Consider the following 55975-nt stretch of genomic DNA (forward strand, 5'->3'; position numbering starts at 1 on the left):
GCCCGCCCTGCGCTCCTTGACCAGCGAGAAGCTCCAGACGGCGACCGGGGCGAGCGCGATGACCAGCGCGAGGACGGACCAGGTACGCATCGCGGCGTGGGTGTGACCGAGCACGAACGAGGCCGCGAGGGAACTGGCGAGAACCACCGCCCAGCAGAGGTGGATCCGGAAGGTGAGCACCCGGTCGGGGCTCGCGTCACCGCCCTTGGGCGTCACCACGAAGCGGCTCGGGCGGCGCACGACGGCGGCGCCGAGCGACTTGGCGTAGATGGGCGCGGAGAGCGCGGACATCGCCATCCCGGCGAGGCCTCCGGAGCCCGCTGGCTCGTGCGGCGAGACGTTGTGCCGGCGGTTCCAGAGGTAGAGCCCCACCTGGAGCGCCGCCGCGTCGCTGTAGAGCATCAGCCAGACGGAGGCGGCGACCTGCGTACCGGACGCCCCGAACCAGAGGAACAGCACACAACTCAGCACGCCGAGCACCCAGTTGACGGCCGTCATGGGGTAGTAGACGAGCATCATCGTGTACGAGAAGAGACGGCCGGGCGGCATCGTGAACGGCGCCTTCCAGTACTGCTTGAACAGCGTCTCGTACGTCCCGCGTGACCAGCGCATCTGCTGGGTGAAGAAGTCCGTCCAGGAGGCGGGACCCTCACCGACGGCGAGCACGTCCGGGGTGTAGACCGACTGCCAGTGGCGCCTGGTGACGGGGTTCTTGTGGCGGTGCAGCTCGAAGCCGGTCGCCATGTCCTCGGTGATCGAGTCGTACAGGCCGCCGACCTGGCGCAGCGCCTGGATGCGTACGACGTTGTTGGTGCCGACGAACATGGGGGCGCGGTAGCGGTTGCCGGCGCGCTGGATCAGGGCGTGGAAGAGGAACTGCTGGGACTCGGCGGCCTTGGTGACGGGCGAGTCGTAGTTGCCGTACACCTGGGGCCCGACGACGAACGCGACGTCGTCGTCCCGGAAGTAGCCCATCATCCGCTCCAGGAAGTTGGGGAGCGGGACGTGGTCGGTGTCCACGGAGGCGAAGAAGTCGTACTCTCCGCCGTGCATCGCGAGCCAGGCGTTGTAGTTGCCGTGCTTGGTGCGGGCCTTGTGGACACCCTTCTCGCGGTTCCACTCGGGCACTCCGTTGCGGGTGAAGTGGCGGACGCCGAGTTCGGCGCAGAGTGCCTTCGCGTCGTCGTCGTCACCTTCGTCGAGGAGCCAGACGTCGAGGGGTCCGGTGTGGTGTATGCGCTTCGCGCCCTCAAGGGTGGCGCGGACCATGCTGAGGGGTTCCTTGCCCGGGACGTACGTCGTGAGGAACGCGACGCGGGTGCCGGGTTCGGGGGTGACGGGGATCGGGTCCCTCGCCATCATCGTCGCGTGGGCGATGGATATGACGTTGACGAGCATGAAGAGCTCGATCAGGCCGATGGCCACGAGCATCGTGGCGTCGAGCCAGATGAGCCAGCGGTCGGCGCCCTCGCGTTCCGTCCAGTGGGTCGGCCACACGAGGTACACGAGGAGGAGACCGGTGAGGACGGGGGCGAGCGTCATCAGGATGACGGCCCGTATTCGGTGGGGCTCACTGGAGAGAAGCTTGTTGTACCGCACCCGGTAGCGGCCTCCGTCGCCGTCCGGCTCCATGAGCGGTCCGGCGAGTGTGCTGTGGGTGTCGTAGTCGTAGCCCTCCGGCCGCACAGCGCCCTCCAGGTCGTGGGGTGATCTGGGTCTGGCAGGTTCAGGTGCGAACGAGCCGATACCCTCACAAAAGTGGAGTTTCCTCGGCGTGTCGAACGGGGTGCGTCCGTGCGAGGGGTTTTAAGCTGCGCGGTTCGACTGGGGTTGCGGGACGAGCGCCGGGGTGCGGGGCTACGGGAAAGCTTGTTCGCCCAGGGTCGGACGCGGGGAAACGGGTGGGTGGGCGGGAAAAGTCTGTAGCTCAGCGCGCCGCCGGGGCCCGGCGAACAAGGCCGCTCCGCGCAAGGCAGACCTCAGGACCGCGCAACCGGCCGTAGGCGATGCCGCATGGCCCGCTGCGCGATCGGCCCCAGCTCCTCAACCGCGGCCACCAGGAGGGACAGTTGCTCCAGGGCGTCCAACGCCCTGGACGCCCCGGCCTCGTCGACCCCCTCGTACAGCTCTATCCCCACGAAGGACGCCGCCACCGCCCGCGCAAGGCCCACGGGGTCCGCGAACTCCCCCAGCGGCGTCGACGCGAGGACCCGGACCAGGACCTTCTCGATCTCCTCGATCCACAGGGCAAGCCCCGCGGCCGTCGCGGGAGCGAGACGAGGCTGCGTCTGAGCTCCCGCGAGGAGCTGCCCGAGGACCGCGACATGCCCCGCGGCCCGCTCCTCCTCATGCATCTCGCGGCCGAATTCGAGAAGTTCCCCCAGCGAGGACACCGCGTCCAGCCGCTCCCGATACCGCGATACGCGCTGCTCGGAGCCATGGCGGCAGGCCGCGGCCAGAAGCTCGTCGACCGACCCGAAGTGGTAGAAGACCAGCGCCTGATTGACCCCGGCGGCGGCCGCGATCGTCCGCGCGGACGTCTTCGCGATGCCCTGCTCCGTCAGCGTACGCAGGGCCCCTTCGAGGAGTTTCCGCTTGGTGTCGGCGCTCACGCCCTCGCCTCCTCGCGCACGGGCCGCAGCCCCGGCCGCACACCCCGGCCGCGGACATCCGTGTACTCCGCCGTGAAGGAACCCTCGTACCCGAAGAGTGGCCCGAAGTGCCGGTTCACCACCCGGACCTGGATGCGGAAGCGGCCCGCGGTGTCGTCGTAGGACTCCCGCACCTCCGCGTCGCCGCCGATCAGGCCGGGGACGCGAACATCGACCGGCCCCTCCCGGAAGCGGTGCGTCCCGGAGCGGATCAGCAAGGAGCCGTCCGGTTCCGCCCGGAGGTGGAGGTCGCTCGCGAGGTGCTGGTGGGTGCCGAGGTAGTCGAGGATCCGGTCGCCCTTGGGGCCCAGGACCATCTGGGCGTCGAAGCGGCGGGAGCGTCCTGGCAGATCGAAGGTGCGCACGAAGCTCACCGTCTCACGGCCGAAGGTGTCGAGGTACGGCACGTTCTCGATGGTGAAGGGCACATGGCGTCCCGCGCGCGGGACGAGGATGTTGCGGGTGCCTCCCGCCGCCAGGAACGGTTTCACGAAGCCCCTGCCGTGCCAGATGCGGTCCATGACGCCCCGCCCCGTGCACGCCTCGCCACTCGCCAGGCCCACGGAGAAGCGGCGTTGCAACTGGGGATGCAGGCGGTCGAAGTCGGCGCCCATCACCGTACGGAAGATCGATGAACGCATCACCGCTCCTGGAGGGTCGTCAGGACGCGCGGCGCACGCGTGCGTGCAGGTGGATTACGGAGGCAGCGGCGGGCCGCAGGTGTCGTCGGCAGGGGCGGCAGGACGAAGGCGAGCGCCAGGGCGGCCGGGGCCATCATCGGCGCGGCGACGACGGCCACGAGCACGCACCCGAAGCGTGCCCCCACCTCGGCCAGCGCGTGCAGCAGTTGACGCTCGGGCGTGATCCCCCGCTCCAGCCAGAGCCGGAGCCGGTCGAAGGACCAGGCCGTGGCCCAGCCCATCAGGGGCCGGAAGGCGACCCGGTCGGCGAGCGCGCCGAAGCGGCCCCAGCGCGGCCGGTAGTCGTAGCCGGTGAGGAAGCGGATGCCGCCGCCGGGGACGGGGACGTAACGCCAGTAGCCCGAGCCCTCCTGGAGGAGCGACAGCGGGTGCGGTGACGCGAAGCGCAGTGCCGAGGTCCTGGTGCCGTCCGCGCGGCGCTTCTCGCCCGCGGAGATCCCGGTACCCGCGACGGTCAGGAAGGGCAGTACGCGCGTGCCGTACCGGAAGTGCTGCGGCTCGCCCGGTTCCTGCGGCAGGTAGTCGATCTCGGTGAAGCGGAGGTCCCAGCGCTGGTGCTGGGACGGCTCCTGGGTGCGTGCCCAGAGCTCGTCGAGGTCGGCGTTTATGCGTGCTTCGACGTACAGGCTCACGACATACCCCCATGTCACTGCGGTTTTGAGCGACCGCTCAAGAGGATCGTAAGGATTTTTGAGCATCCGCTCAAGTCCAGGAAGACGAAGAAGCCCCCGCCGGCTACCGGCGGGGGCTCTTTCCGTGCGGGGGCGGCTGCTAGACGGAGAGGTGTCGCTCCACCGTCTCGACCTTGGACGTCATCCCGTCCGTCACCCCGGGGCGGATGTCCGCCTTCATGACGACGGAGACACGCGGCGCCCGCGCCTCGACGGCGGCGACGGCACGCTTGACGACGTCCATCACCTCGTCCCACTCCCCCTCGACGGAGGTGAACATCGCGTCCGTCCGGTTGGGCAGGCCGGATTCACGGACCACACGGACCGCCTCGGCGACGTACTCACCCACGTCCTCGCCGACGCCGAGCGGAGTCACGGAGAAGGCGACGATCATGCGCTCACGACACCTTCGCGGCGGGCGCGCGACGCGATGACGGCGGCCTCGGCCTCGCGCTTCAGCTTCCGCTCGGCGAAGAAGCCGCCGGCCGGCAGGACGGAGAGGACGAAGTAGAGGGCGGCCGTCTTCAGGTCCCACTTCGTGCGGTTCCAGGCGTCGAGCCAGAACAGCACGTACAGGATGAAGAGCACGCCGTGGACCATGCCCATCACCGGCACGGCGTTGAACTCCGTGGTCCGCTTGAGCACCGAGCAGATGATCAGGAGCAGGAAGGAGACGGCCTCGGGGGCCGAGACCAGACGGAGGCGGCGGAGTGCGGAAGCGGTCTTGATGTCCACGGATCACCTTCGGTGTGAGGCGGGAGCGAGGGGGCGGGGCCGCTCGACGGCATCGATCTCCTGAATGCGATCTTGTGAATGCGCGCACAAGCGACCCCCATTGTGACATCGGGGTGTTCTCCGGGTTCGCTCAGGGGCCGTTGCCCTGTTCCGACCCCATATCCGACGGCTACCGTCGATACGTGGCAACGTTCCGACTGCAAGGCAGCAGGGTGCTCGCCGTGGACATGTCCGGCGACGCCGTCAAGGCGAAGAACGGCTCGATGGTCGCGTACGACGGCCAGATGGCCTTCAAAAAGATGACCGGCGGCGGTGAGGGCATACGAGGAATGGTGACCCGCCGCGTCACCGGCGAGCAGATGACGGTGATGGAGGTGAAGGGGCACGGCACGTGCTGGTTCGCCGACCGCGCCACCGAGATCAACCTCGTGCAGTTGCGCGGCGAGAAGCTCTTCGTCGAGTCCGACAATCTCCTGTGCACGGACGGGGGCCTGCGCACGGGCACTCATTTCACCGGCGTGCGCGGCGCCTCGCAGGGCAACGGCCTGTTCACCACGACCGTCGAAGGCTCGGGTCAGGCGGCGATCATGTCCCAAGGACCGGCGGTGGTGCTGCGCGTGAGCCGGCAATATCCCCTGACGGTGGACCCGGGGGCGTATGTCGCGCATCAAGGAGACCTCCACCAGCACCTCCAGTCGGGCGTCACTTTCCGTACGTTGCTGGGCGAGGGCGGCGGCGAGGCCTTCCAGATCCGCTTCGAGGGCGAGGGACTCGTCTACGTCCAGCCCAGCGAGCGGACCACGATCGCGGGGGACGTCTGACATGCCTTTCCGGGAGATCAATTCGAAGATGGTCGAGGCGACCGTCGTGCCGGGCCAGCGGCTGTTCAGCCAGCGCGGCGCCATGCTCGCCTACAAGGGAGACGTCGCCTTCACCCCGAACGTCCAGGGCGGCCAGGGTGGCATCGCCTCCATGATCGGGCGCCGGGTCGCGGGCGAGGCGACGCCCCTGATGACCGTCGAGGGCAGCGGCACGGTCCTCTTCGGGCACGGCGGCCACCACATCCAGGTGATCACGCTCTCCGGGGACACCCTCTACGTGGAGGCGGACCGGCTGCTGGCCTTCGACGGGACGCTCCAGCAGGGCACGATGTTCATGGGCTCGCAGGGCGGCGTTATGGGCATGGTCCGCGGGCAGGTCACCGGCCAGGGCCTCTTCACGACCACCCTCAAGGGCCAGGGCTCGGTCGCCGTCATGGCGCACGGCGGCGTCATCGAGGTGCCGATCATCCCGCAGCGCCCGGTCCACGTCGACCCCCAGGCATACGTGGCGCACCACGGCGACGTACGCAACAAGCTCTCCACGGCGCTCGGCTGGCGCGACATGGTGGGGCGGGGCTCGGGCGAGGCCTTCCAGCTCGAGCTGTCCGGAAGTGGTGCGGTGTACGTCCAGGCGTCGGAGGAGAAGCTGTGAACCCCTCAATGCCCGTGGGAGCGCCCGCGGCCCTCGACCCGATGACGCTGCCGAGCGACGACAGCGTGAACGCGTACACCTTCTGCGTGGAGCTCAAGGGGAGCCAGTGGTTCCTGCAGAAGGGGAAGATGATCGCCTACTACGGGTCGATCGAGTTCAACGGCATCGGGCACGGCCGCCTGGACCGTCTGGTGCGCACGAGTTTCCATTCGCCGCTGCACGCGAGCGACTGGGTGGTGGCCGACGGCCAGGGCAAGATGCTCCTCGCCGACCGGGCCTTCGACGTGAATTCGTACGACCTCGAAGACGGCAACCTGACCATTCGCTCGGGCAACCTCCTCGCTTTTCAGCCAACTCTCGCGCTGAAGCAGTCCATCGTTCCGGGCTTTCTGACCCTGATCGGAACCGGAAAGTTCGTGGCCGCGTCGAACGGCCCGGTGGTGTTCATGGAGCCGCCGATCCGGGTCGACCCCCAGGCCCTCGTGGGCTGGGCGGACTGCCCTTCGCCCTGCCATCACTACGACCACGGGTATCTGACCGGAGTCATCGGGGGCGTACGGGCACTGACCGGGATCGGTGGAACCTCAGGTGAGGAGCACCAATTCGAGTTCGTCGGGGCGGGCACGGTGCTCCTGCAGTCCTCGGAGGCGCTGATGGCCGAGCAGGCGACGGGTGCGGTGCCGCAGCAGGCGGGCGTGCCGGGCGGTCAGGGTGCGCCGGGCCGGCATGCTCCACACGGCCAGCAGCCGGGACAACCACGCCTTCCCGGACAACTGGGGGACCTCCAGCGTCGCTTCGGGCTGTGAGCGGTAGTCTGCGGAGTGTGACGGGCGAACGCCTGTGCCCCTCTGACAACTGGGGGTCAGAGGCGCGTGTCACACACCCACATTCGTTCACCTTTCAACTTCTTAGGTAGAATCGATTTCATGGAGACCGATACGGCCCCGCAGTGGCTGACCAACGAGGAACAGTGCGCCTGGCGCACCCACGTAGAGGTCAACAGGATGCTGACCTATCAGCTCGAGAAGGACCTCCAGCCGTTCAACCTGACCATGAACGACTACGACATCCTCGTGCATCTCTCCGAATCGGAAGAGAAGCGGATGCGTATGAGCGATCTCGCGGCCGCCACACTCCAGTCCAAGAGCCGCCTGTCCCATCAGATCACCCGTATGGAGAACGCGGGCCTGGTCCGCCGGGAGAACTGCGAGTCCGACCGGCGCGGGCTCTACACCGTCCTCACGGACGAGGGCATGGAGACCATGCAGCGGGTCGCCCCGCACCACGTGGACTCGGTCCGCAAGCACTTCGTCGACCTGATCTCGCCCGAGGCGCTCGGCGAACTCCACAAGGCCCTGACCCCGATCGCGGAACATCTCCGCGCCCAGCGGGGCAAGCCCTGACCCTCACGACGCGGCGGCAGGGACCCTGAGCTCGAAGAGCGCTCCCCCGCCGGGGGCCTCCTTGACCGTGAGGGTCCCGCCGTGGCGTGCGGCGACGTCGCGCGCGATGGCGAGGCCCAGGCCCGCCCCGCCGTCATCCCTGGTGCGGGCGTCGTCGAGGCGGACGAAGCGCTCGAAGATCCGGTCGCGTTCACCCTCCGGCACGCCGTCCCCGTCGTCGGAGACCTCGAGGACCGCCCACGGCCCGTCGGCGCGGGTGGCGACCGTGACGTGCGAGCGTGCGTGGCGCTGCGCGTTGTTCACGAGGTTGCCGAGCACGCGCGCCAACTGGTTCCGAGAGCCGGTGACTTCGACGTTCTTCAGATCCATACGTACGTCGGCGCGGTCCCGTGTGCGCTGCGACAGTTCCTCGCGCGCCAGGGCCGCCAGGTCCACGTGCCCCTCGCCCGGCTTCTCACCCGCGTCGAGACGGGCGAGGAGGAGCAGATCGGCGGCCAGTTCCTGCAGTCGTACGGTGTCCTCGACCGCGCCCTCCACATCCAGCAACTCCGGGTGGGCCGCGCCCACTTCGAGCTGGGTGCGCAAGGAGGCGATGGGGCTGCGCAGTTCGTGCGAGGCGTCGGCCACGAAGCGGCGCTGACGTTCCACCGAGCTCTGCAGGGCGGCGAGCGTCTCGTTCGTGGTCGTGGCCAGGCGGGCGATCTCGTCGTGCGTGTCCGGCTCGGGCACGCGCCGCGCGAGATCCTCCGATGCGGTGATCGCCGCCATCTCGGAGCGGATCGCGTCGACCGGGCGCAGGGCGCGGCGCGTCACCAGCCAGGTCACCAGGGCGATCACGGCGAGGAGCAGCGGGAAACCGATGAGCATGGACGTCAACGCCGTCGACACGGCGCTCTGCCGGGCAGCCAGCGGGCTGCCCGCGAACACGGTGAGGTCGCCCTTCTTGCCGACGCTCACCTCGACCTCGGCGAAGCGGTATTCCTCCGTCTCGCCGTCGACGGTGGCGGAACCCGAGGTGAAGTGTGGTTCGTCCTCGGAGATTTCGACCGGTTCGGCCGCGTCCCCCGTGCTCGCGCCGTCGTCATCGTCGTCCTCCTGCCCCTGGTCCTGCTCGCGGCCGGGCGAGGACGCCGGCCGGGGCTTGACGGCGGTCACACCCGTGCCGCTGATGCGCTCCAGGTCCTCGCTGGCGGCGACGAGCCGTCCGTCGCCGTCGACGATCTGGACCGGGCTCTCGTCGCCATCGGGCAGGTCCAGATCGCCGTACGCGATGTCCGGGGTGAGCTGCGCCGCGACACGGCGGGCGGAGGACTCGGCCTGGGCGTTGGCCTGGTCGGTCAGATTGTTGCTCAGCGAGAGCAGGACGGCGGCTCCGGCGGCGACCAGTGCGACGGCGACGACGAGGGTGGCGCCGATCGTCGCCCTGGCGCGTACGGAACTGAAGAAGCGCCTCATCGGGGGGCCTCCAGGCGGTATCCGGCGCCGCGCACGGTCTTGATGAGCGGCGCTCCGAGCTTGCGCCGCAGGGCGCTGATGTACACCTCGACGATGTTCGGGTCACCTTCGTAGGCGAAGTCCCAGACGTGCTCCAGGATGTCGCCCTTGGAGACGACCTCGCCCGTGCGCAGCACGAGCTGCTCAAGGACCGCGAACTCCTTGGCGGTGAGCGTCACTTCCTCGCTGTCTCCACGGAAGACGCGGCGGGCGGCGGTGTCGACCTTGAGGTCGCCGAGGATGTGGACGGGTGACGGCCCCGCGTTGCCGCGGCGGCGCAGGAGGGCCTTCACACGGGCAACGAGCACCACGTACGAGAAGGGCTTGGTGAGGTAGTCGTCGGCGCCCGTGTCGAGCCCCTCGGCCTCGTCGTACTCGCCGTCCTTGGCCGTGAGCATCAGGATCGGTACGTCGTGACCGGCGGCGCGCAGGGTGGAGCAGACGCGGTAGCCGTTCATGCCGGGCAGCATGATGTCGAGGATGACCAGGTCGTACGTCCCCTCGCTCGCCCGGTGCAGTCCGTCGACGCCGTCGTGCTCGACGTCCACGGCGTAGCCCTCGGCCGTGAGGCCCTTGGCGAGCGACAGGGCGAGCCGCTTTTCGTCCTCCACGATCAACAGGCGCATGCGTTCAGGGTCGCAGAGGGAACCTGAAGAGTTCTTCAGGTGGCTTCAGGCTGGCTTCAGGGTCGCTCAGCCAGATTGGTTCTTGTCGAAAGCGAACGGCAGCGGCCCCCGGGCCGCACAGCCACCGTCTCGGGAGGAACCCCTTATGAAGCGCAACATCGTCATCGCCACCGTCGCAGCCCTGGCCCTGGCCGGGGGCGGTACGGCGACAGCGCTCGCTGCCACCGGCGACGACGACTCGTCGGCCGCCGCCAAGAAGTCGAGCGTCCAGCTGAAGGACGGCAACCGGGACAACGACCGTGACGACGACCGTTACGACGACCGGGACAACGACCAGGACGACGCCAAGGAGAACAGCGCCGAGGCGAAGGCCGCCAAGGTGACGGCCGCCGACGCGATCAAGGCGGCGCTGGCCGACAAGTCCGGTACCGCGGTCTCCGCCGAGCTGGACGACGAGGACAACGGCGGCCTGGTCTGGGACGTCGACATCCTCGGCAAGGGCAGCACCTGGCACAGCGTGCAGGTCGACCCGGGCACCGGCAAGGTCCTCGGCTCGCACACCGAGCAGGACGAGGACGGCGACGCGAACCGCGTGGCCGCCGCCCTGAAGGGTGCGTCCACCAACGCGGAGGACGCGGCTAAGGCCGCCGCCGCGAAGGGCACGGTCACGTCCGTGGACCTGGACGACGACGGCACGGCCAAGGCCTGGGACGCGGAGACGGCCTCCGGCAAGGGTGCGGAGTCCGACTGGAAGGTGGACCTGCGGTCGGGCAAGGTCTCCGCGGACAAGTCGGACAGCCACGATGACAATGACTCCGACGACAACGACTCGGACGACGACGGCTCCGACGACTGACGGATCCCCCCTCCGCCAGTCAGCCCCACCGCCCCGCAGGGATTCCCCTGCGGGGCGGTTCGCGTCGCGGGCTCGGGGTTACTTTTCCGGCTGCGCCTCGTCTCCCGGCTTCGCTTCGCGTTCCGGCTTCGCTTCGTCTTCCGGCCTTGCCTCGTCTTGTGGCTTCGCCCTGAACCGCCGCTTCGCGGCGGATCTTTCCCGCCCACCCACCCGTTACCCCGGGGTAATGGGTGGGTGGGCGGGAGACATCGCCGCCAAGCGGCGGCATGTTCGGCCGCCGACCACCGGCAGCAGCGGTTCCGGCGCCCCGCCGGATCACCCAACCGGTCCGCCACCCCAGCCAGAAGTCAAGCCAGCCACCACCTCGACCCGAGGCCAAGGAGGCCCCGCCTCAACCCGAGGTCAAGCTCGCGACCAGCTCATCCGCCGCCGCGTAAGGCGACAGCTCCCCCGCCACGATCCGCTCCGCCAGAGCCGAAAGCCGCGCGTCACCGTGAAGGTCCGCGATCCGCTCCCGCAGGGCCGTGACCGCGATGGTCTCCACCTCGCGGGCCGCCCGCGCGGCGCGACGCTCGGCCAGGACACCCCGCTCCTCCATCCACGCCCGGTGCTTCTCCAGGGCCTCGACGACCTCGTCGATCCCCTCGCCCCGCGCGGCCACCGTCTTCACGATGGGCGGGCGCCAGTCCCCGGCACCGCGCGACTCCCCGAGCCCCAGCATGTGGTTCAGTTCGCGCGCGGTCGCGTCCGCGCCGTCCCGGTCCGCCTTGTTGACGACGTACACGTCACCGATCTCCAGGATTCCGGCCTTCGCCGCCTGGATCCCGTCCCCCATCCCGGGGGCGAGGAGCACCACCGACGTGTCCGCCTGCGAGGCGATCTCCACCTCGGACTGGCCCACGCCGACCGTCTCGACCAGGATCACGTCACAGCCCGCCGCGTCCAGTACGCGGATCGCCTGCGGAGCCGACCATGCCAGGCCGCCCAGGTGGCCGCGCGTCGCCATGGAGCGGATGTAGACCCCGGGGTCGGACGCGTGCTCCGACATCCGGACCCGGTCGCCGAGCAGCGCGCCCCCGGAGAAGGGCGACGAGGGGTCGACGGCGAGGACGCCGACCCGCTTGCCCGCACGCCGGTACGCCGAGACCAGCGCCGACGTCGAAGTCGATTTGCCGACACCGGGAGATCCGGTGAGGCCCACCACGTACGCGTGGCCCGCCAGCGGAGCCAGCGCCGCCATGACCTCGCGGAGCTGCGGGGACGCCCCCTCGACCAGTGAGATCAGCCGGGCCACGGCCCGTGGCCTGCCCTCGCGGGCCTGTGCCACCAGGGAGGGGACGTCCTGCATGTCAGACAGCTCCGTTCCTAGACGTAGAGAAGGCGTACCCGCGCGAAACGCGTCAGGACCTCAGGCCTTCGCCACCTTCACGATCAGCGCGTCACCTTGCCCGCCGCCACCGCAGAGCGCCGCGGCACCCACGCCGCCGCCCCGCCGCTTCAGCTCAAGGGCGAGGTGCAGGACGACGCGTGCGCCGGACATCCCGATCGGGTGACCCAGGGCAATGGCACCGCCGTTGACGTTCACCTTTTCCGAGGACACCCCGAGGTCCTTCATTGACTGCACCGCGACCGCGGCGAACGCCTCGTTGATCTCGATCAGGTCGAGGTCGGCGACGTCCAGGCCCTCCTTCTTCAGGGCGTGCTTGATGGCGTTCGACGGCTGCGACTGGAGCGAGTTGTCCGGGCCCGCCACGTTGCCGTGCGCCCCGATCTCCGCGATCCAGTCGAGGCCGAGCTCCTCGGCCTTGGCCTTGGACATCACGACGACTGCCGCGGCGCCGTCGGAGATCTGCGAGGAGGTGCCCGCCGTGATCGTGCCGTCCTTGGTGAAGGCGGGGCGCAGCTTGCCGAGCGACTCGGCGGTCGTCTCGGCGCGGATGCCCTCGTCCTTGGAGAACAGGACCGGGTCGCCCTTGCGCTGCGGGATCTCGACCGGGGTGATCTCGGCCTCGAAGATGCCGTTCTTCTGGGCGGCGGCCGCGCGCTGGTGGGAGCCCGCGGCGATCTCGTCCTGCTCGGGGCGCGCGATGCCGAGGCGGGTGTTGTGCTTCTCCGTGGACTCGCCCATGGCGATGTTCTCGAAGGAGTCGGTCAGGCCGTCGTACGCCATGGAGTCGAGCATTTCGATGGCGCCGTACTTGTAGCCCTCGCGCGACTTCGGGAGGAGGTGCGGCGCGTTCGTCATCGACTCCTGGCCGCCGGCGACGACGATGTCGAACTCGCCCGCGCGGATCAGCTGGTCGGCGAGCGCGATCGCGTCGAGCCCGGAGAGGCACACCTTGTTGACGGTGAGTGCCGGGACGTTCATGGGGATGCCCGCCTTGACGGCGGCCTGGCGTGCCGGGATCTGCCCTGCCCCGGCGGTGAGCACCTGGCCCATGATCACGTACTGCACCTGGTCGCCGCCGATCCCGGCCCGCTCCAGCGCGGCCTTGATCGCGAAACCGCCCAGGTCGGCGCCGGAGAAGGACTTCAGGGAGCCGAGCAGGCGGCCCATGGGCGTCCGCGCGCCCGCGACGATCACTGAGGTGGTACCGGTCGTTCCAGACATGTGCCACGGCCCCTTGGGAGGAGGAGTTAATGAGGGTTTACTTGAATGTACTGAGCGGTACGCCGCCCGTCATCGGGCGCTAGGTGTGATCGCGCGCACGTTGCGTAATCACCGCCGGAAAGGCTGCACTTACATCATGCTGACGCGAATCGATCACATCGGGATCGCCTGTTTCGACCTCGACAAGACCGTCGAGTTCTACCGGGAGACATATGGCTTCACGGTGTTCCACACCGAGGTCAACGAAGAGCAGGGCGTGCGCGAGGCCATGCTGAAGATCAATGAGACGAGTGACGGCGGCGCTTCCTACCTGCAGCTCCTCGAACCCACTCGCGACGACTCCGCCGTGGGCAAGTGGCTGGCCAAGAACGGCGAGGGCGTGCACCACATCGCTTTCGGCACCGCGGACGTGGACGGCGACGCCGCGGCCATCAAGGACAAGGGCGTACGCGTCCTCTACGAGGAGCCCCGCATCGGGTCCATGGGCTCCCGCATCACCTTCCTGCACCCCAAGGACTGTCACGGTGTGCTGACCGAACTCGTCACCTCGGCAGTCAAGGAGTCACCGGAGCACTGACCTCCGCATACTTGGGCCGGTAGGGTTGGGGGCGGCCGTCCGAATTTCCGGGCGGCCGGCCGTCCGTACGCTGGGCGGCCGCTTACCGGGGTCCGGGTTTCGGGGGACGAGCGTCAGGGCGGCAGCCCAAGCTCCGCTGTTGATCTGACACCATTCCCCGTAGGGCCCCGTTCGGCGGATGGACAGGGCTCGTACGCAGAGACTTGCGACCGGAGTGGGGTCTCCCCTGCTCGAACGAAGTTCAGGGCTTGGGGAAGGATGGGACCGCGCAGTGCGGGGCTACGAACGCCAAGAGAGCTCGCGGGCTGAGACGGACCATCTTTCGCGGTTCGAGGCCGAGATGGACCGGCTGAAGACCGAGCGAGAGAAGGCTGTTCAGCACGCCGAAGACCTCGGCTACCAGGTCGAGGTGTTGCGCGCCAAGCTGCACGAGGCGCGCCGCAACCTCGCGTCCCGCCCTGCCTATGACGGCGCGGACATCGGTTACCAGGCCGAGCAGTTGCTCCGTAACGCCCAGATCCAGGCCGACCAGCTGCGCCAGGACGCCGAGCGGGAGCTGCGCGACGCCCGTGCGCAGACCCAGCGCATCCTCCAGGAGCACGCCGAGCAGCAGGCCAGGCTCCAGTCCGAGCTGCACTCCGAGGCGGTGTCGCGCCGTCAGCAGCTCGACCACGAGCTGTCCGAGCGCCGCCAGACCGTCGAGTCGCACGTCAACGAGAACGTGGCGTGGGCCGAGCAGCTGCGGGCGCGCACCGAACAGCAGGCGCGCCGCCTGCTCGACGAGTCGCGCGCCGAAGCCGATCAGGCCCTGGCCGCCGCCCGCGCCGAGGCCGAGCGCGTGGCCGAAGAGGCCCGCCAGCGCATGTCCAGCGACGCCGAGTCGGCCCGCGCCGAGGCCGAGGCGATCCTGCGCCGGGCCCGCACGGACGCCGAGCGCCTCCTGAACGCCGCGTCCACGCAGGCGCAGGAGGCCACTGACCACGCGGAGCAGCTGCGTTCGTCCACGGCCACCGAGTCCGAGCAGGCACGCCGGCAGGCCACCGAGGCGAGCCGGGCCGCCGAGCAGCGCATGGCGGAGGCCGAGACGGCGCTGCGCGAGGCGCGCGCCGAGGCCGACAAGGTCCTCTCCGAGGCCAAGGAACTTGCTTCCAAGCAGCTCTCGGCCGCCGAAGGGGCCAACGAACAGCGCACGCGTACGGCCAAGGAGCAGGTCGCGCGGCTTGTCGGCGAGGCCACCAAGGAAGCCGAGGCCACGAAGTCCGAGGCCGAGCAGCTCGTCGCCGACGCGCGCGCCGAGGCCGAGAAGCTGATCAAGGACGCCGCCGAGAAGGCGCGCACGATCACCGCCGAGGAGACCGCGGGCCAGCTCGCCAAGGCGGCCCGTACGGCGGAGGACGTACTGGAGAAGGCGTCCAAGGACGCCAAGGACACGACGAAGGCCGCCACCGAGGAGGCCGAGCGGATCCGCAGCGAGGCCGAGGCCGAGGCGGACCGGCTGCGCGCCGAGGCGCACGACATCGCCGAGGGGCTCAAGGGCACGGCGAAGGACGACACCAAGGAGTACCGCGCCAAGACCGTCGAGCTGCAGGAGGAGGCGCGCAGGCTGCGCGGCGAGGCCGAGCAGCTGCGGGCCGACGCGGTCACCGAAGGTGAGCGGATCAGGAGCGAGGCCCGGCGCGAGGCCGTCCAGCAGATCGAGGAGGCGGCCAAGTCCGCCGAGGAGCTGCTCGCCAAGGCGAAGGCGGACGCGGACGAGCTGAAGTCGGCCGCGACCACCGAGAGCGAGCGGGTCCGCACCGAGGCCATCGAGCGCGCCACGAGCCTGCGCAAACAGGCCGAGGAGACCCTGGAGCGCACCCGCGCGGAGGCCGAGCGGCACCGCGAGGAGGCCACCGAGCAGGCCGAGGTCACGAAGTCCGAGGCCGAGGACGCCGCGCGGGCCCTGCACGAGGAGACCGAGCGGGCGATAGCGGCACGTCAGGCCGAGGCGGCCGACGAGCTGACGCGCCTGCACACGGAGGCCGAGGAGCGTCTTGCCTCCGCCGAGCAGGCGCTGACCGACGCCCGCGCGGAGGCCGAGCGCATCCGCAAGGAGGCGGCGGACGAGACGGACCGCCTCCGTTCGGAGTCCGCCGAGCGGATCCGCACCCTGCAGTCGCAGGCCGAGACCGAGGCCGAGCGGCTGCGCACCGAGGCCGCCGCCGACGCCTCGCAGGCGCGCGCCGAGGGCGAGAACATCGCCGTGCGGCTGCGTTCGGACGCCGCGGCCGAGGCCGAGCGCCTCAAAACTGAGGCCCAGGAGTCGGCCGACCGGCTGCGCTCGGAGGCCGCGGCAGCCGCCGAGCGGGTGGGCGCGGAGGCCGCCGAGGCGCTGGCCGCCGCCCAGGAGGAGGCCGCACGGCGCCGCCGGGAGGCCGAGGAGACCCTCAGCTCAGCGCGCGGCGAGGCCGACCAGGAGCGCGAGCGGGCCCGTGAGCAGAGCGAGGAACTCCTCGCGTCCGCCCGCAAGCGCGTCGACGAGGCGCAGGCCGAGGCCGTCCGCCTCGTCGAGGAAGCCGACCGCAGGGCGACCGAGATGGTCTCCGGCGCCGAGCAGACCGCCCAGTCCGTACGGGACTCCGTGGCGGGCCTTCAGGAGTCGGCGCAGGAGGAGATCGCGGGCCTGCGCAGCGCCGCCGAGCACGCGGCGGAGCGCACGAGGACCGAGGCGCAGGAGGAGGCGGACCGTGTCCGCTCCGACGCGTACGCCGAGCGGGAGCGCGCCGCCGAGGACGCCACCCGCACCCGACGCGAGGCCAACGAAGAGTCCGAGGCCGCCAAGTCGCTTGCCGAGCGCACCGTTTCGGAGGCGATCGCGGAGGCCGAGCGGCTGCGTTCGGACGCCTCCGAGTACGCCCAGCGTTCGCGTACGGAAGCCTCGGACGCGATCGCGTCGGCCGAGCAGGACGCGTCCCGCACGCGTGCCGACGCCCGCGAGGACGCCAACCGCATCCGCAGCGACGCGGCGAGCCAGGCCGACCAGTTGATCGGTGAGGCGCGCAGCGAGGCGGAGCGGCTGCAGAACGAGACGGTCGCGGAGGCCGAGCGGCTCAAGGCGGAGACCGTCGCCGAGGCGGAGCGGCTGCGCGCCGAGACGGCCACGGAGGCCGAGCGGGTGCGCTCGGAGTCGGTGGCCAAGGCCGAGAAGCTCATCTCGGACGCGACGGGCGACGCCGAGCGGCTGCGCGCGGACGCCGCCGAGACGGTCGGCTCCGCCCAGCAGCACGCCGAGCGCATCCGGTCCGATGCCGAGCGGGTCAAGGCGGAGGCCGCTGCCGAGGCCGAGCGGCTCACCTCGCAGGCGCGGGACGAGGCCGAACACACCCTGGACGAGGCGCGCCAGGCGGCCAACAAGCGCCGCTCCGAGGCGGCCGAGCAGGTCGACACGCTCATCACGGAGGCGGCGGCCGAGGCCGAGAAGCTGACGAGCGACGCCCAGGAGAAGGCGCTCAAGGCCACCACGGAAGCGGAGGCGCAGGCCGACACGATGGTCGGCGCCGCGCGCTCGGAGGCCGACCGCCTTGTCTCCGAGGCGAGGGTCGAGGGCAACTCCCTGGTGGAGAAGGCCCGTACGGACGCGGACGAACTGCTCGTCGGCGCCCGCAGGGACGCGACGGCCATAAGGGAGCGCTCCGAGGAGCAGCGTGACCGCCTCACCGCGGAGATCGAGGAGCTGCACGAGCGTGCGCGCCGCGAGTCCGCCGAGGCGATGAAGACGGCCGGTGAGCGCTGCGACGCCCTGGTGAAGGCCGCGGAGGAGCAGCGCGCCGAGGCCGAGGCGCAGGCCAAGGAGCTGGTGTCGGACGCGAGTTCAGAGGCCGGCAAGGTCCGCATCTCGGCCGTGAAGCGGGCCGAGGCGCTCCTCAAGGAGGCCGAGACGAAGGTGGCCGAGCTGGTGCGCGAGGCCGAGCGCGTCAAGGCGGAGGCGCAGGCCGAGGCGGAGCGTACGGTCGACGAGGGCAAGCGCGAGCTGGAGGTCCTCGTGCGGCGCCGGGAGGACATCAACGCCGAGATTTCCCGTGTCCAGGATGTGTTGGAGGCGTTGGAATCTTTTGAGGCCCCATCGGTCCCCGCTCCCAAGGATGGTGGCGTGAAGGCCGGCGCGGCGGCGGGTTCGACCCGATCGGGTGGCAAGCCGTCCGAGGGCTAGCCAAAGAACATCTCGCGTGCTTTGTAAGGACCTTCGGCACTGTCGCTGGCAAGTGCTCCGGCGGTTAGCCACTCAAAAGGGGTGTCATTCTCCAGATCAAACGGGCATCTGCTCGATGACACGCCGCTTGGACCCCTAGGATTCCCTCTATCACCTCACCGGTCTCATTCGACAGGAACCCCATGAGCGACACTTCCCCCTACGGCTTCGAGCTTGTGCGGCGTGGGTACGACCGCGCTCAGGTGGACGAACGTATCTCCAAGCTCGTCTCCGACCGTGACAGCGCTCTTGCTCGTATCACTGCTCTGGAAAAGCGCATTGAGGAGCTGCACCTCGAGACGCAGAACGCGCAGGCGCAGGTAGCCGACGCCGAACCGTCGTACGCGGGCCTCGGTGCCCGCGTCGAGAAGATCCTCCGCCTCGCCGAGGAGGAGGCGAAGGACCTGCGCGAGGAGGCTCGTCGCGCAGCCGAGCAGCACCGTGAGCTCGCCGAGTCGGCGGCCCAGCAGGTGCGCAACGACGCCGAGTCGTTCGCGGCCGAGCGCAAGGCCAAGGCGGAGGACGAGGGCGTCCGGATCGTCGAGAAGGCCAAGGGCGAGGCGGGCACGCTGCGCAGCGAGGCGCAGAAGGACGCGCAGCAGAAGCGCGAGGAGGCGGACGCCCTCTTCGAGGAGACCCGCGCCAAGGCCGCCCAGGCCGCGGCCGACTTCGAGACGAACCTCGCCAAGCGCCGCGAGCAGTCCGAGCGTGACCTGGCCTCGCGTCAGGCCAAGGCGGAGAAGCGTCTCGCGGAGATCGAGCACCGGGCCGAGCAGCTGCGCCTGGAGGCCGAGAAGCTCCGCACGGACGCCGAGCGTCGCGCCCGTCAGACGGTGGAGACGGCGCAGCGTCAGGCGGAGGACATCGTCGCCGACGCGAACGCCAAGGCGGACCGCATTCGCTCGGAGTCCGAGCGGGAGCTCGCGGCTCTGACGAACCGTCGGGACAGCATCAACGCGCAGCTCACCAATGTGCGCGAGATGCTGGCCACCCTTACGGGTGCGGCCGTGGCTGCCGCGGGTACGCCTGCCGAGGACGAGCCGGTCTCTCGCGGGGTGCCTGCCCAGCAGACGCGTTGAGCGGGTAGCCCTCTCGGGGCACTGTCGGAGCCCTCTGCCCAAGTGGCAGGGGGCTCTGTCCCGTTTTAGCGTGGCCGCATGATCGAGCTCGAGGGGCTGACCAAGCGGTACGGCGAGAAGCTGGCCGTCAACGACCTCACCTTCACCGTGCGTCCGGGCATGGTCACCGGCTTCCTCGGGCCGAACGGCGCGGGCAAGTCCACGACGATGCGGATGATGCTCGGGCTCGACAACCCCACGGCGGGGGCCGCCCGGATCGACGGCAAGCGGTACGCCCAGCTGAAGGAACCGCTCAAGTACATCGGCGCCCTGCTCGACGCCAAGGCCATGCACGGGGGGCGCAGCGCCTTCAACCATCTCCTGTGCCTCGCGCAGAGCAACGGCATCCCGCGCGCCCGCGTCCACGAGGTCCTGGACACCGTGGGCCTGACGCAGGTCGCCAAGAAGAAGGCCAAGGGCTTCTCGCTGGGCATGGGGCAGCGGCTCGGCATCGCGGGCGCGTTGCTCGGCGACCCCGAGATCCTGATGTTCGACGAGCCGGTCAACGGCCTCGACCCCGAGGGCATCCACTGGATCCGCAACCTGATGAAGTCCCTCGCCTCCCAGGGCCGTACGGTCTTCGTCTCCTCCCACCTGATGAGCGAGATGGCGCTGACCGCCGACCATCTCGTCGTCATCGGGCAGGGCAGGCTCCTCGCGGACACCTCCATGGCGGACTTCATCCAGCAGAACTCACGCAGTTACGTACGACTGCGCTCCCCGGAGCGTGAGCGCCTCCTCGATGTGCTGCACCAGGAGGGCGTCACCGCCGTCGAGGCGGGCAACGGCACCCTGGAGGTCGATGGCACGCCGTCGGAGGATCTCGGTGAGCTCGCCGCCCGCCATCAGCTCGTACTCCATGAACTGAGCCCCCAGCGGGCCTCGCTGGAAGAGGCGTTCATGCAGCTCACCGCGGAGTCGGTGGAGTATCACGCGCACGCGGACCACGCGGGGCCCGGCGCCGCCCCGCCGCCACCCGGGCGGGCCGCCGCGGGCTGGGGCGAGAGCTGGCAGCAGCCGAAGAAGGGGTCCTGAGCGATGGCCGCGACGCAGGTACTGAAATCGGAGTGGACCAAGATCCGCTCGGTCTCGTCGACCGTGTGGACGCTGGGCCTCGCGCTGGTCGTCACGGTCGGGCTCGGCCTGTTGATCAGCATTCTGGCGAAGAACGACTACGACAGCCTCAACGCGCAGGACCGCAGGGTCTTCGACCCGACCTACACCAGCTTCGCCGGCATGAGCCTCGGCCAGCTCGCGATGATCGTCTTCGGTGTCCTCGTCGTCTCGAACGAGTACAGCACCGGCATGATCCGCACCTCGCTCTCCGCGGTCCCGCAGCGCGCCACCTTCATGGCGAGCAAGGTCGTCGTCGCCACGCTGCTCTGTCTGGTGGTGGGACTGGTCACGAGCTTCATCGCGTTCTTCGTGGGACAGGCGATGCTCGGCGAGCACAAGGCGCTGATCGGCGATCCGGGCGTGCTGCGCGCGGTGATCGGCGGCGGGCTCTACATGACGCTCATCGCGATGTTCTCGATGGGCGTCGCGACGATGCTGCGCAGCCCGATGCTCTCCCTCGGCATCCTGATGCCGTTCTTCTTCCTCATCTCCAGCATCCTGGGCAACGTCTCGGCGACGAAGAAGATCGGCCGCTTCCTCCCCGACCAGGCCGGAAGCAAGATCATGCAGGTGAAGTCGCCTCTGGACGACGACACCCCGTACGGACCCTGGGGCGGACTGGCCATCATGGTGGTGTGGGTCGCGGTCGCGTTGATCGGCGGCTATGTGCTGCTGAAGAAGCGGGACGCCTGACCACGGGGAGTTTTTGCGCGCTCTTGGCTGGAACCGTCAGCTCCCCGTTATCCTCCTAACCCTTACGGGGGCGTGTGCCCCGACGTCCTGAACCATTCGATGGGTGCGGAGAATGATCGAGGCAGTCGGCCTGACGAAGCGCTACGGCGCCAAGACAGCCGTGTACAACCTTTCCTTCCAGGTGCGACCCGGCACGGTCACCGGCTTCCTGGGCCCCAACGGCTCCGGCAAGTCGACGACCATGCGCATGATCCTCGGGCTCGACCAACCCACCACGGGCCAGGTGACGATCGGCGGCTACCCGTACCGCAAGCTCCCCAACGCTCCCCGCCAGGTCGGCGCGCTGCTCGACGCCAAGGCGGTGCACGGCGGCAGGCACGCCCGTAACCACCTGCTGTGTCTCGCGCAGCTCTCCGGCATTCCGGCCCGCCGGGTCGACGAGGTGCTCGGCGTCGTGGGCCTCCAGGAGGTGGCGAAGAAGCGCTCCAAGGGCTTCTCGCTCGGCATGGGCCAGCGTCTTGGCATCGCCGCGGCGCTGCTCGGCGACCCGCAGGTGCTGCTCTTCGACGAACCGGTCAACGGCCTCGACCCCGAGGGCATCCTCTGGGTCAGGAACCTGATGAAGTCGCTCGCCGCCGAAGGGCGCACGGTCTTCGTCTCCTCGCACCTGATGAGCGAGATGGCGCTGACCGCCGAGCACTTGATCGTGATCGGCCGTGGGCAGCTGCTCGCGGACATGAGCGTCAAGGACTTCATCTCGCACAACTCCGCGGACTTCGCCCGCGTCCGTACGCCGGAAGGCGACGTGCAGCAGCGCGAGAAGCTGTCCGCCGCGCTGAGCGAGGCCGGCGGCCAGGTCATGCCCGAGCAGGACGGCGCGCTGCGCGTGACCGGCCTTCCGCTCCCCCGCATCAGCGACCTCGCGCACGGCGCGGACGTCCGCGTGTGGGAGCTCTCCCCGCACCAGGCCTCGCTGGAAGAGGCGTACATGCGGATGACGCAGGGCGCCGTCGACTACCGCTCGACCGTCGACCAGCGCGCGGGGCTCCAGCAGCAGCTGCCGCCGGGCGCGATGCAGCAGCCGCCGATGCCGGTGCCCGGACAGGGCCAGCCCGGGTGGTACGCACCGCCGCCGCCCCAGCAGGGCGGCCAGCCGTTCGCGATGCCGCAGGGCGCCCCTCAGGGCCCCCCGCCGGGGACCCCCAACCCGTACGCGGCCGCCCCCGCACCTGAGATGACCAAGAGCGCCGACGACAACGAGGATGCCCGATGACCACGCCTCCGACTCCGCAGCCGCAGGCGCAGCCCCAGCAGGCACCGCAGCAGGCCTACGCCGGTGCCCCCGTTCCGCAGGGCGCCCCCCTGCCTCAGGGCGCCCCGATGGCTCCCCCGCCGGCCGCTCCCGCGCCGCCCTCCGCCTGGCAGCAGGCGATGAACAACGCCTACACCTCGCCGATCCCGGTCAAGAAGACCCACCTCGGCAACGCCCTGGCGTCCGAGTGGACGAAGATCAAGTCGGTCCGCTCGACGATGTGGACCCTCGGCGTCTTCTTCCTCCTGGTCGTCGGCATCGGACTGCTCGTGGCCGTGAACACGGAGGACCGTGACTACGCGGACGTGCCGTTCACGATCCCGGCGTTCTTCGGTCTCGTGCTCGGCCAGATCTGTCTGATCACGCTCGGCGTCCTGGTGACGTCGTCCGAGTACGGCACGGGCATGATCCGTACGACGTTCACGGCGTCGCCGCAGCGTTATCGCGTGCTCGCCGCGAAGATCCTGATCTTCTTCGTGATCGCCTTCGTCGTCGCGGCGGGCTCCGTCCTCCTGGTGGGCCTGATGACGTCGGGGATGCACAGCGGCCCCGATGCCGGAGACGTCGACTGGGCGGGCACCGTCCTCAAGGGCGGGCTCTACGTCTCGCTCCTGGGCGTCCTCGCGCTCGCCGCCGGTTCGATGCTGCGCCACTCCGCGGGTGCGATCACCGCGATGCTCGGCGTGGTCCTGGTGCCCGCGATCCTGCCGGTGTTCCTGATGATCTCCGAGGGCACGCGTCCCCTCGGCGAGAAGATGCTGGACTACAACGCCATCAATTCCCTCGCCAAGATCTTCGACATGGACGGCACGGGCGGCGGCACCTCGCAGCTGCTGCTTCTCGTCGGCGTGACGGCCGCCGCGATCGTCGGCGCCTTCGCCCTCCTGGAGAAGCGCGACGTGTAGCCGCCTCTGGGGGTCTCAGTACCTCGGCGCGTTACGGGACCGCTGCACCCGCGTGGTGCGGCGGTCCTTCGCGTTCCAGCACGCCTTGTGCCAGTGCCTGCGCTCGTCGACGCCCGAGTGCTCGGGCCAGGCCACCACGTGCGCGACCCCGGAGGGGATCTCCTGGTCGCAGCCGGGGCAGCGATAGCTCTTGCCGGCCGCGCTCGCGCCCGCGACATGGCGCAGGCTCCACTGCTCCCCCTGCCAGCTCTCGGTGGACTGGAAGCCGCCGTAGCGGCCCGTCGTCTCCGCGGACGGGCGCGGGCTGTCTTCTCCGGCGCCCTTCGGGCGGTTGCGACGCGGGGACACGGGACACCTCACGGGATGTACGGGGGCCAGGGTGAGTCCAGCCTACGCGGCGCGGACACGGGTAGGCGTCCTGCACCAACCCCCACAGATCCCCCCTGCATTTCGCAGAAAATCCGTCAATCTTCATGCCGAGCCGTGCCTTTGGCACGTGTCATGCGTTGTTGCCGTAGGGGGAGTGCCTGCGTCGGCGCCAAGGAGGCAGGAGTGCGATGCGTGTAGGTAGTTTTGTTCTGGCCGCCCAGTTCCCGGGACAGGGGCAGGGAGAAGCGCTGCACCGTGCGGTGCGGTCCGCCGAGGTGGCCGAGGAGGCGGGCCTCGACTCCGTCTGGCTCGCCGAGCACCACTTCGTGCCGTACGGCACGTGTCCGTCCGCCGTGACCCTCGCCGCGCTCCTTCTCGGGCGTACGCGGCGCATCCGTGTCGGCACCGCCGTGAGCGTCCTGCCGACGGTCCATCCCGTCGCCCTGGGCGAGCAGGCGGCCCTGCTGCATCTGACGTCCGGCGGGCGCTTCTCGCTGGGCGTGGGGCGCGGCGGGCCGTGGGTGGACCTGGAGGTCTTCGGGTCCGGTCTCGACGCGTACGAGAAGGGCTTCCCGGAGTCGCTGGACCTGCTGCTGCGGTGGCTGAGCGAGCCCCGGGTCGCGAGCGAAGCGGGCCGCTTCCCCTTCCGCGAGGTCGCCGTGGTGCCACGGCCGCAGGAGGCGCTGACCGGGGCGGGCGACGACACCGGGGAGAGCTCGGAAGGGCCCGAGGTGATCGTCGCCTGCACCTCGCCGTCCAGCGTGCGGCTGGCTGCGGAACGCGGTCTGCCGATGCTGCTCGGCATGCACGTCGGCGACGAGGAGAAGGCCGAAATGGTGGCGTTGTGGCAGCGGCACGCGCGCGCCGCGGGGCGCACGCCCCAGGAGGTGCTGCGGGCCGCGCACGTCTCGGCCGGGGTCGCGCAGATCGCGGACCGGCGCCTGGACGCGGCGGAGACGCTGCAGAAGGCGATGCCGGGCTGGCTCAAGCAGGGGCTCGACGCGCATGTCACCGTGGACGGCCGCGCACGGGCCATGCGGGACCCGCTCGCGTACACGGAACTGCTCTGCGGACTGCATCCGGTGGGCACCCCACAGCTGTGCGCGGACCGGATCGCGGCGACCTCGGAACGCACGGGGATCACACGCTTCGCGCTGCTTGTCGAGGGCTCGGGCGATCTGGCGACGACGGAGGAGAACGTCCGAAGGCTGGGCGCCGAAGTGCTGCCCCAGCTCGGCTGAACCGCTGGGGCGGGGAGCTGCCGCTCCGGTACTAGAACACCTCCCGCGTACGGAGCGGCAGCAAAAGGCGTCAGCAGTCCCGCAGTTCGGGCGACTGGTTGAGCAGCTGGCCCCGGATCGAGGTGAACCGGGCGAGCCTGTCGTCCACGGATGCGTCCAGCGGGAACACCGCCACACGATGGCAGTTCTGGAATGCGAGCCGCACTCCGAAGTGGCGCTGCAGAGCGCCGCGAATCGCGTCACTCGCCAGCGCCCGCAGGAGCTGGCCGCGTGCCTGCTCGGTGGGTGGCGGCGTCTGGTTGTCGGCGAACTCGCCACCGTCAACCTTCAGCTGGGCCACCAGGGAGCTGATCATCTCCCATGCGTAAGGCAGGGAGGTCCGGACGCAGTCGACGAATTCCGCTTCATCGACCTCGCCTCGCTCGGCCTGTTCCAACAGTGCCGGTGAGACGTCGAGCGACATGGGTTCTCCTCTCGCACCCCCGGGGAGCGGGGGCTTCCGGACAGGGCGGGAGTCCGCACACGCAGCGTGCACGCACGGCGACCTCCTGCTTATACGGTAAGCACCGGACCCGCGCTGCACCAGGAGATTGGGAACATAACCGGCCAGGATCGAACAGGGCGATCGCCGGAGGAATCGCGCGCACCACCTGGGGTCGAGTAGCGTTGCGCCCCATGCGTCTCGTCATTGCCCGATGCTCCGTGGATTACGCGGGCAGGCTCACAGCCCATCTCCCGTCGGCCCCCCGCCTGATCCTTGTGAAGGCGGACGGCAGTGTCTCGATCCACGCGGACGACCGGGCCTACAAACCTCTCAACTGGATGTCCCCGCCGTGCACCTTGAAGGAGGGGACGGGGGACGACGCGGGCGTCTGGACCGTCGTGAACAAGGGCGGCGAGAAACTCATCATCACGATGGAGGAGATCCTGCACGACTCCTCGCACGAACTGGGCGTCGATCCCGGCCTCATCAAGGACGGCGTGGAAGCGCACCTTCAGGAGCTGCTCGCCGACCGGATCGAGACGCTCGGTGAGGGCTATTCCCTGATCCGGCGCGAGTACATGACGGCGATCGGCCCGGTGGACATCCTGTGCCGCGACGCCGAAGGCCAGACCGTCGCCGTCGAGATCAAGCGGCGCGGTGAGATCGACGGAGTCGAGCAACTCACCCGCTATCTCGAGCTGTTGAACCGCGACCCGCACCTGGCCCCCGTCAAGGGCGTCTTCGCCGCCCAGGAGATCAAGCCGCAGGCCCGCGTGCTGGCCACGGACCGCGGCATCGGCTGCGCCGTCCTGGACTACAACGCGATGCGCGGCATCGAGGACGACAAGCTGCGGCTGTTCTAGGAGTTCTTGTACGAAGAGGGGGCCGGGTCCTGGTGGACCCGGCCCCCACTCACGTATCAGTCGCACGAGTCGTACGAGCCTCAGATCGTCGACGCCGGGCTGCTGCTCGCGGGTCCGCTCGCCGAGTCCGAGGTGTCCGGGGACGACGGCGGGTCCGGCGTCGGGTCCGTGCTCGGCGGCGGGGTCGACGGCGGCGGCGTGGTCGGCGGCTTCGTCGTGGGCGGCTTCGTGGTCGGCGGCTTGGTCGTCGGGGGCTTGGTCGTGGGCGGCTTCGTCGTCGGCTTGTCCGTGGGCTTGTCGGACGGCTTGCCCGAGGTGTCGTCGGACGGCTTACCGCTGTCGCTCGGCTCGTCCGAGGGGTCGTCGCTCTCGCTCGGCGTGCCGTCGTCGGCGGTGCCGGGGACGTTGTCCGGGCCGTCGCTGTCCGGGCGGCTCGTCGAGTCCTCGGCCGGCTTGTCCGCGGTCAGGCCGTCGTCGTCCTGGTCCTCGCTCGCCGACTGCTCCGTCTTGACCTTGTCGGGCGGGTTGTCGTTGCCGTCCGACGTCGCGCCGAGGGTCACCACGGTGCCGAGCACGGCGGCGAGCAGGGCGCCCGCGCCCGCCGCCACGAGGTTGCGCCGGGTGCCGTTGACGATGGAGCGGCGGGTCGGTGCCGGGCCGCCCGCGCCCACCGCGGGCGCGGCCTTGCGGGTGACCAGGGTCTCGGGCTCCGGGGGCGGTGTGGGCAGCGCGAACGCCGCCGGTACGCCGCCGGGGGGCGAGGCCGACTCCTCGTGGCGCGCGTCGGGCAGCTCTTCGCCCGCGGCCGGGCTCGCGCCGGCCATCATGCCGCCCGAGCGGTCGGCGACCAGGGCGAGGGCCCTGCGGCCCGCGATCATGCCGCGCTTGTCGGCGAGCGCGCCGCGCAGGCCGACGGAGGCCTCGAGTTCGACGCGGGCCCGGTCGAGCGAGCCGCCGCAGAGCGCGAGGATGCCGAGCTCATGGTGGAAGTACGCCTCTTCGGCGACCTCGCCCGCGGTCCGCGCCGCCTCCTGGCCCGACCGCAGGGCACGCTCCCAGGCGCCCCAGTCGAGGCCTCCGGCGAAGGCCGGCGCGACGGTGCGGGCGAGCAGCACGGCGGCGCTCTCCTCGCCGCCGGCCGGCGCCCCTGACGCGGACTGCCCCGCGACCAGGGCGCCGAGGGCCGCAAGCACGGCGTCGGCCTCGGCCACGACCCGCTCGGGGCCGACCGAGGGGTGCCCCGCCCACCAGGCGTAGTGCTGGGCGGCGCCCTGGGCGCGTTCGGCGGCGTCGTCCGCGTACCCGGAGGCCTCCAGCTGCGTACGTACTCCGGCGGCGAGCCGGTAGTGCGAGCCGACCGGCGTGACGAGCGCGGTGGAGACCAGCTCGGCGAGGGCCGCGTCCGCGTGGGTGTCCCCCACGAGGGCGGGCAGATGCGCCTGGTGCGGCAGCTCGCCGCCGAGCGCGACGGCGAACCGCAGCGTGCTGCGCGCCGAAGGGCTCAGCCGCGAGGCGAGCAGCACCGCGGGCGCGGCTCCGTCGGCGAGCGAGGGCAGCGGGACGTCGTGGCCCTCGGCGCCGAAGGGCGCGTCGACCGGGGCGTCGGTGTAGTAGCCGTACTCGTCGAAGGCGTTCGGGTCGGCGCGCAGCTGGTCGCGCTGGCGCAGCAGGGCGCCCGCCTGGACGAAGCGCAGGGGCAGCCCCTCGGACTCGAACCACAGGTCGCCCGCCCAGCCGGCCTCGTCGTCCGTCAGGACACGGCCGACGGCGCGCTCCAGGAGTTCGAGGCCGCCGCCGCGGCCGAGGCCGCCGAGGAAGACCTCTTCGAGGTGCGATTCGGGGGACGGCGCCGCGACGTCGGGGGTCGCGGAGACGAGGAAGGCGCACTCGGGCGTGGCCTCGAGCAGCTCCTCCAGGGCGGCCCCGCCGAACTCCAGGTCGTCGAGGACGACGACGGCGCCGATGTCGTGGACGAGTTCGAGCAGCAGGGCGCGGTCGGGGCGGTGCAGCGGAGCGTTGTGGACCGCGGCGAAGAGGTCGTGGAGCAGGTCGCCGAGCGTCTTGTGGTAGCCGGAGAGCCGGACGACGCCGTCCGGCGCGAGGTCCGCGCAGTCCTCCGCGACGGCGTTCAGGAGCGCCGTGCGCCCCGAGCCCGCGGGACCCGTGAGCCGCACCGAGCGCCCGCGTGCGAGCAGGCGCACGAGCCGCTCGCGCTCCTCCTGCCGCTCCAGGAGCGGCAGCCGGGGCAGCACGGGTCCCGGTGGCAGTGGCGGCGCCGAAGCGCGGCGCAGCTCGGCACGCTCGGCGGCGGTGCGCTTGACGGGCCGTGCGGGCCGCTCGCCCGGCGGGCAGGGTTCGATCTCGCTGCCGTCGACGGGGTTCACGGTGAGCAGGAAGTCGCCCGACACGAGCTGGACGGTGCGGGCGAGCGCGGGCGCGGGCTGCCCGAAGTCCGGTGTCAGAGGATCGCGGGGCGGCCGCACGGGGCGCGCCGCATCGTCTTCGTAGATGCCGTCGTTCATGCCGTCATGGCCGTACTCTTCCGGTCCCCGGTTCATCGGGTCCATGGTCAAAGCCCCCCAGATGCGTTGTGTACACAGCCCCCTCCGGCCTTGTGCACACTGCGCTGTCGCTTCTGGTCCGGTGCCCCCGCTCGGGTGTCAGTCTTCGTCATGACGGTGGGCGACCGAACCCTAGACCTTCGCTCAGTATCACCGAACGGGCGGGGTACCGCGCCGTCCGAGACGTCACAGTCTCGTGAGGATTGTGCGCGAGAGGTGTCTCACACACGGGGCAGGGATTCGACCCCGATGCCGCCCTCGATGGCAAGGATTCTGTGCAGCCGGGTGGCCACGAGCAGGCGCTGCATCTGGGGCGGCACACTGCGCAGCACGAGCCGGCGTCCGCACCGTCCCGCGCGTCGGTGCGCGCCCATGATGACGCCGAGTCCCGTGGCGTCCCACGAGTCGAGTTCGGACAGGTCGAGCACCAGGTCTCCGGCTCCGTCGTCGACGGCCGAGTGCAGGACCGTTCGGGCGTCCGCCGCGCTGCGTACGTCGAGGCGTCCCCCGACGACCAGCTGGGCCTGGTCGCCCCTGATGTGCATATGCGCTCCCCGAGAGTGCTGAGTTTCCTGTGACGTCTGTTCCGTACGGCGTCTGCGTATGTCACTGCAACTGACTGCCGCATGGGCAAGGAAGTTGCCGTCTGTAAGCGAACCGATACCGAATTCACCCCGAGGAGTGACCCCACAGGGGAGGAAGCAGACTTCAGTGCTTGTAGAAGCCCTGCCCGCTCTTGCGGCCGATGTCACCGGCGTCAACCATCCGGCGCATCAGCTCGGGCGGTGCGAACTTCTCGTCCTGGGACTCCGTGTAGATGTTGCTCGTGGCGTGCAGCAGGATGTCGACGCCCGTCAGGTCGGCGGTCGCGAGCGGTCCCATGGCGTGCCCGAAGCCGAGCTTGCAGGCGATGTCGATGTCCTCGGCGGTGGCGACGCCCGACTCGTAGAGCTTCGCGGCCTCGACGACGAGCGCCGAGATCAGACGGGTCGTCACGAAGCCCGCGACGTCGCGGTTCACGACGATGCAGGTCTTGCCGACGGACTCGGCGAACTCGCGTGTGCGGGCGAGGGTTTCGTCGCTGGTCTTGTAGCCGCGCACCAGCTCGCACAGCTGCATCATCGGCACCGGCGAGAAGAAGTGCGCGCCCACGACGCGCTCCGGACGCTCCGTCACGGCCGCGATCTTCGTGATCGGGATGGCGGAGGTGTTCGAGGCGAGCACGGCGTCCTCGCGCACGATCTTGTCGAGCGTGCGGAAGATCTCGTGCTTGACCTCGAGCTTCTCGAAGACGGCCTCGACGACGATGTCCGCGTCGGCGACGGCGTCCATGTCGGTGCTCGTCGTGATGCGACCGAGCGCCGCCTCGGCGTCCGCGGCGGCGAGCTTGCCCTTGCTCACGAACTTGTCGTACGACGCCTTGATCCCGTCGGTGCCACGGGTCAGGGCCTCATCGGTGACGTCGCGCAGGACGACGTCCCAGCCCGCCTGGGCGGAGACCTGTGCGATGCCGGACCCCATGAGTCCGGCTCCGATGACGGCGAGCTTCCGTGCCACTGTTCCGACTCCCCTACCGCTTATCACGCCTGGCTTACACGCTGTTTACGTTTGCCCTTTGAGCGGACAGTAGCGGTCGTGAGCGCCGAGGTGGCGGCGAAGAGACACGCGTCACGTCTCAGATGACGGACATCACACCGACGCGGGCCGTGCGCGTCATTCGGCGTCGCGCACCGCGTAGTTGAGGACCTTTTCGCCGAGCAGGTCCTCCATCTCGTCGAGCAGGACGAGGGCCTCGCGGGACACCTCGGCGGGCTTGCGGCACTTGGTCATCTCGTCGCCGATCCACGCCATGAGCGTGCTGTGGACCCAGGAGAGCTGACCGGCGATCAGGCCGGGCATCGGATCGCCGGCGGCGGCCTTCGTCTCTTCGGCGAGGGTTTTCGCGAGGCGGTCGAGCGCCTCCTGCTGGATCTCCCAGAGCCGGGAGCGCAGGGCGTGGGCGTCGGTGATGACCCTCATGAAGTCCGCCCAGCCCGTGAAGAGGCCGACGTGCGGTGACACTCCTTCCACGTCCGAGCGCAGTTCGCGCAGCACGGCCGCGGCGGCGGACTCCCCCGCGCGGCGGCCGCGTACGTAACCGGAGAGCCGGTCGACGACGGCCTCGCCGCGGTCGAGGAAGAGGTCCTCCTTGGCCGGGAAGTAGTTGTAGACCGTGTTCACGGAGACGTCGGCGGCCTCGGCGACGTCCGCGACGGTCACCGTGACGAAGCCGTGCTCCAGGAACAGCCCCGTCGCGATGTCCGAGATCCGCTGCTTCGTCTGCCGCTTCTTGCGCTCCCTGAGTCCTTCAGCCATGTCCCCACCCTACGGCCACTGGCTTGGGCGACTGAAAACTTGGAGTCATTGCAAAATTTAAGAGACTCTGTTTTTGTGGTCGCCATGGCAATCATCAGCACGGCCGGCCTCACCCGGACGTTCCGGACCAAGCGCGGCACCGTCGAAGCCGTGCGCGGCATCGACCTCACCGTCGCCCCCGGCGAGATCCTCGGCTTCCTCGGACCGAACGGCGCGGGCAAGACGACGACGCTGCGCATGCTCACCACGCTCCTGGCGCCCACCGGCGGCGCCGCCACCGTCGCGGGCTGCGACCTGGCCCGCGACCCGGCCGCCGTCCGGCGCAGGATCGGGTACGTGGCCCAGTCCGGCGGCGTCGACCTGAACATCTCCGTACGCGAGGAACTGGTCACCCAGGGGCGGCTCTACCGCCTGACGAAAACGCAAGCCGCCGCCCGCTCCCAGGAGTTGGCCGCCGACCTGGACCTCACCGACCTGCTCGACCGCAAGTGCGCGACCCTCTCCGGCGGCCAACGACGGCGCCTCGACATCGCCATGGGGCTCATGCACCGGCCCGAGGTGCTCTTCCTCGACGAGCCGACCACCGGGCTCGACCCGGGCAGCAGGGCCGACCTGTGGGCGCTCGTGCGGCGGCTGCGCGACGACCACGGCACCACCGTCGTCCTGACCACGCACTACCTCGACGAGGCCGACGCGCTCTGCGACCGCCTCGTCGTCATCGACAGGGGCGTCGTGGTCGCCGAAGGCACACCGAGCGCGCTCAAGCTCCGGTACGGCGGCTCCATCGACGCCTCGCTCCAGGACACGTTCCTGGCCATCACCGGGCGCGACCTCACCCCCAAGGACACGGCGCCCGTCGCCGTCTGAACCCCAGGACCCCTCATGTCTGCGTTTCTCTCCGACACCGCGCTGATCTTCGGGCGGTACGCCCGCCAGACCCTGCGCTCCAAGTTCCAGATCCTCTTCGGCGTCCTGATGCCGCTGCTCTACCTGCTCTTCTTCGGTCCGCTCCTGACCGACCTGCCGCTCGGCTCGCGCGGTGACTCCTGGCAGGTGCTCGTGCCGGGGCTGCTGCTCCAACTCGGCCTGTTCGGCGCCTCGTACAGCGGATTCGCGATCATCATCGAGAAGCAGTTCGGCGTGGTGGAGCGGATGCGGGTGACGCCGGTCAGCCGGCTCGCGCTGCTGCTTGGGCGGGTGCTGCGCGATGCCGCGCTCTTCGTCTTCCAGGCGGTGCTCCTGGTCCTTGCCGCCGTGGTGATGGGGCTGCGGGCGCCGCTCGCCGGCATCCTCATCGGCTTCGCCTTCGTGGGCGTCCTGACGGTCGTCCTCGCGTCCCTCTCGTACGCGCTCGCGCTGCTCGTGTCCAAGCCGCACGAGTTCGGGCCCGTCATCAACGCGGTCAGCATGCCCTCGATGCTGCTCTCCGGCCTGATGCTGCCGATGGCGCTCGCGCCGGGCTGGCTCGACGTGCTCTCGCACTTCATGCCGTTCCGCTACCTCGTGGACGCGGTGCGGGCCGCCTACGTGGGCGATTACGCGAGCACGGCGATGCTGTACGGCGTCCTGATGGCCGCCGCGCTCGCGGCCGGGTCCGTGACGGTCGGCACACGTGTCTTCAGGAAGGCGGGCGCGTAACTAGGCTGACCTCATGGTCAATCTGACGCGCATTTACACCAGGACCGGCGACAAGGGCACGACGGCCCTCGGCGACATGAGCAGGACCACCAAGACCGATCCGCGGATCTCGGCGTACGCCGACACGAACGAGGCCAATGCCGCGATCGGCGCGGCGATCGCGCTCGGCCGGCTGGACGAAGAGGTCGCGAAGGTCCTGCTCCGGGTCCAGAACGACCTCTTCGACGTGGGCGCCGATTTGTCGACGCCGGTCGTTCAGGACCCCAAGTACCCGCCGCTGCGCGTCGAGCAGTCGTACATCGACAAGCTGGAGGCGGACTGCGACCGCTTCCTCGACGAGCTGGAGAAGCTCCGCAGCTTCATCCTGCCGGGCGGCACGCCGGGGGCCGCGCTGCTGCACCAGGCGTGCACGGTGGTGCGGCGGGCGGAGCGGTCGACGTGGGCTGCGTTCGAGAGCCACGGGGAGAGCATGAACCCCCTGACCGCCACGTACCTGAACCGGCTCTCCGACCTCCTGTTCATCCTGGCCCGTACGGCGAACAAGGAGGTCGGGGACGTGCTGTGGGTGCCGGGCGGCGAGCGTTAGGCGTTGCGCGCCGGTTGTTCGTCTGCGGACGCGTCGTGGCTTGTCGCGCCGTTCCCCGCGTCCCTATGGGGCGCCACCGGCGGTGATTTCTTCGGGAACAGTGTGTACGACCCCGCGATGATCACGTTGATGCCGATCAGCCACAGCATCTTCTGCTGCCACATCCGCAGGGAGCCGACGTCCCCGTCGCCCCCGACGTACCAGACCGCTCCCTGCAGCAGCGCCATGGCGATCAGTCCCGCCAGGATCCAGCGGGCGGCGATCTTCCACTCGTGGATGGCTCGGGGCATGCCGTACTTGGGGGTCGACGGCGGCGGGCCGCCCGCGAAACGGTGGGCGACGCGTACGTCCACCCACTTGATCGTGTAGTGGCCGAGCGCGATGGAGTAGCCGATGTAGACGGCGGCGAGGCCGTGCTTCCAGTCCGGCTCCGCGCCGTTCTTCAGGTCGATCGCGGTGACGACGAAGAGGACGACCTCCAGGATCGGCTCGCACAGCAGTACGGCGACACTGGCGCGCGGCATCTTCGCCGCGTAGCGCAGGGCCAGGCCGCCGGCCAGCAGCACCCAGAAGCCGACCTCGCAGATGATGATCAGTGTGACGATCACGGTTCGCTCCTCTCGGTCACCCTTCAAGGCTCCCGCCGGACCGGCCGCGGATCGTCGTCGGCAGTGACGAAGTAGGACTGCATCCTTCGATGTAGCGCGCGGTTCCTCCCTCAGGATCAGGCATGGCCCCGGCGCGCCGTGTTGGATGGAGGCATGGCCCTGTCCCTTCCGCGCCCGAAGCGCGTCGACGTACAGATCTCCGTGGGCTGCGTCCTCGCCGGGTTCGCGCTGTGGGGGCTCGGGCTGCACACGCAGACGGACCGGCCGCTCGGCGCAACCTGGGCGCTGATCCCGCTCGTCGTCCTCGGCGGGCTCGAACTGCTGCGCAGCAGCATGCCGCGGACCGCCCTGACCCTCGGGACGCTCGCGCTGGCCGCCGACCAGTTCACGTCGGGCAATCTAGCGTCGATCATGATGTTCACGGACATCGTGTACGCCGCCGTGGTCTACGGGACGCCCGCCTCCGCCCGCCGCATCCCGGTCACCACCGGGGCGATCACGGTGGCCGTGACGATCGGGTTCCTCGCCTGGACCCGTGAACCGGAGGCGATCCTGATCGGCGTCATCACCGGCCTCGTGTCCTTCGGCCCCGCCACCACCGGCGTTCTCGTGCGCAACCACCGCGAGGCCGCCGACGCCGCCAGGCTGCGTGCCGAACAGACCGCGCTGCTCGCCGAGATGGACCGCGTGCAGGCCATCACCGCCGAGCGCGCCCGGATGGCCCGCGAGCTGCACGACATGGTCGCCAACCACCTCTCGGCGATCGCCATCCACTCCACGGCGGCACTCTCGCTCGACGACCCGAAGACCACCCGCGACGCGCTCGCCGTCATCCGCGAGAACAGCGTCGAGGGTCTGGCCGAGATGCGCCGCCTCATCGGCATCCTCCGTGACTCCAGTGACGACAGGGAGCCGACGGCCGCCCCCACCCTCGACGGTCTGGGCGCCCTGATCGCGGGCGCCCGTACCAATGGTCTGGACGTCACGCTCGACGACGCCCGCGACCCGGAGGGCCCGCGCCTGCCCGCCCCCGTCGAGCTCGCGGCGTACCGCATCGTCCAGGAGTCCCTGACCAACGCCCTCAAGCACGCCTCGCCCGGCCTGGTCACGGTGGCTCTCGCCCAGCGCCCCCACGCCCTCGACATCCACGTGACCAGCCCTTACGGCTCCCCCGCCGGCCCCCGCGCCCCCGGCTCCGGGGCCGGTCTCGTCGGCATGCGGGAGCGCACCGAACTTCTCGGCGGCACCTTCGATTCGGGCCCCGAGAGCACCACGAGCGGCAAGGTCTGGGACGTCCGCGCCACCCTGCCCGTCGACCCCGCAGACCAAGGAGCTTCCGCATGATCCGAGTGCTCGTCGCCGAGGACCAGTCCGCCGTACGGGCCGGGCTCGTCCTGATCCTGCGCAGCGCGCCGGACATAGAGGTGGTCGGCGAGGCGTCGGACGGCGAGCAGGCGGTGCGGCTGGCCCGTGAACTCCGCCCCGATCTGGTGCTCATGGACATCCAGATGCCGCGCCTCGACGGGGTCTCCGCGACGCGTCAGGTCGTCTCCGAGGGGCTCTCCGACGTGCTCGTCCTGACCACGTTCGACCTGGACGAGTACGTCTTCGGGGCGCTGCGCGCGGGCGCGTCCGGCTTCCTCCTGAAGAACACCGAGGCCAAGGACCTCCTGGAGGCGGTCCGTACGGTCGGGCGAGGCGAAGGGCTGATCGCCCCGGCCGTCACCCGGCGGCTGATCGCCGAGTTCGCGGCCCCACGGAACGCCAGGCCCGCACGCCGGGAGAACGGACCCGATCCCGCCATCCTCGACACCCTCACGCGACGGGAGCGGGAGGTGCTCGCATGCCTCGGCGAAGGTCTCTCGAACGCGGAGATCGCGGGCCGCCTCGACATGGCGGAGGCGACGGTGAAGACCCACGTCAGCCGACTGCTCGGCAAGCTGGAACTGCGCAGCAGGGTCCAAGCGGCAGTGCTCGCACAGGAGTTGGGTGTATAGGCCCGGCTCCAGCGCACCTCACCGGCGCTATCCGGCCAATGGTTCAGACCTCTTGACCGCTGGTCCAGACCTTTCTATTCTCACCGGCACTGCGGTGAGCACTCCCCCACGTGTTCCACGTGCTCACGGGCGGCGCAGGGTTCCACCCCTCTGTCCCCCCGGATCTCACCCGAGGAGCACACAGTGCGCTTCAGACACAGAGCCGTGGCAGGCCTCACCACCCTGCTGCTCCCGCTCGCCACCCTGGTCGCGCTCGGCGGCCCCGCCGAAGCCGCGCCGGAAGCCGCCCCCGCGGCCACCGCCACGTACGCCAAGACCCAGGACTGGGGCAGCGGCTTCGAGGGCAAGTGGACCGTCAAGAACACCGGAACCACCTCCATCAGCTCCTGGAACGTCGAGTGGGACTTCCCCTCCGGCACGAAGGTGACCTCCGCCTGGGACGCCACCGTCACCAACTCCGGCAACCGCTGGACCGCCAAGAACGTCGGCTGGAACGGGACGCTCGCCCCCGGCGCCTCGGTCTCCTTCGGGTTCAACGGCTCAGGTCCGGGCTCCCCTTCCAACTGCACGCTCAACGGCGGCAGTTGTGACGGCGGCAGCGTCCCCGGCGACAAGCCGCCCTCGGCGCCCGGCGCCCCCACCGCCTCCGACATCACCAACACCTCGGTGAAGCTCGCCTGGAAGGCGGCCACCGACGACAAGGGCGTCAAGAACTACGACGTTCTTCGCGACGGCTCCAAGGTCGCGACGGTGACCGGGACTTCGTACGCCGACAGCGGCCTCACCGCGGGCACCGACTACTCGTACACGGTCCAGGCACGCGACACCGCGGACCAGACCGGCCCGGCCTCCGGCGCCGTCAAGGTGCACACGACAGGTGGCACCGACCCCGGGCCCGGCCCCGGTGACAAGGTCAAGCTCGGCTACTTCACCCAGTGGGGCGTCTACGGCCGCAACTACCACGTGAAGAACATCGACAGCTCGGCCTCCGCGTCCAAGATCACCCACATCAACTACGCCTTCGGCAACGTCCAGGGCGGCAAGTGCACCATCGGCGACGCCTACGCCGACTACGACAAGGCGTACACCGCCGACCAGTCCGTGGACGGCAAGGCCGACACCTGGGACCAGCCCCTGCGCGGCAACTTCAACCAGCTGCGCAAGCTCAAGGCCAAGCACCCCAACATCAAGGTCCTGTGGTCCTTCGGCGGCTGGACCTGGTCCGGCGGCTTCACCGACGCGATGAAGAACCCGGCCGCCTTCGCCAAGTCCTGCCACGACCTGGTGGAGGACCCGCGCTGGGCCGACGTCTTCGACGGCATCGACCTGGACTGGGAGTACCCCAACGCCTGCGGCCTGACCTGCGACACCAGCGGCCCGGCCTCGATGAAGAACATGATGCAGGCGTTCCGCACCGAGTTCGGCAAGAACGCCCTGGTCACCGCCGCGATCACCGCGGACGGCTCCAACGGCGGCAAGATCGACGCCGCGGACTACGGCGGCGCGTCACAGTACGCCGACTGGTACAACGTGATGACGTACGACTTCTTCGGCGCGTGGGCGGCCAAGGGCCCGACGGCCCCGCACTCCCCGCTCACCTCCTACCCGGGCATCCCGCAGGACGGCTTCAACTCCGCCGACGCGATCTCGAAGCTGAAGGCGAAGGGCGTCCCCGCCGCGAAGCTTCTGCTCGGCATCGGCTTCTACGGCCGCGGCTGGACCGGCGTCACACAGAAGGAGCCCGGCGGCACGGCCACGGGCGCGGCGCAGGGCACGTACGAAGCGGGCATCGAGGACTACAAGGTCCTCAAGAACTCCTGCCCCGCGAACGGCACGATCGCCGGTACGGCCTACGCCCACTGCGGCAACAACTGGTGGTCGTACGACACCCCGGCCACGGTCAAGAGCAAGATGGCCTGGTCGAAGCAGCAGGGCCTGGGAGGCGCCTTCTTCTGGGAGTTCAGCGGGGACACCACCAACGGCGAGTTGGTGAGCGCCATCAATGACGGCCTGAAGTAGCCCGTCCCGCATAGACGAAGCCGGGGAGAACAGGTACGCCCCCTGTTCTCCCCGGCTTCTTACGTCTTGCGTCTGCGGACCGTATGTGGCTGGTCGCGCCCACGCGGCGAAGCCGCAGATGTCACAGCCCCGCGCCCCTGGGGGGGGCGCCCCAGCTAAGCCACGTTGACCCGTTGCCCCGGAGGCGCCGCCTCCAGCCAGGCCAGGAAGCCCGTCAGTGCGTCCTCGCCCATCGCCAGCTCAAGGCGTACGCCGCGGTGCAGGCAGCCGAGGACGATCGCGTCGGAGAGCAGTGCGAGCTCCTCCTCGCCGTCCGGGGCGCGGCGGTCGACGACCTCGATGGCCGAGCGCTCAAGGGTCCGCCGGGGACGGGGAGCGTACGAGAAGACTCGATACCACTCGATCCGGTCGCCGTTGTAGCGGGCGACCCCGTACCCCCAGCCCTTGCCGGAGGTGTCGCCCTTCTCCGGGGCGTTCCAGCGCAGGCTGCAGTCGAAGGTGCCGCCGGAGCGCTGGATGAGCCGGCGCCGCAGCCCGAAGACGAAGAGTCCCACCAACACCAGCACGACCAACACGAGTCCGCACACGAGCAGAGTGAGGATCATCGGCACCGACCTCCTCGCCTCTTCGTAACGGACCAACAGAATTGCACCCGCATCGCCTCAGCCGCGACCCGGTCCGGATTACTCCGGACCTGGCCGCGGCTGAGTCACGTCAAACGCCGTCGCGCCCGTTTCAGCGCGACGACACCGCCCGCAGTCGGACGTCCGCGCGACGCTCGGCGGAGGCGTCGGCCTCCGACTTCGCGCGCTCGAGCGCCCGCTCCGCACGCTGGACATCGATCTCGTCCGACAGCTCGACGATCTCAGCAAGCAGTGACAGCTTGTTGTCCGCGAAGGAGACGAATCCTCCGTGGACAGCGGCGACGACGGTGTCGCCGCCACTCGTACGAATGGTCACCGGGCCCGACTCCAGCACACCGAGCAGCGGCTGGTGACCGGGCATGATGCCGATGTCGCCGGACGTGGTGCGCGCGACGACCAGGGTGGCCTCGCCGGACCAGACACTGCGGTCCGCGGCGACCAGCTCGACATGCAGCTCAGCAGCCAAGGGTGGCTCCTCGGGTCACCACCCGGCGGCTTCGCCGGGTGTTGGGTCAAATTCTAGTGGGCGTACCGGGAGGGGCGGGACTCGCCCACCCCTCCCGTGAGTCATGGACTCAGGAGACGCCGAGCTCCTTGGCCTTCGCCTTCAGGTCCTCGATGCCACCGCACATGAAGAACGCCTGCTCGGGGAAGTGGTCGTACTCGCCGTCGATGATCGCGTTGAACGCCGCGATCGACTCGTCGAGCGGCACGTCCGAACCGTCGAGACCGGTGAACTGCTTGGCGGCGTGCGTGTTCTGCGACAGGAAGCGCTCGACGCGGCGGGCACGCTGGACGACCAGCTTGTCCTCCTCGCTGAGCTCGTCGATGCCGAGAATCGCGATGATGTCCTGGAGGTCCTTGTACTTCTGCAGGATTCCCTTGACGCGCATGGCGGCGTCGTAGTGGTCCTGCGCGATGTAGCGCGGGTCCAGGATGCGGGACGTCGAGTCCAGCGGGTCCACCGCCGGGTAGATGCCCTTCTCCGAGATCGGACGCGACAGCACGGTCGTCGCGTCGAGGTGCGCGAAGGTCGTGGCCGGGGCCGGGTCGGTGAGGTCGTCCGCGGGGACGTAGATCGCCTGCATCGAGGTGATCGAGTGACCACGCGTCGAGGTGATGCGCTCCTGGAGGAGGCCCATCTCGTCGGCCAGGTTCGGCTGGTAGCCCACCGCGGAGGGCATACGGCCGAGCAGGGTCGAGACCTCGGAACCGGCCTGCGTGAAGCGGAAGATGTTGTCGATGAAGAACAGCACGTCCTGCTTCTGCACATCGCGGAAGTACTCCGCCATGGTCAGACCGGCGAGGGCGACGCGCAGACGCGTGCCCGGCGGCTCGTCCATCTGGCCGAAGACCAGGGCGGTCTTGTCCAGAACGCCCGACTCTTCCATCTCGTCGATGAGGTCGTTGCCCTCACGGGTGCGCTCGCCGACACCGGCGAACACGGAAACGCCCTCGTGCAGCTTGGCCACACGCATGATCATTTCCTGGATGAGGACGGTCTTGCCGACGCCCGCTCCACCGAACAGACCGATCTTTCCACCCTTGACGTACGGGGTGAGAAGGTCGACGACCTTCAGGCCGGTCTCGAACATCTCGGTCTTGGACTCGAGCTGGTCGAAGGCCGGGGCCTTGCGGTGGATCGGCCAGCGCTCGGTGACGTCGGCCTCGGCCTCGGGGTGGTTCAGGATCGCACCGAGGGTGTTGAACACCTTGCCCTTGGTGATGTCACCGACGGGGACGGTGATGCCCGCGCCCGTGTCGGTCACGGCGGCCTGGCGGACCAGACCGTCGGTGGGCTGCATCGAGATGGCGCGGATGATGCCGTCGCCGAGGTGCTGGGCAACCTCGAGCGTCAGCGTCTTCCTCTCGCCGTCCTTGGCCGGGTCGGCCACCTCGACGTGAAGGGCGTTGTAGATCTCCGGCATCGCGTCGACGGGGAACTCCACGTCGACGACCGGGCCGATCACCCGGGCGACGCGGCCCGTGGCAACGGCCGTATCAACAGTGGTCGTCATTACTTGTCACTCCCCGCGGAAGCGTCGGCCAGGGCACTGGAGCCACCGACGATCTCGCTGATTTCCTGGGTGATTTCGGCCTGGCGGGCCGCGTTGGCAGAACGGGTGAGCGCGTTGATCAGGTCACCCGCGTTGTCGGTCGCCGACTTCATCGCGCGGCGCGTGGCGGCGTGCTTGGAAGCAGCCGACTGGAGCAGCGCGTTGTAGATACGGCTCTCGACGTAGCGCGGCAGAAGGGCGTCGAGGACGTCCTCCGCCGACGGCTCGAAGTCGTACAGCGGACGGGCCTCGTCGCTCTGGCCCGCCTCTTCCGCGACCTTGTCGAGGCTCAGCGGGAGCAGCCGGGAACCGGTCGCTTCCTGCGTCATCATCGAGATGAACTCGGTGTAGACGATGTGGAGTTCATCCACGCCGCCCTCGGCCGTGTCCGTCTCGATGGCCTCGATCAGGGGTGCGGCGATCTCCTTGGCATCCGCGTAGGAAGGGGCATCGGTGAAGCCCGTCCACTGCCCGGAGATCTTCCGCTCACGGAAGTTGTAGTGCGCGATGCCACGGCGGCCGACGATGTACGTGTCGACCTCCTTGCCCTCGTCCTGCAACTTCTTGGTGAGCTTCTCCGCACCCTTGATGGCGTTGGAGTTGAAGGCGCCGGCCAGACCGCGGTCGCTCGAGAGGAGCAGGACAGCGGCCCGGGTCGGAGCCTCGGCCTCGGTGGTCAGCGGGTGCTTGTCGTTCGCACCCGTGGCCACCGCGGTGACCGCGCGGGTCAGCTCGGTCGCGTACGGAGTGGAGGCGGTCACCTTGCGCTGTGCCTTGACGACACGCGAGGCGGCGATCATCTCCATCGCCTTGGTGATCTTCTTGGTCGCGGTGACGGATTTGATGCGACGCTTGTAGACCCGGAGCTGGGCTCCCATGAGTCAGGTCCCTTCCGTCGTCACTTGGACGCGTCGACGGCAGCCGGAGCGTCCTCGCCGAGCAGCTTGCCGTCCGAGGTCTCGAACTGCTTCTTGAACTCGGCGACGGCGTCGGCGATGGCCGTGATCGTGTCGTCGGACATCTTGCCGCCCTCCTTGATGGAGGTCATCAGGCCCTGCTCCTTGCGGTGCAGGTACTCGAGCAGCTCACGCTCGAAGCGCCGGATGTCGACGACCGGGACCTCGTCCATGCGGCCCGTGGTGCCGGCCCAGATGGAGATGACCTGGTCCTCGGTGGCCATCGGCTGGTACTGAGCCTGCTTGAGCAGCTCGACCATGCGCTGACCGCGCTCGAGGGAGGCCTTCGACGCGGCGTCCAGGTCGGAACCGAAGGCGGCGAACGCCTCCAGCTCGCGGTACTGGGCGAGGTCCACGCGAAGACGGCCGGACACCTGGCGGATCGCCTTGTGCTGGGCGGAGCCACCGACACGGGAGACCGAGATACCGACGTTCAGGGCCGGACGCTGACCGGCGTTGAACAGGTCGGACTCCAGGAAGCACTGACCGTCGGTGATGGAGATGACGTTGGTCGGAATGAACGCCGACACGTCGTTCGCCTTGGTCTCGACGATCGGCAGACCCGTCATCGAGCCCTTGCCCATCTCGTCCGAGAGCTTCGCGCAGCGCTCGAGCAGACGCGAGTGCAGGTAGAAGACGTCACCCGGGTAGGCCTCGCGCCCCGGCGGGCGGCGGAGCAGCAGGGACACGGCGCGGTAGGCGTCGGCCTGCTTCGAGAGGTCGTCGAAGATGATGAGGACGTGCTTGCCCTCGTACATCCACTGCTGGCCGATGGCCGAACCGGTGTAGGGCGCCAGGTACTTGAAGCCCGCCGGGTCGGACGCCGGGGCGGCGACGATGGTCGTGTACTCCAGCGCGCCGGCCTCTTCGAGGGCACCGCGCACGGAGGCGATGGTGGAGCCCTTCTGACCAACGGCGACGTAGATGCAGCGCACCTGCTTGTTCACGTCGCCCGAGCGCCAGTTGTCACGCTGGTTGATGATCGTGTCGACGGCCAGGGCGGTCTTGCCCGTCTGGCGGTCACCGATGATCAGCTGACGCTGGCCACGGCCGATCGGGGTCATCGCGTCGACGGCCTTGTAGCCGGTCTCCATCGGCTCGTGGACCGACTTGCGGTCCATGACCGTGGGGGCCTGCAGCTCGAGGGCGCGGCGGCCGGACGTCTCGATCTCGCCGAGGCCGTCGATCGGGGCGCCGAGCGGGTCGACGACACGGCCGAGGTAGCCCTCGCCCACCGCGACGGACAGGACCTCGCCGGTACGGGTGACCGGCTGGCCCTCTTCGATGCCGCTGAACTCGCCGAGTACGACGGCGCCGATCTCGCGCTCCTCAAGGTTGAGGGCGAGACCGAGGGTGCCGTCCTCGAACTTCAGCAGCTCGTTGGCCATGGCCGAGGGGAGGCCCTCGACCTTCGCGATGCCGTCACCGGCAACGCTGACCGAACCGACCTCCTCGCGCGAGGCCGCGTCCGGCTTGTACGCCTGGACAAAGTTCTCCAGTGCGTCCCGGATCTCCTCCGGCCGGATCGTGAGCTCCGCCATCTGGGTTCCCTGCTCTCCTTGTTGGGCCCGAAGTTTCACTTTGGGGGTCTGGGGACTCCCCCCAAGTAAGAGGTGAATCCTCTGCACGGCCCAACTAGGGCCGTAATTACAACGTTTGCGTTACTGCTAGCGCGCCATGCGGCGGTGCGCGTCCTCGAGACGGTCCGCGATGCTGCCGTTGATGATCTCGTCGCCGACCTGCACCGTGATCCCGCCGAGGACCGTGGGGTCCACGTCGAGGTTCAGGTGCATCTGGCGGCCGTAGACCTTCGCGAGGGCGGCACCGAGACGCTGCTTCTGCTGGTCCGAGAGCGGAACAGCCGAAGTGACCACGGCGACCATGCGGTCCCTGCGGTCCGCGGCCAGCTTGGAGAGGGACTCGAGTCCACCTTCCAGGCTACGTCCACGGGGCGCGGTCACAAGGCGCTCGACGAGCCGCTCCGTGACCTCGTTGGCCCGGCCACCGAGCAGGCTGCGCAGCAGCTCACTCTTGGCCGCACCGGAGGCGGCGCGGTCGGTCAGCGCGGACCGGAGCCCGGTGTTCGAGGAGACGATCCGGCCGAACCGGAACAGCTCGTCCTCGACGTCGTCCAGCGCGCCGGCCTTCTGCGCACCGGTCAGATCGGCGAGGTTGGTGAGCTCCTCGATGGCGTCCACCAGGTCACGCGACTGCGACCAGCGCGAGCGGACCAGGCCGGCCACCAGGTCGGCACTCTCGCCGCTCACCTGCCCGCCGAGCAGCCGCCCGGCGAGCTCGGCCTTGGCCTCACCGGACTGCGACGGGTCGGTCAGGACCCGGCGCAGCGAGACCTCGCGGTTGAACAGCGCGGTGACCGAGGCGAGCTCGTCAGCGAGCCGCCGCACGTCCACCGAGGTGTTGTCGATCAGCGCGTCGAGACGCTCGCGCGCGGCCGCGAGGGCCTCGCGGCTGGCTCCGTGCGCTGTCATCGAGTCGCCTCGGCCTTCTCCTCGAGCTCGTCGAGGAAGCGGTCGATGGTGCGGCTCTGCCGAGCGGAGTCCTCGAGGGACTCACCGACGAGCTTGCCCGCCAGGTCGGTGGCCAGCTGGCCCACGTCCTGACGCAACGACTGCGCGGCGGCCTTGCGGTCGGCGGCGAGCTGCGCGTGACCGGCGGCCACGATCTCCTCGCGCTGACGCTGGCCTTCGGCACGCATCTCAGCGATGAGCGTGGCGCCCTGCTCCTGCGCCTCCTGGCGCAGACGCGCGGCCTCGTGCCGTGCCTCGGCGAGCTGAGCCTTGTACTGCTCGAGCACGCTCTGGGCCTCGGTCTGAGCGGCCTCGGCCTTCTCGATACCGCCTTCGATCGCCTCGCGGCGCTCATCCAGAACCTTGTTGATGTTCGGGAGGAGCTTCTTCCAGAAGAAGAAGAAGACGATGGCGAAGGCGATGGCGCCGACGAGCAGCTCGGGGCCCGGGGGGATGAGCGGGTTCTGCTCTTCCTCGGCCGCCAGCTGTACCAGGTTGGCGATCACATCATTGCCTTTCGTCGAACGGGGCTAATCGTCTTTGGCGATCAGGAGCCGTAGACGAACGGCATGACGATGCCGATGAGGGCGAGCGCCTCACAGAAGGCGAAACCAAGGATCTGGTTGGCACGGATCAGGCCAGCGGCTTCAGGCTGACGGGCAAGGGCCTCGGTGCCCTTACCGAAGACGATGCCAACACCGATGCCGGGACCGATCGCGGCGAGACCGTAGCCGATGGAGCCGAGGGCCTTGATGTCACCCTGGAGGGCGGCGAGCTCGAGAGTCGCGGACATGCCGTTACTTCCTTCTCTTTCATGGACCGGTGGGGGTTGGCCACCAGGCGCTTAGGGGGTTGCTGACAGGGGCTCAGTGGTGCTCGGCGAGAGCGCCCTGAATGTACGAGCAGGCCAGGAGCACGAAGACGTACGCCTGAACAGCCTGCACGAAGAGTTCGAAGAGGATCATGGCCATCGTCATCACGAAGGAGACACCGGCGGCCGGGATCAGCCAGCTGTTCAGCAGGTACCAGGAGGCGACGGTGAACATCACCAGCATCAGGTGACCGGCGAACATGTTGGCGAAGAGTCGCACAGCGTGCGTGAACGGGCGCACGAGCAGGTTCGAGAAGAACTCGATGAACGACACGAGCCACTTGATCGGGCCGAGCGAGTTGTCGTAACCCGTGATGTTCTTCCAGCCACCGACGAAGCCGTGCTTCTTGAAGGTGAGCGGCACCCAGATCAGGTACACGATGAGCGCGAGGACCACCGGGTACGCGAAGATCGACGCGACCGGGAACTGGGTCAGCGGGATCACCGACCAGATGTTCATGATCCAGATGAAGAAGAACAGCGAGACCATGAGCGGGACGTACTTCTCGCCGTCCTTCTTGCCCATCGTCTCGTAGACGATGCCGCGGCGAACGAAGTCGTAGCCGGCCTCGCCCATCATCTGCAGCTTGCCCGGAACGACCTTGGCCTTGCCGAACGCCGCGTAGAAGAAGGTGATGACGACCAGCGTCGTGATCAAGGCAAGCAGCATCACCTTGTTGAACTCGAACCCACCGACGGTGGCGATCGGCTTGAAGAGGAACGAGTGCAGGCCCGGAGCCGGGAAGCCGCACCCGTTGTCGGACATGATCCGACAGCTCCAATCGAAGGCGAGCTCAGTTTGGTCAGCACTCACCGCGGGCTCCTTCGGCGTGACGCATAGGTACGGCAACCTCGTTGTCGTGTCGGCGCGGCGCGCAGCCGCGATTCGGCACCAGACTGGTGTTTCGGATGTGGGCGCGGCGGTCAGGCATCGAGCCTCGCGATCGTGCAGGCGTCAGCTCAGATGCCCGCGCCGGCAGTGCCGCAGTTGGCACCGGACGATAGCAGCATCTCGAACGCGCATTTATCCCGGCCCTACCCTTCACGCCGAGGACCCCGACTTCTCCGGCTTGTCCTTCTGCTCGGAGTCGGGTTCCACGTAAAGGATCTTGGCCTTCATGTGCGCACGAGCCTGTGCGGCCATCCACGCGACCGTCGCCACCACGAGCGCGACAGCGAAGGCCTTGGGGTTGAAGAGCGTGGTGTCCTTGAACAGGGCCATGAAGATCAGGAGCAGCAGAAGTTGGGCGACGTAGAGCATCATGCCCATCGCCTGGAACAACTGCGGAAGCGATTTCGCCGTCCGCTGCAAGACGAACATTCCGAGCCCCATGAACGCAATGACCACCACGGTGCCGACGACGGCCCCGAGCGCCCCCTTGCCACCCGCGACCACACCACTCACCACGGCGACGATCACGCCAACGGCAGCTGTGGGTACGGCGGACTGAAGGAGAGTTCGGGTGTCTTGAGACGGCATGGCGGCGCTCCGCTTACTGATGGGGGCAGGGTGTCGTCATGGACGAGCGTAGTCCGGGGTCGAGAGTGTCCCTCGGGCCAATGGACCGTCGCACTACGGTCCTTCGGCTCTATCCCCTGGTTTCGTGAACGGTATCACAAACTATTTGATGAGGTCTTTACCTGCTAAGTGTGCTCGCCGTCACACATGAGAGTTAATCCGCGCGTATGTGCATGCAGCGCGGCAACTTGTCTGGTATTGGGCGAGTTTGACCGGCGCCGTCAGCTCGACGACTCGGCCTTGTGCCGATCCTCGATGCGCGAGCGGGTGCCAACGGCCGTCGCCCCGTTGACGTCCGCCTCGACCGGAGGGCGGTCGCCCGCCGCCACATCCGCCTCGTCCGTCGCACCGGCCACGGAGGCGTCCGCCGCGGCCCGCCGGCGCCGCCGGTAACGCGGCGGCACGAAGGACTCGGCCCAGCCCGGGATGTGCGGACTGAACCGCGGCAGCATGAGCAGGACGAGGCCCACCGCGCTCAGGGCGACGATCAACAGCAGGATCCACATGCTGGCCGAGTGGACCGAGTAGGCCACCGTGCCGAATCCGATCAGCGCCGACCAGAAGTACATGATCAGCACCGCGCGGCTGTGGGAGTGGCCGATCTCCAGGAGGCGGTGGTGGAGGTGGCCGCGGTCGGCGGCGAACGGCGACTTGCCGTTCCACGTACGCCTCACGATCGCGAGGACCAGGTCGGCGAACGGGATCGCGATGATCGTCAGCGGCATCAGGAGCGGGATGAAGACCGGGAGCATCGCGTGCGTGGCATCGCGGGTGCCGCCGAAGTTCAGGCTCAGGGCGTCGCCGTCGATCTGCCCCGTGGCGGAGATCGCACCCGCCGCGAGGACCAGGCCGATCAGCATCGAGCCCGAGTCCCCCATGAAGATCCGGGCCGGGTGGAGATTGTGCGGCAGGAAGCCCAGGCACATGCCCATCAGGATCGCGGCGAAGAGCGTGGCGGGGGCCGCGGCCTCGATGCCGTAGCCGTACCAGATGCGGTAGGCGTAGAGGAAGAACGCCGTTGCCGCGATGCACACCATGCCCGCGGCGAGACCGTCGAGGCCGTCGACGAAGTTCACGGCGTTGATCGTGATGACGACGAGCGCGACCGTCAGGAGCGTGCCCTGGCCCTGGTCCAGGAGGACCATGCCGTAACCGGGCACCGGGATCCACAGGATCGTCAGGCCCTGGAGGACCATGACGCCCGCCGCGATCATCTGGCCGCCCAGCTTGATCAGGGCGTCGATCTCGAACTTGTCGTCCAGGACGCCGATCAGCCAGATCAGCGCGGCGCCGGAGAGCAGCGCGCGCGGTTCGTTGGACCGCTCGAAGACGTCGTTCAGGTTCGGCAGGTGGTCGGCGACGAGGAGTCCGGCGCACAACCCGAAGAACATCGCGATACCGCCGAGCCGGGGCGTTGGCTCCCGGTGCACGTCGCGGGCGCGGATCTCCGGCATGGCGCCGGCCACGATCGCGAACTTCCGCACTGGGCCGGTCAGCAGGTACGTGACCGCGGCCGTGATGCAGAGCGTCAGCAGGTATTCACGCACGGGCTTCCCCACAGGTATCGCTGGCCATCTCAGCCCCACACCCTAGCTCTGCGTGCATACGGTGAGGGACTTCCGGGTAGCGACGATGGTTGCACGAGTACGCGCCATCGCTTGACGCGTCTACCCCGACCTAGGCCGTATACGGCGGAAATCTGCCCACCAGTTCACGCACTTCCTCTCGTACTTTCGAGTCGTTCGTCTCCCCGGATTCGTCACGCACCGCATCGGCGAAGAGCGCCGCGATCCGCACCATCTCCGCGTCCCCCATGCCCTGAGTGCTGACGGCGGCGGTGCCGAGCCGCAGGCCGCGGCCCTCGGCGTAGGGCAGGGCGCAGGTGTCCAGGACCAGGCCGCAGGCGGCGAGCCTCCCGCGGGCCGTGTGCGCGTCGACGCCCAGGGGGGTGGGGTCGGCCAGGATCAGGTGGGTGTCCGTGCCGCCGGTGATGACCGTGCAGCCCGCTGTGGCGAGCGCCTGGGCGAGGGTGCGCGCGTTCGCGACGACCTGATGGGCGTACGCGGTGAAGGCCGGGGTCTCCGCCTCGCCGAACGCGACCGCCTTGGCCGCGATGGTGTGCATCTGCGCGCCGCCCTGGGTGAAGGGGAACACGGCCCGGTCGATACGGGACGCGAGCTCGGTCCCGCACAGGATCAGGCCGCCGCGCGGGCCGCGGAGCACCTTGTGGGTCGTGGCGCAGACGACATCGGCGTACGGCACGGGGCTCGGGGCGGCTCCCCCGGCGATCAGACCGATCGGGTGGGCCGCGTCGGCGATGAGGTACGCGCCGACGTCGTCGGCGATGTCACGGAAGGCGGCGTAGTCGATGTGCCGGGGGTAGGCGATCGAGCCGCAGACGATGGCCTTCGGCCGGTGCGAGCGGGCCAGGGCGCGGACCTGGTCGTAGTCGATGAGGCCGCTGTCCGGGTCGACGCCGTAGCCCACGAAGTCGAACCAGCGCCCCGAGAAGTTCGACGGTGAGCCGTGCGTCAGGTGGCCGCCGTACGGCAGGCCCATGGCCAGGACGGTGTCCCCGGGGCGCAGCAGTGCGGCGTACGCGGCGAGGACGGCGGAGGAGCCGGAGTGCGGCTGCACATTGGCGTGCTCGGCGCCGAACAGCGCCTTGGCGCGGTCGATGGCGATGCGCTCGGCGACGTCGACCAGCTCGCAGCCGCCGTGGTGGCGGGCACCGGGGTAGCCCTCGGCGTACTTGTTGGAGAGCGGGGAGCCGAGGGCCGCGAGCACCGCCGGTGAGGTGAAGTTCTCCGCGGCGATGAGCTGGAGACCGGACGCCTGCCGGTCCTGCTCGGCCAGGAGGATCTCCGCCATCTGGGGGTCCGCGCGGCGGAGCGCGTCGAAGTCAGCTGGCGCCGTCGGGGCGGCGGTGGGTGCGGTGCTGACCGGCATCTTGGGCTCCGGGCCTCGCGAGGTGTGCGGGTCCCTCCAATGTAGGCCCGCCACACGGTGCCCGCGCGGCGTCGGCCCGATCTTTCGAAGAGAAAGGTTTAAGCCTTGGCCCGCACGCCCGTCAGTGCCGTCACGACCGGGTCGAGCGCCTCGTTGATCTCGTCGCCCACCGAGCGGAAGAAGGGCAGCGGCGCCCCATAGGGGTCGTACACCTCGTCCGCCTCGGCCGTGGGGGCGAGGAGCCATCCCCGCAGCGCCGCCGCGGCCCGCACGAGGGCCCTGGCCCGCTCGACCACTCCCCCGTCGGGGTCGGGCAGGGTCGCCGGGTCTATGGCCCGCACGAGCCGCGTGAACTCCTTGAGCGTAAACGTGCGAAGGCCCGCCGAGTGGCCCATCGAGATGACCTGCGCCCGGTGGTCCCGGGTCGCCGTCAGGACGAGGTCGGCGCGGATGACGTGCTCGTCGAGGAGCTCGCGCCCCTTGAAGCCGGACGCATCGGCGCCGAAGTCCGCGAGCACCGCCTCGGCGTTGGTCTCCATGGGGGCGCCCTCGTGCCCCCAGGTGCCCGCGCTCTCCACGATCAGGCCGCCGGTGAAGGGGTCGCCGAGGCGGTCGGCCAGGGCATGCCTGGTCAGCCGCTCGGTGATCGGCGAGCGGCACACATTGCCGGTGCTGACGTGGAGGATGCGGAACGAATCGGGATAAGCCGCTATGCCACGCCCCGTCTCAGGGGCTGTCAATTCGCCACCTCGAGGTCGGGTACCACCTTGCGGAGCTCCTCGGCGTCGAGGGCGCCCGCGCGCAGCAGTACCGGCACCTTTCCGGTGACGTCGACGATCGACGACGGGACGATGCCGGGCGTCGGGCCGCCGTCCAGGTACACGGAGACGGAGTCGCCGAGCATCTCCTGCGCGGCGTCACAGTCCTCCGGTGCGGGGTGCCCGGTGAGGTTCGCCGAGGAGACGGCCATGGGGCCGACCTCGGTGAGCAGTTCGATGGCGACGGGGTGCAGCGGCATCCGGATCGCCACGGTCCCGCGGGTGTCCCCGAGGTCCCACTGGAGCGACGGCTGCTGCTTGGCGACCAGCGTCAGGGCGCCGGGCCAGAAGGCGTCGACGAGCTCCCAGGCCGACTCGGAGAAGTCGGTGACCAGGCCGTGCAGGGTGTTCGGGGAGCCGATGAGGACCGGCGTCGGCATGTTGCGGCCACGGCCCTTGGCGTCGAGCAGGTCGGCGCAGGCCTCCGGCGTGAAGGCGTCGGCACCGATCCCGTAGACGGTGTCGGTGGGCAGCACGACCAGCTCGCCACGGCGGACGGCCGACGCGGCCTCGCGCAGACCGGTCGTCCGGTCGGTCGCGTCATTGGTGTCGTATCGCCGTGCCATCTAGCGGGCCTCCTCGTACACGTACTGCTGGCTTGAAGTGGTGGTGCTCACGGCATCGCCTTGCGTGCGGTCGCGAACCTCGGCCTGTTGTTGAGGTCGGGGTGGTCGGCCGCGTCGGCCCAGCCCCGCTCCTCGGTGAAGATCCACGGCACCTGGCCGCCCTGCGTGTCCGCGTGCTCGATGACAACGACGCCACCGGGCCGCAGGAGGCGGTGTGCGGTGCGCTCGATGCCGCGGATCAGGTCGAGGCCGTCCTCGCCGGAGAACAGGGACAGCTCGGGGTCGTAGTCGCGGGCTTCCGGAGCGACGTACTCCCACTCGGTGAGCGGGATGTACGGCGGGTTCGAGATGAGGAGGTCGACCTGGCCTTCGAGCTCCGGAAGGGCGTCACGCGCGTCGCCCTGGGAGAGCTTGACCCTGGACCCCTCGACGTTCTTCCGCGTCCACTTCAGGGCGTCCTCGGAGAGCTCCACGGCGTGCACACGCGAGCGCGGGACCTCCTGCGCCATGGCCAGGGCGATGGCCCCTGAACCCGTGCAGAGGTCGACGATGAGCGGCTCGACGACGTCCATCGCGCGCACGGCGTCTATGGCCCAGCCGACGACCGACTCGGTCTCCGGCCGCGGCACGAAGACACCGGGGCCCACCTGGAGTTCGAGATAGCGGAAGAACGCGCGCCCGGTGATGTGCTGGAGCGGCTCGCGTGCCTCGCGGCGCGCGATCGTCTCCCAGTAGCGGGCGTCGAAGTCCGAGTCCTTGACGGAGTGCAGCTCGCCCCGCTTCACGCCGTGCACGAAGGCGGCAAGCTCCTCCGCGTCGTTGCGCGGCGAGGGCACGCCGGCGTCGGCCAGCCGCTGGGTGGCCTGAGCCACTTCCGCGAGCAGCAGGTTCACGCTGGTCCTCCGGGGGGCAGTGCGGTTGTCGGGTGCTTACGCGGCCGCGAGCTTGGCTGCGGAGTCCGCGTCGACGCAGGCCTGGATGACCGCGTCGAGGTCTCCGTCGAGCACCTGGTCCAAGTTGTACGCCTTGAAGCCGACACGGTGGTCCGAGATCCGGTTTTCCGGGAAGTTGTACGTCCGGATCTTCTCGGAGCGGTCGACGGTGCGGACCTGGCTGCGACGGGCGTCCGCGGCCTTGCTCTCCGCTTCCTCCTGAGCCGCGGCGAGGAGCCTGGAGCGCAGGATACGCATCGCCTGCTCCTTGTTCTGCAGCTGGCTCTTCTCGTTCTGGCAGGAGGCCACGACGCCGGTGGGCAGGTGCGTGATGCGCACCGCGGAGTCGGTGGTGTTGACCGACTGGCCGCCGGGGCCCGACGAGCGGTAGACGTCGATGCGCAGGTCGTTCGCGTGGATCTCGACGTCGACCTCCTCGGCCTCCGGCGTCACCAGGACGCCGGCCGCGGAGGTGTGGATACGGCCCTGGGACTCGGTGGAGGGCACGCGCTGCACGCGGTGCACGCCGCCCTCGTACTTCAGGCGGGCCCAGACGCCCTGGCCGGGCTCGGTGGCGCCGTTGCCGCCCTTGGTCTTCACGGCGACCTGGACGTCCTTGTAGCCGCCGAGCTCGGACTCGGTGGCGTCGATGATCTCGGTCTTCCAGCCCACGCGCTCCGCGTACCGCAGGTACATGCGCAGGAGGTCGCCGGCGAAGAGCGCCGACTCGTCGCCGCCCGCGCCCGCCTTGACCTCGAGGATGACGTCCTTGTCGTCGGACGGGTCGCGGGGCACCAGGAGAAGCCGCAGCTTCTCGGTGATCTCCTCGCGCTGCTTGTCCAGCTCCTTGACCTCAGCGGCGAACTCCGGGTCCTCCGCGGCCAGTTCACGGGCCGTCGCGATGTCGTCGCCGGTCTGCTTCCAGGCGCGGTACGTCGAGACGATCGGGGTCAGCTCGGCGTAGCGCTTGTTGAGCTTGCGCGCGTTGGCCTGGTCGGCGTGGACCGAGGGGTCCGCGAGCTTCGTCTCCAGATCGGCGTGCTCGCCGATCAGTTCCTCGACCGCCTCGAACATCGGGGTCTCCTGAGTTTTCTACGCGAAGGTACTGCGCAAGGGTTCTACGCGAAGGTGGCTGCTGCGATCAGACGGCAAAGCGCCGGTCCCAACCGCCCCCTCCCGGGGGCGGCCGAAGACCGGCGCAGTGGCTCGCTACTTGTTGGCTGCAGCCTTGCCGAAGCGGGCCTCGAAGCGGGCCACGCGGCCACCGGTGTCGAGGATCTTCTGCTTGCCCGTGTAGAACGGGTGGCACTCGGAGCAGACCTCGGCACGGACGCGGCCGCTGGAGATCGTGCTGCGGGTGGTGAACTCCGCGCCGCAGGTGCAGCTGACCTGGGTCTCGAAGTACTCGGGGTGGATGTCGCGCTTCAAGGTGTCTCCTAGTTTCGGGAGGGCGCCGGGTCGTACGCGCGGATTGCTCGTACGTGAACCGGGGCCGACGTACCAGTCTGCCAGGACGGGTCGCATCTGCCCAAACCGGGGTGGGTGCTGTTCTATTCCCGGCGGGCCCGCGAACCGTGCTAGTCGCTGGTCACGACGTCGCGCGCGTCGCCCTTGTCACCCGCGGACTTCTCGGTGGCGGACTTGGGGATGGGCTTGTCGGCCTTGAGCGCGTCCCAGACCTGCTGGTCGGCCTTCTCCAGGGGCAGGACGCGGTTGGGGTCCGCCGGGTCGTACTGGATGGGCATCGTGACCATCTTCATGTCGCCCGCGCCGATGCCCTTGAGGCCGCTCGCGAAGCCCGCGAGGCTCTTGACGTCGTTCAGGTCGGAGTCGGTGGTGACGGCGCTCGTCGCGTCGTTCGCGAGGTCGTAGAGCTTCTTCGGGTTGCTGAAGACGCCGACGTCCTTGACCTGGTTGATCAGGGCCTTGATGAAGGCCTGCTGGAGCTGGATGCGGCCGAGGTCGCTGCCGTCGCCGACGCCGTGCCGGGTGCGGACGAGGCCGAGGGCCTGCTCGCCGGTGAGCTGGTGCGTGCCGGCCTTGAGGTTGAGGTGGCTGTCCTTGTCGTTGATCGCCTTCTTGGTGGTGATCTCGACGCCGCCGAGGGTGTTGATGAGCTTCTTGAAGCCGGAGAAGTCCACTTCGACGTAGTGGTCCATCCGGATGCCGGACATCTTCTCCACGGTCTTGACGGCGCAGGCGGGGCCGCCGACCTCGTACGCCGTGTTGAACATCTGCCGCTGTCCGCCCGGATCGGTCTTGCCGTCGTCCGTCTTGCACTCGGGGCGGGATATGAGGGTGTCGCGGGGTATGGAGACGACGCTGGCCGTCTTGTGGCCCTTGTTCACGTGCACGATCATCGCCGTGTCCGAGCGGGCGGCGCCCTCGTCCTTGCCGTACTTGGCGTTGTCTCCGGAGCGGGAGTCCGAGCCGAGGACGAGGATGTCCTGCGAGCCGTTGTCGACGTTCTCGGGGCGGTCCGTGCCGAGCGCGGCGTTGATGTCGACGCCCTTGATGTTGCCGTTGAGCTTGAAGTACACGAAGCCGAGGCCCGCACCGCCGAGTACGACCACCGATGCCGCGGTCCACGCGGTGACGACGAGGACCTTGCTGCGCTTCTCGCGCGGCTTACGACGCCGACCGCCACCACCTCGGGAGCGTTTCGGTGCCGCCGTATCCGCCGCGGGTGCGCTCTCGTCGGTCATGGGCTCCTCAGTCCTCGTCCGGGTCGGGTCCCCCTGCTTTCAGGGTCAGGCGCGGTTTGTCGTCACTTGTCAGACGTGGAAACCGAAAGAAGGGTTGCACAGCGCTTTGTGAGCGCCCCGGCGCACGCTCGTGACGCATCGTGCACTCCTTCCCCGTTCTTCCGGCTTCTCACCTGCGGTTTCTCCGGCCCCGGGGCTACTGCCCGTGACCGTAAGAATCTCTTAGGGGTGTGGCCAAGGTCATTCAGCGCCCCTTGCGCGCCCCCTGGGCGCAAAAGGGCCGCCCCCGTCGGATGACGGGGGCGGCCCTTTGTGTACGTACGGCCCGTGAGGACTAGTCGTTGCCGTTGCCCGGCGTCGGCGTCGTCTTCGCGATCTGCATGAGGAACTCGGCGTTCGACTTCGTCTGCTTCATCTTGTCGAGGAGCAGCTCGATGGCCTGCTGCGAGTCGAGGGCGTGCAGCACCCGGCGCAGCTTCCAGACGATGGCGAGCTCTTCGCTGTTGAGCAGGATCTCTTCCTTGCGGGTGGAGGACGCGTCCACGTCCACCGCCGGGAAGATGCGCTTGTCGGAGAGCTTCCGGTCGAGCTTGAGCTCCATGTTGCCGGTGCCCTTGAACTCCTCGAAGATCACCTCGTCCATGCGCGAACCGGTGTCGACGAGCGCGGTGGCGAGGATGGTCAGCGAGCCGCCGTCCTCGATGTTGCGCGCCGCACCGAAGAAGCGCTTCGGCGGGTAGAGCGCGGTCGAGTCGACACCACCGGACAGGATGCGGCCGGAGGCCGGGGCCGCCAGGTTGTACGCACGGCCCAGGCGGGTGATCGAGTCGAGCAGCACGACCACGTCGTGACCCAGCTCCACGAGGCGCTTGGCGCGCTCGATGGCCAGCTCGGCGACCGTGGTGTGGTCCTCGGCGGGACGGTCGAAGGTCGAGGAGATGACCTCGCCCTTCACCGACCGCTGCATGTCGGTGACCTCTTCCGGACGCTCGTCGACCAGGACGACCATCAGGTGGCACTCGGGGCTGTTCGTGGTGATCGCGTTCGCGACCGCCTGCATGATCATGGTCTTGCCGGTCTTCGGCGGGGCCACGATCAGGCCGCGCTGGCCCTTACCGATCGGCGACACGAGGTCGATGATGCGGGTGGTGAGCACACCCGGGTCGGTCTCCAGACGGAGCCGGTCCTGCGGGTAAAGGGGCGTCAGCTTGTTGAACTCCGGTCGCCCGCGCCCGGATTCGGCCGCCATGCCGTTCGCCGAGTCGAGGCGCACGAGCGCGTTGAACTTCTCGCGGCGCTCGCCGTCCTTGGGCTGACGGACGGCGCCGGTGACGTGGTCACCCTTGCGCAGACCGTTCTTGCGGACCTGGGCGAGTGACACGTACACGTCGTTCGGACCCGGGAGGTAACCCGAGGTGCGGATGAACGCGTAGTTGTCGAGGATGTCCAGGATGCCCGCGACGGGGATCAGTACGTCGTCGTCGGCGACCTGCGGCTCGTTGGCGCCGCCGAACTCGTCGCGGCCACGACGCCCACGGC

56 protein-coding genes (2 of these 56 running past the window's edge) are annotated in these 55975 nt (G+C 69.4%); 20 read left to right on the forward strand and 36 right to left on the reverse strand.

Annotated elements, in window-relative coordinates:
• From ACIBCK_RS28220 to ACIBCK_RS28245, 6 genes are all read right to left on the reverse strand, one after another.
• Positions 1-1686, reverse strand: partial view of a glycosyltransferase family 2 protein gene (locus tag ACIBCK_RS28220; RefSeq protein WP_399394716.1) — the 5' portion only. Its footprint begins 132 nt before the window's first position; the window shows 1686 of its 1818 coding nt (coding positions 1-1686); the start codon lies at positions 1684-1686; its stop codon lies beyond the left edge, outside the window.
• Between the two features lie 293 nt (positions 1687-1979).
• Complete coding sequence (locus ACIBCK_RS28225; protein ID WP_399394718.1) at positions 1980-2612, reverse strand: TetR/AcrR family transcriptional regulator; 633 nt, start codon at positions 2610-2612, stop codon at positions 1980-1982.
• Entirely contained in the window at positions 2609-3292 is a 684-nt protein-coding gene (locus ACIBCK_RS28230; protein ID WP_399394720.1) for a DUF4166 domain-containing protein, read from the reverse strand. The genes ACIBCK_RS28225 and ACIBCK_RS28230 overlap by 4 nt, the downstream gene beginning before the upstream one ends.
• Positions 3292-3984, reverse strand: a complete 693-nt coding sequence (locus tag ACIBCK_RS28235) for a hypothetical protein (RefSeq protein ID WP_399394723.1) — start codon at positions 3982-3984, stop codon at positions 3292-3294. The genes ACIBCK_RS28230 and ACIBCK_RS28235 overlap by 1 nt, the downstream gene beginning before the upstream one ends.
• 139 nt (positions 3985-4123) lie before the next feature.
• Positions 4124-4417: an MTH1187 family thiamine-binding protein gene (locus ACIBCK_RS28240; protein ID WP_399394724.1), complete on the reverse strand. Its 294-nt coding sequence runs from the start codon at positions 4415-4417 to the stop codon at positions 4124-4126.
• Positions 4414-4758, reverse strand: coding sequence for a DUF3817 domain-containing protein (locus tag ACIBCK_RS28245; protein ID WP_399394726.1), 345 nt, complete (start codon positions 4756-4758; stop codon positions 4414-4416). The genes ACIBCK_RS28240 and ACIBCK_RS28245 overlap by 4 nt, the downstream gene beginning before the upstream one ends.
• Positions 4759-4940: 182 nt before the next feature.
• Here ACIBCK_RS28245 and ACIBCK_RS28250 point away from each other — a divergent pair, with 182 nt between their 5' ends.
• The 4 genes from ACIBCK_RS28250 (at position 4941) to ACIBCK_RS28265 (ending at position 7634) form a co-directional block, all read left to right on the forward strand.
• The gene (locus tag ACIBCK_RS28250; RefSeq protein ID WP_399394727.1) at positions 4941-5579 is read left to right on the forward strand and encodes an AIM24 family protein; all 639 of its coding nucleotides are present in this window, start codon (positions 4941-4943) and stop codon (positions 5577-5579) included.
• Position 5580: 1 nt separating this feature from the next.
• Complete coding sequence (locus ACIBCK_RS28255) at positions 5581-6231, forward strand: AIM24 family protein (protein WP_399394729.1); 651 nt, start codon at positions 5581-5583, stop codon at positions 6229-6231.
• 8 nt (positions 6232-6239) lie between these two features.
• Positions 6240-7037, forward strand: coding sequence for an AIM24 family protein (locus ACIBCK_RS28260; protein ID WP_399395311.1), 798 nt, complete (start codon positions 6240-6242; stop codon positions 7035-7037).
• A gap of 120 nt (positions 7038-7157) precedes the next feature.
• Positions 7158-7634: a MarR family transcriptional regulator gene (locus ACIBCK_RS28265; protein WP_363209318.1), complete on the forward strand. Its 477-nt coding sequence runs from the start codon at positions 7158-7160 to the stop codon at positions 7632-7634.
• Between the two features lie 3 nt (positions 7635-7637).
• Here the strand turns inward: ACIBCK_RS28265 and ACIBCK_RS28270 are convergent, their stop codons facing one another.
• Together ACIBCK_RS28270 and ACIBCK_RS28275 are read right to left on the reverse strand one after the other, a co-directional pair.
• The gene (locus ACIBCK_RS28270) at positions 7638-9089 is read right to left on the reverse strand and encodes a sensor histidine kinase (RefSeq protein WP_399394731.1); all 1452 of its coding nucleotides are present in this window, start codon (positions 9087-9089) and stop codon (positions 7638-7640) included.
• Positions 9086-9754 carry a response regulator transcription factor gene (locus ACIBCK_RS28275; RefSeq protein WP_399394733.1) on the reverse strand — a complete coding sequence of 223 codons (669 nt, stop codon included), beginning with the start codon at positions 9752-9754 and terminating at the stop codon, positions 9086-9088. The genes ACIBCK_RS28270 and ACIBCK_RS28275 overlap by 4 nt, the downstream gene beginning before the upstream one ends.
• 145 nt (positions 9755-9899) lie before the next feature.
• Here ACIBCK_RS28275 and ACIBCK_RS28280 point away from each other — a divergent pair, with 145 nt between their 5' ends.
• Positions 9900-10610 carry a PepSY domain-containing protein gene (locus tag ACIBCK_RS28280; RefSeq protein WP_399394735.1) on the forward strand — a complete coding sequence of 237 codons (711 nt, stop codon included), beginning with the start codon at positions 9900-9902 and terminating at the stop codon, positions 10608-10610.
• Between the two features lie 391 nt (positions 10611-11001).
• Here ACIBCK_RS28280 and meaB read toward each other — a convergent pair whose 3' ends face one another.
• Both meaB and ACIBCK_RS28290 read right to left on the reverse strand, forming a co-directional pair.
• Positions 11002-11958: a methylmalonyl Co-A mutase-associated GTPase MeaB gene (meaB, locus tag ACIBCK_RS28285; protein ID WP_399394737.1), complete on the reverse strand. Its 957-nt coding sequence runs from the start codon at positions 11956-11958 to the stop codon at positions 11002-11004.
• 60 nt (positions 11959-12018) lie between these two features.
• Complete coding sequence (locus ACIBCK_RS28290) at positions 12019-13221, reverse strand: acetyl-CoA C-acetyltransferase (protein ID WP_399394739.1); 1203 nt, start codon at positions 13219-13221, stop codon at positions 12019-12021.
• Positions 13222-13357: 136 nt separating this feature from the next.
• Here ACIBCK_RS28290 and mce point away from each other — a divergent pair, with 136 nt between their 5' ends.
• The 7 genes from mce to ACIBCK_RS28325 all read left to right on the forward strand — a co-directional run bounded on the left by mce (position 13358) and on the right by ACIBCK_RS28325 (position 23170).
• Complete coding sequence (gene mce, locus ACIBCK_RS28295) at positions 13358-13798, forward strand: methylmalonyl-CoA epimerase (RefSeq protein ID WP_399394741.1); 441 nt, start codon at positions 13358-13360, stop codon at positions 13796-13798.
• A 271-nt stretch (positions 13799-14069) separates the two neighbouring features.
• A complete protein-coding gene (scy, locus tag ACIBCK_RS28300) occupies positions 14070-17987 on the forward strand; it encodes a polarized growth protein Scy (protein WP_399394743.1) in 3918 nt (1305 codons plus the stop codon).
• Positions 17988-18169: 182 nt separating this feature from the next.
• The gene (locus ACIBCK_RS28305; protein WP_344529168.1) at positions 18170-19105 is read left to right on the forward strand and encodes a cellulose-binding protein; all 936 of its coding nucleotides are present in this window, start codon (positions 18170-18172) and stop codon (positions 19103-19105) included.
• Between the two features lie 78 nt (positions 19106-19183).
• Positions 19184-20179, forward strand: a complete 996-nt coding sequence (locus ACIBCK_RS28310; protein ID WP_399394746.1) for an ABC transporter ATP-binding protein — start codon at positions 19184-19186, stop codon at positions 20177-20179.
• Positions 20180-20182: 3 nt separating this feature from the next.
• Positions 20183-20953 carry an ABC transporter permease subunit gene (locus ACIBCK_RS28315; RefSeq protein WP_399394748.1) on the forward strand — a complete coding sequence of 257 codons (771 nt, stop codon included), beginning with the start codon at positions 20183-20185 and terminating at the stop codon, positions 20951-20953.
• Between the two features lie 112 nt (positions 20954-21065).
• Positions 21066-22226: an ABC transporter ATP-binding protein gene (locus ACIBCK_RS28320; protein WP_399394750.1), complete on the forward strand. Its 1161-nt coding sequence runs from the start codon at positions 21066-21068 to the stop codon at positions 22224-22226.
• Between the two features lie 107 nt (positions 22227-22333).
• Complete coding sequence (locus ACIBCK_RS28325; protein ID WP_399395312.1) at positions 22334-23170, forward strand: ABC transporter permease; 837 nt, start codon at positions 22334-22336, stop codon at positions 23168-23170.
• Positions 23171-23185: 15 nt separating this feature from the next.
• Here the strand turns inward: ACIBCK_RS28325 and ACIBCK_RS28330 are convergent, their stop codons facing one another.
• Positions 23186-23518: an ATP/GTP-binding protein gene (locus tag ACIBCK_RS28330; protein ID WP_367044999.1), complete on the reverse strand. Its 333-nt coding sequence runs from the start codon at positions 23516-23518 to the stop codon at positions 23186-23188.
• A gap of 209 nt (positions 23519-23727) precedes the next feature.
• On the opposite strand from ACIBCK_RS28330, the gene ACIBCK_RS28335 reads away from it, so the two are divergent.
• Positions 23728-24780: an LLM class flavin-dependent oxidoreductase gene (locus tag ACIBCK_RS28335; protein ID WP_399394753.1), complete on the forward strand. Its 1053-nt coding sequence runs from the start codon at positions 23728-23730 to the stop codon at positions 24778-24780.
• A 70-nt stretch (positions 24781-24850) separates the two neighbouring features.
• Here the strand turns inward: ACIBCK_RS28335 and ACIBCK_RS28340 are convergent, their stop codons facing one another.
• Positions 24851-25243, reverse strand: a complete 393-nt coding sequence (locus ACIBCK_RS28340; protein WP_361833650.1) for an SCO5389 family protein — start codon at positions 25241-25243, stop codon at positions 24851-24853.
• A gap of 212 nt (positions 25244-25455) precedes the next feature.
• On the opposite strand from ACIBCK_RS28340, the gene nucS reads away from it, so the two are divergent.
• Positions 25456-26127, forward strand: a complete 672-nt coding sequence (gene nucS, locus ACIBCK_RS28345; protein ID WP_367044997.1) for an endonuclease NucS — start codon at positions 25456-25458, stop codon at positions 26125-26127.
• Between the two features lie 80 nt (positions 26128-26207).
• Here the strand turns inward: nucS and ACIBCK_RS28350 are convergent, their stop codons facing one another.
• From ACIBCK_RS28350 to ACIBCK_RS28365, 4 genes are all read right to left on the reverse strand, one after another.
• Positions 26208-28694 carry an ATP-binding protein gene (locus tag ACIBCK_RS28350; RefSeq protein WP_399394755.1) on the reverse strand — a complete coding sequence of 829 codons (2487 nt, stop codon included), beginning with the start codon at positions 28692-28694 and terminating at the stop codon, positions 26208-26210.
• Positions 28695-28909: 215 nt separating this feature from the next.
• Complete coding sequence (locus tag ACIBCK_RS28355; protein ID WP_160507247.1) at positions 28910-29233, reverse strand: STAS domain-containing protein; 324 nt, start codon at positions 29231-29233, stop codon at positions 28910-28912.
• 163 nt (positions 29234-29396) lie between these two features.
• Positions 29397-30245: a 3-hydroxyacyl-CoA dehydrogenase family protein gene (locus ACIBCK_RS28360; protein WP_399394757.1), complete on the reverse strand. Its 849-nt coding sequence runs from the start codon at positions 30243-30245 to the stop codon at positions 29397-29399.
• A 156-nt stretch (positions 30246-30401) separates the two neighbouring features.
• A complete protein-coding gene (locus tag ACIBCK_RS28365; RefSeq protein ID WP_399394759.1) occupies positions 30402-31043 on the reverse strand; it encodes a TetR/AcrR family transcriptional regulator in 642 nt (213 codons plus the stop codon).
• An 84-nt stretch (positions 31044-31127) separates the two neighbouring features.
• Here ACIBCK_RS28365 and ACIBCK_RS28370 point away from each other — a divergent pair, with 84 nt between their 5' ends.
• The 3 genes from ACIBCK_RS28370 to ACIBCK_RS28380 are packed head-to-tail and all read left to right on the forward strand — an operon-like array spanning position 31128 to position 33267.
• On the forward strand, positions 31128-31910 hold the full coding sequence (locus ACIBCK_RS28370; RefSeq protein ID WP_399394761.1) for an ABC transporter ATP-binding protein: 783 nt from the start codon (positions 31128-31130) through the stop codon (positions 31908-31910).
• Positions 31911-31925: 15 nt separating this feature from the next.
• A complete protein-coding gene (locus ACIBCK_RS28375; RefSeq protein WP_399394762.1) occupies positions 31926-32681 on the forward strand; it encodes an ABC transporter permease in 756 nt (251 codons plus the stop codon).
• Positions 32682-32694: 13 nt separating this feature from the next.
• Positions 32695-33267 carry a cob(I)yrinic acid a,c-diamide adenosyltransferase gene (locus ACIBCK_RS28380; RefSeq protein ID WP_399394764.1) on the forward strand — a complete coding sequence of 191 codons (573 nt, stop codon included), beginning with the start codon at positions 32695-32697 and terminating at the stop codon, positions 33265-33267.
• Here the strand turns inward: ACIBCK_RS28380 and ACIBCK_RS28385 are convergent.
• Positions 33264-33875 carry a hypothetical protein gene (locus tag ACIBCK_RS28385; protein ID WP_399394765.1) on the reverse strand — a complete coding sequence of 204 codons (612 nt, stop codon included), beginning with the start codon at positions 33873-33875 and terminating at the stop codon, positions 33264-33266. The two genes, ACIBCK_RS28380 and ACIBCK_RS28385, sit on opposite strands and share 4 nt — an antisense overlap.
• A gap of 153 nt (positions 33876-34028) precedes the next feature.
• On the opposite strand from ACIBCK_RS28385, the gene ACIBCK_RS28390 reads away from it, so the two are divergent.
• The 3 genes from ACIBCK_RS28390 (at position 34029) to ACIBCK_RS28400 (ending at position 37891) form a co-directional block, all read left to right on the forward strand.
• The gene (locus tag ACIBCK_RS28390; RefSeq protein WP_399394767.1) at positions 34029-35219 is read left to right on the forward strand and encodes a sensor histidine kinase; all 1191 of its coding nucleotides are present in this window, start codon (positions 34029-34031) and stop codon (positions 35217-35219) included.
• Complete coding sequence (locus ACIBCK_RS28395; RefSeq protein WP_399394769.1) at positions 35216-35872, forward strand: response regulator; 657 nt, start codon at positions 35216-35218, stop codon at positions 35870-35872. Before ACIBCK_RS28390 ends, ACIBCK_RS28395 begins: the two co-directional genes overlap by 4 nt.
• Positions 35873-36055: 183 nt before the next feature.
• The gene (locus ACIBCK_RS28400) at positions 36056-37891 is read left to right on the forward strand and encodes a glycosyl hydrolase family 18 protein (protein ID WP_399394771.1); all 1836 of its coding nucleotides are present in this window, start codon (positions 36056-36058) and stop codon (positions 37889-37891) included.
• Positions 37892-38046: 155 nt separating this feature from the next.
• Here the strand turns inward: ACIBCK_RS28400 and ACIBCK_RS28405 are convergent, their stop codons facing one another.
• The 19 genes from ACIBCK_RS28405 to rho all read right to left on the reverse strand — a co-directional run.
• Positions 38047-38496 carry a DUF2550 domain-containing protein gene (locus ACIBCK_RS28405; protein ID WP_361833629.1) on the reverse strand — a complete coding sequence of 150 codons (450 nt, stop codon included), beginning with the start codon at positions 38494-38496 and terminating at the stop codon, positions 38047-38049.
• A gap of 130 nt (positions 38497-38626) precedes the next feature.
• Positions 38627-39001 carry a F0F1 ATP synthase subunit epsilon gene (locus tag ACIBCK_RS28410; RefSeq protein ID WP_367044986.1) on the reverse strand — a complete coding sequence of 125 codons (375 nt, stop codon included), beginning with the start codon at positions 38999-39001 and terminating at the stop codon, positions 38627-38629.
• A gap of 109 nt (positions 39002-39110) precedes the next feature.
• Positions 39111-40553, reverse strand: coding sequence for a F0F1 ATP synthase subunit beta (gene atpD / locus ACIBCK_RS28415; RefSeq protein WP_399394774.1), 1443 nt, complete (start codon positions 40551-40553; stop codon positions 39111-39113).
• On the reverse strand, positions 40553-41470 hold the full coding sequence (locus ACIBCK_RS28420; protein ID WP_399394775.1) for a F0F1 ATP synthase subunit gamma: 918 nt from the start codon (positions 41468-41470) through the stop codon (positions 40553-40555). Before ACIBCK_RS28420 ends, atpD begins: the two co-directional genes overlap by 1 nt.
• 20 nt (positions 41471-41490) lie before the next feature.
• Positions 41491-43089 (reverse strand): F0F1 ATP synthase subunit alpha, encoded by a 1599-nt coding sequence (atpA, locus tag ACIBCK_RS28425; RefSeq protein ID WP_365860637.1) that lies wholly within the window; start codon positions 43087-43089, stop codon positions 41491-41493.
• 126 nt (positions 43090-43215) lie between these two features.
• Positions 43216-44037: a F0F1 ATP synthase subunit delta gene (locus ACIBCK_RS28430; protein WP_399394778.1), complete on the reverse strand. Its 822-nt coding sequence runs from the start codon at positions 44035-44037 to the stop codon at positions 43216-43218.
• Entirely contained in the window at positions 44034-44582 is a 549-nt protein-coding gene (locus ACIBCK_RS28435) for a F0F1 ATP synthase subunit B (protein WP_399394780.1), read from the reverse strand. The genes ACIBCK_RS28430 and ACIBCK_RS28435 overlap by 4 nt, the downstream gene beginning before the upstream one ends.
• A 41-nt stretch (positions 44583-44623) precedes the next feature.
• Positions 44624-44869 carry an ATP synthase F0 subunit C gene (gene atpE / locus ACIBCK_RS28440; protein ID WP_016643250.1) on the reverse strand — a complete coding sequence of 82 codons (246 nt, stop codon included), beginning with the start codon at positions 44867-44869 and terminating at the stop codon, positions 44624-44626.
• Positions 44870-44942: 73 nt separating this feature from the next.
• On the reverse strand, positions 44943-45713 hold the full coding sequence (gene atpB, locus ACIBCK_RS28445; RefSeq protein WP_399394782.1) for a F0F1 ATP synthase subunit A: 771 nt from the start codon (positions 45711-45713) through the stop codon (positions 44943-44945).
• 276 nt (positions 45714-45989) lie between these two features.
• Positions 45990-46427: a hypothetical protein gene (locus ACIBCK_RS28450; RefSeq protein ID WP_399394784.1), complete on the reverse strand. Its 438-nt coding sequence runs from the start codon at positions 46425-46427 to the stop codon at positions 45990-45992.
• Between the two features lie 260 nt (positions 46428-46687).
• Positions 46688-48013 (reverse strand): MraY family glycosyltransferase, encoded by a 1326-nt coding sequence (locus ACIBCK_RS28455; RefSeq protein WP_399394785.1) that lies wholly within the window; start codon positions 48011-48013, stop codon positions 46688-46690.
• 130 nt (positions 48014-48143) lie between these two features.
• Entirely contained in the window at positions 48144-49415 is a 1272-nt protein-coding gene (gene glyA, locus ACIBCK_RS28460; protein ID WP_399394786.1) for a serine hydroxymethyltransferase, read from the reverse strand.
• Positions 49416-49513: 98 nt separating this feature from the next.
• Positions 49514-50155, reverse strand: coding sequence for a protein-tyrosine-phosphatase (locus tag ACIBCK_RS28465; RefSeq protein ID WP_160507229.1), 642 nt, complete (start codon positions 50153-50155; stop codon positions 49514-49516).
• Positions 50152-50799 carry an L-threonylcarbamoyladenylate synthase gene (locus ACIBCK_RS28470; protein ID WP_249587745.1) on the reverse strand — a complete coding sequence of 216 codons (648 nt, stop codon included), beginning with the start codon at positions 50797-50799 and terminating at the stop codon, positions 50152-50154. The genes ACIBCK_RS28465 and ACIBCK_RS28470 overlap by 4 nt, the downstream gene beginning before the upstream one ends.
• 47 nt (positions 50800-50846) lie before the next feature.
• Complete coding sequence (gene prmC, locus ACIBCK_RS28475; RefSeq protein ID WP_160507228.1) at positions 50847-51692, reverse strand: peptide chain release factor N(5)-glutamine methyltransferase; 846 nt, start codon at positions 51690-51692, stop codon at positions 50847-50849.
• Positions 51693-51728: 36 nt separating this feature from the next.
• Positions 51729-52805 carry a peptide chain release factor 1 gene (gene prfA / locus ACIBCK_RS28480; protein ID WP_365820548.1) on the reverse strand — a complete coding sequence of 359 codons (1077 nt, stop codon included), beginning with the start codon at positions 52803-52805 and terminating at the stop codon, positions 51729-51731.
• A gap of 135 nt (positions 52806-52940) precedes the next feature.
• Positions 52941-53159 (reverse strand): 50S ribosomal protein L31, encoded by a 219-nt coding sequence (gene rpmE, locus ACIBCK_RS28485; RefSeq protein WP_367044975.1) that lies wholly within the window; start codon positions 53157-53159, stop codon positions 52941-52943.
• Between the two features lie 149 nt (positions 53160-53308).
• Entirely contained in the window at positions 53309-54436 is a 1128-nt protein-coding gene (locus ACIBCK_RS28490) for an LCP family protein (protein ID WP_399394790.1), read from the reverse strand.
• 334 nt (positions 54437-54770) lie between these two features.
• On the reverse strand, positions 54771-55975 hold the 3' portion of the coding sequence (gene rho / locus ACIBCK_RS28495) for a transcription termination factor Rho (RefSeq protein WP_399394792.1). 868 nt of this gene lie beyond the right edge of the window; only the last 1205 of its 2073 coding nucleotides appear in the window; the start codon falls outside the window, past its right edge — the gene reads right to left on this strand; its stop codon occupies positions 54771-54773.

It is taken from the genome of Streptomyces sp. NPDC051218, assembly GCF_044455475.1.
Classification (GTDB): Bacteria; Actinomycetota; Actinomycetes; order Streptomycetales; family Streptomycetaceae; genus Streptomyces.

Coding starts and splice junctions, on each gene's coding strand:
- ACIBCK_RS28290 (WP_399394739.1), bottom strand. CDS start 13,221: ATGTCTGGAACGACCGGTACCACCTCAGTGATCGTCGCGGGCGCGCGG.
- ACIBCK_RS28335 (WP_399394753.1), top strand. CDS start 23,728: ATGCGTGTAGGTAGTTTTGTTCTGGCCGCCCAGTTCCCGGGACAGGGG.
- ACIBCK_RS28470 (WP_249587745.1), bottom strand. CDS start 50,799: ATGGCACGGCGATACGACACCAATGACGCGACCGACCGGACGACCGGT.
- ACIBCK_RS28355 (WP_160507247.1), bottom strand. CDS start 29,233: ATGCACATCAGGGGCGACCAGGCCCAGCTGGTCGTCGGGGGACGCCTC.
- ACIBCK_RS28305 (WP_344529168.1), top strand. CDS start 18,170: ATGAGCGACACTTCCCCCTACGGCTTCGAGCTTGTGCGGCGTGGGTAC.
- atpE (WP_016643250.1), bottom strand. CDS start 44,869: ATGTCCGCGACTCTCGAGCTCGCCGCCCTCCAGGGTGACATCAAGGCC.
- ACIBCK_RS28275 (WP_399394733.1), bottom strand. CDS start 9,754: ATGCGCCTGTTGATCGTGGAGGACGAAAAGCGGCTCGCCCTGTCGCTC.
- ACIBCK_RS28405 (WP_361833629.1), bottom strand. CDS start 38,496: ATGATCCTCACTCTGCTCGTGTGCGGACTCGTGTTGGTCGTGCTGGTG.
- ACIBCK_RS28375 (WP_399394762.1), top strand. CDS start 31,926: ATGTCTGCGTTTCTCTCCGACACCGCGCTGATCTTCGGGCGGTACGCC.
- prfA (WP_365820548.1), bottom strand. CDS start 52,805: ATGTTCGAGGCGGTCGAGGAACTGATCGGCGAGCACGCCGATCTGGAG.
- ACIBCK_RS28320 (WP_399394750.1), top strand. CDS start 21,066: ATGATCGAGGCAGTCGGCCTGACGAAGCGCTACGGCGCCAAGACAGCC.
- atpD (WP_399394774.1), bottom strand. CDS start 40,553: ATGACGACCACTGTTGATACGGCCGTTGCCACGGGCCGCGTCGCCCGG.
- ACIBCK_RS28420 (WP_399394775.1), bottom strand. CDS start 41,470: ATGGGAGCCCAGCTCCGGGTCTACAAGCGTCGCATCAAATCCGTCACC.
- nucS (WP_367044997.1), top strand. CDS start 25,456: ATGCGTCTCGTCATTGCCCGATGCTCCGTGGATTACGCGGGCAGGCTC.
- ACIBCK_RS28265 (WP_363209318.1), top strand. CDS start 7,158: ATGGAGACCGATACGGCCCCGCAGTGGCTGACCAACGAGGAACAGTGC.
- meaB (WP_399394737.1), bottom strand. CDS start 11,958: ATGCAGGACGTCCCCTCCCTGGTGGCACAGGCCCGCGAGGGCAGGCCA.
- atpB (WP_399394782.1), bottom strand. CDS start 45,713: ATGTCCGACAACGGGTGCGGCTTCCCGGCTCCGGGCCTGCACTCGTTC.
- ACIBCK_RS28340 (WP_361833650.1), bottom strand. CDS start 25,243: ATGTCGCTCGACGTCTCACCGGCACTGTTGGAACAGGCCGAGCGAGGC.
- ACIBCK_RS28450 (WP_399394784.1), bottom strand. CDS start 46,427: ATGCCGTCTCAAGACACCCGAACTCTCCTTCAGTCCGCCGTACCCACA.
- ACIBCK_RS28310 (WP_399394746.1), top strand. CDS start 19,184: ATGATCGAGCTCGAGGGGCTGACCAAGCGGTACGGCGAGAAGCTGGCC.
- ACIBCK_RS28255 (WP_399394729.1), top strand. CDS start 5,581: ATGCCTTTCCGGGAGATCAATTCGAAGATGGTCGAGGCGACCGTCGTG.
- ACIBCK_RS28350 (WP_399394755.1), bottom strand. CDS start 28,694: ATGGACCCGATGAACCGGGGACCGGAAGAGTACGGCCATGACGGCATG.
- ACIBCK_RS28260 (WP_399395311.1), top strand. CDS start 6,240: ATGCCCGTGGGAGCGCCCGCGGCCCTCGACCCGATGACGCTGCCGAGC.
- glyA (WP_399394786.1), bottom strand. CDS start 49,415: ATGCCGGTCAGCACCGCACCCACCGCCGCCCCGACGGCGCCAGCTGAC.
- ACIBCK_RS28370 (WP_399394761.1), top strand. CDS start 31,128: ATGGCAATCATCAGCACGGCCGGCCTCACCCGGACGTTCCGGACCAAG.
- ACIBCK_RS28365 (WP_399394759.1), bottom strand. CDS start 31,043: ATGGCTGAAGGACTCAGGGAGCGCAAGAAGCGGCAGACGAAGCAGCGG.
- ACIBCK_RS28315 (WP_399394748.1), top strand. CDS start 20,183: ATGGCCGCGACGCAGGTACTGAAATCGGAGTGGACCAAGATCCGCTCG.
- ACIBCK_RS28230 (WP_399394720.1), bottom strand. CDS start 3,292: ATGCGTTCATCGATCTTCCGTACGGTGATGGGCGCCGACTTCGACCGC.
- ACIBCK_RS28430 (WP_399394778.1), bottom strand. CDS start 44,037: ATGACAGCGCACGGAGCCAGCCGCGAGGCCCTCGCGGCCGCGCGCGAG.
- ACIBCK_RS28395 (WP_399394769.1), top strand. CDS start 35,216: ATGATCCGAGTGCTCGTCGCCGAGGACCAGTCCGCCGTACGGGCCGGG.
- ACIBCK_RS28280 (WP_399394735.1), top strand. CDS start 9,900: ATGAAGCGCAACATCGTCATCGCCACCGTCGCAGCCCTGGCCCTGGCC.
- atpA (WP_365860637.1), bottom strand. CDS start 43,089: ATGGCGGAGCTCACGATCCGGCCGGAGGAGATCCGGGACGCACTGGAG.
- ACIBCK_RS28380 (WP_399394764.1), top strand. CDS start 32,695: ATGGTCAATCTGACGCGCATTTACACCAGGACCGGCGACAAGGGCACG.
- ACIBCK_RS28490 (WP_399394790.1), bottom strand. CDS start 54,436: ATGACCGACGAGAGCGCACCCGCGGCGGATACGGCGGCACCGAAACGC.
- ACIBCK_RS28240 (WP_399394724.1), bottom strand. CDS start 4,417: ATGATCGTCGCCTTCTCCGTGACTCCGCTCGGCGTCGGCGAGGACGTG.
- ACIBCK_RS28325 (WP_399395312.1), top strand. CDS start 22,334: ATGGCTCCCCCGCCGGCCGCTCCCGCGCCGCCCTCCGCCTGGCAGCAG.
- mce (WP_399394741.1), top strand. CDS start 13,358: ATGCTGACGCGAATCGATCACATCGGGATCGCCTGTTTCGACCTCGAC.
- ACIBCK_RS28270 (WP_399394731.1), bottom strand. CDS start 9,089: ATGAGGCGCTTCTTCAGTTCCGTACGCGCCAGGGCGACGATCGGCGCC.
- ACIBCK_RS28390 (WP_399394767.1), top strand. CDS start 34,029: ATGGCCCTGTCCCTTCCGCGCCCGAAGCGCGTCGACGTACAGATCTCC.